Here is a 56649-nt window from a genome sequence, read left to right as displayed (position 1 = left end):
TGCGACCGGCCGGCAACGACGCTGTCGCATCCAAACCGGCGTGGCTCGGTCCACTGCAAATCCGGCCCTGGCAAGGCGCCGCGGTCGCGTTGGCGATGCTGGTGGCGACCGGAGCTTACGCTCTGGCGATCCACGATCAGGCCGCCGAGCGGCAGTTCAAATACACCGAATTCTGGATGTTGCCGCCGGCCAGCAGCGATCCGGGCCAACTCGTCATCGGCGTGCGCAGCGCAGAAACCCAGGCTCAGCAGTACGATCTGGATATCACCCTCGACGGCAAGCCGTTCGCGGTCTTCCGCTCGCTGACGATTGCGCCTGGTGACACGTGGGTGCGGAAGATCCCCGTGCCCATCCTGACCACCAAGCAGCTAGCGGAGGCCCGGCTCTACCGGCCGGCCGACAACAAGCTCTATCGCAGGGTCTCGGCGCTGGTGCCGGGGACCTGAGTCGGAGACGGTCATGCGCATCTTGCTGCTGTCGCAATTCTATCCGCCGGTCATTGGCGGCGAAGAACGCCATGTCCGCAATCTCGGCGCGGCGCTGGCGCAGCGCGGCCACGATGTGAGCGTCGGGACATTGATGCGGCCGGGATCGCCGGAGACCGAGCTGGACGGCGCGATCCGCGTCCATCGGCTGCGCGGCACGCTGCAGCGGCTGTCGGGACTGCATGCCGATCAAGAGCGCCGGCACGCGCCGCCCTTCCCGGATCCCGAACTGATGCTCGCCCTGAAGCGGCTGATCGACCGCGAGCGGCCGGATGTCGTCCACGCCCACAACTGGATCTATGCCTCCCTGCTGCCGCTGAAGGCCCTGAGCGGCGCCCGCTTCGTGGTGACGCAGCACGATTACGGCCTGGTCTGCGCCAAGAAGAACCTGATGCATCTCGGGACCGAGCTGTGCAGCGGTCCGGCGCCGGGGAAGTGCCTGCCCTGCGCGAGCAGGCACTATGGCGCGGCGAAGGCGACTGTGACCACCTTGGGCAACTGGGCATCGAGCTTCGCTGCCCGGCGCATCGTGGACCGCTTCATCGCCGTGAGCCACGCGGTGGCTCGTCACACCGGCCTCGTCAACGGCCCCGCGCCCTACGAGGTGATCCCGAACTTCGTGCCCGACGATGTCGAAGTGCCCGGTCCGGAAGACCCCTGCCTGCGCGAGTTGCCGGAGGACGGCTTCATCCTGTTCGTCGGCGACATGATGCGTCTCAAGGGCATCGACGTCCTGCTCAGGGCCTATGCCGAATTGAAAGGAGCGCCGCCGCTGGTGCTGATCGGACGCCGCCTCGCCGATACGCCGACCGCGTTCCCGCCAAACGTCCGCACCTTCAGCGCATGGCCACACTCCGCCATCATGCATGCCTGGCGGCGATCGCTGTTCGGCGTGCTGCCGTCGACCGGACCGGAGGCGTGCGCAACCGTGATCATGGAGGCGATGGCGTGCGGCAAGACGGTGGTCGCAACCGATATCGGCGGCATGCCGGATCTGGTCGACCACGGTGAGACCGGACTTCTGGTGCCGCCCGGCGACGCGCCGGCGCTGGCCAGGGCGATGCAGGCGCTCGTCGACGACCGCGCCTTGCTGGCCCGCCTCGAGGCCACGAGCCTCGCCCGCGTGGGACGCCTCAAGGCCAGCGCGGTGGTGTCACGGATCGAGCAGGTTTACCGGGATGTGCTCCGCGCAGCACCGGCCGACGTCGCTGTCGCCGCATACCGGGATTCCGGAGAGCCGTCGTGCCGATAGGCTTCGCCCGAAGCGCCATCGCGCGGCTGCGCGGGGCTCTGCAAAAGAGCGCCGCCCTGGTCATGAACTCCGGCGCGCTGGCGACCGGAACGGTGGCGACGTCTGCGCTCGGCTTTGTCTATTGGTGGCTCGCCGCAAGGCTGTTTCCGCCTGATGTAATGGGCGTCGCCTCGGGCCTGCTGGCCGTGATGAGCCTGGTCAGCGTGCTCGGCGAAGGTGGGCTCGCGACCCTGCTCACGGGCGAGCTCGTCCGGCATCCCGGCAAGGAACCCGGGCTCACCGCGGCAGCGGCGTCCGTCGGCCTGGTGTTGACGGTCAGCCTGGCCTTGTTGTTCGTCGCCGGGCAGGCGCTGCTGATGGGATCGCATCGATCGATCGATAGTTGGTTCGCGGGCCTGACCTTCGTGATCGGCTGCGGCCTCGGCAACCTCTCGATCTTGGGCGATCAGGCGTTCGTCGGCATTCTGCGCAGCAGCCGCAGGATGATCCGCCTGGTGCTGTTCTCCATCTTCAAGTTGGTGCTGCTTGCCGCGGCGGCCGGTCTTGGCTTCACCACGCCGACCGCGCTGCTTTGGACCTGGGTGGCCGGATCGCTGGCAGCCTGGATCGGCGTTGACCTTCTGACCAGGGGAGATGCGCGCCGCCTGGTCGGGCCTCCCGACTTCAAACTGCTGCTCACGCACCGTCGCCGGGTCTTCAACCATTACGCCCTCGACTCCGCGTTGCTGACGCCAGCCCTCATCATGCCCTATCTCGTGCTGGTGCTGCTGTCGCCGACCACCAATGCCGCGTTTGTGGCGGTCTGGATGCTGGTCTCGGTCGCCTCCCTGATTCCCGCAGCGCTGGCGATGGTCCTGTTCCCCGTGGTCAGGGCAAGCCCGAAACAATCCAGGCACGACATCATGGTGTCGCTGACGGTATCGCTGCTGTTCTCGCTGGTCTGCGCCGTGTTCGTCTTCACCTATTCCCAGCAGATCCTGGCCGTCTTCAATCCGGCCTATCCCGAGATCGCCGGTTCGAGCCTGAGCCTGCTTGGCTTCAGCCTGCTCGGATCAACGCTGAAATTCCATGCCTGCACGCTGGCGCGGCTGACCGACAGGATGCTCAAGGCGGCGCCCTGGTTCGCGCTGGGCGGCGCGCTGGAGCTCGGCGCGGCCATCCTGGGCGCGAAGCTTGGTGGACTTCACGGTCTGGTCCTCGGCTGGACGCTTGCCGTCAGCATCGAGGGGATCGGAGCGGCGCTCTGGTTGACGTCGGCGACCAAGCTGGTCGCCAACGCCGACCCGGTACTTCAGGGCCCGACGTCGTCGCCGCTCCAGACCTGAGCAACACGGAGACGATCAGCCTGCGCGCTTGTTCGTGGGCGACGAAATCGCCTTGGTCTTGAGAACGCGCGTCATCGAGCGGCGCAGCGAATTACTCGCAGTTTGCGCAACCTCGAGCAGCGCTGGAGCCGGATCGTCCCAACGCCAATAGGCGTTGTGAATCCGGTGCCCCGGCGGATAGGAACAGCCGGTGCCGAGCATTCGCGCCGCGAGGAAATCCCTGAACTCATCGCGCCAGACATGGGTCGGGTCGAGCTTCAATGCCGGCCGCGATTGCTTGGCCGCGTCGCAATAGCCGACATGGCAGAGATTGACGCCGCACACGGCCGACAGCTCCACCTGCAGATCGGTTCGGCCAACGGTTGGTTCGACAAACCGAAAGCTTCCATCACGCGTATCGCGCTTGTATTCCATGCTGGCGAAGCCGCTCGTCAGTCCCACCGATCGGAAGAAGCGGATCGTGAGATCCTCGAGCTCCGCGGCAGCCTCCGGCGCAGCCCAGCAACTCGCGGTCCAGCCGGTCTGCGGCGGAAATGAGCGACCTTTGCGGCCCGTAAAGCAGACCGGAGCCCCCGGCCCGAGGTAACACAGGCAGAAGTAGATCGCATCGTTGGTGCCCTCGATCCACTCCTGAACGATCACCTCCCCGACAACGTCCAGCACGCGCGCGCAGAGCGATTGGGCCTCGGCCAGTGTTTCGACACGATAGGCCTTCTGAAAGGAGCCATCATAGGCGGGAGACCGACTATTCGGCTTCACGCATAATGGCAGCCGTAGCCCGGGCAGGACTGACAGGTCGTCGCGGCTTTTCACCAGATGGGTTGCCGGAACCGGAAAGCCGCTGCGTTGCGCCAACTGGAAAAATCGCTCCTTCGAGGTCAGGTCGACCAGCAGCTGATGCGATGGAAGCTCGAAGCTGAACCAAGGAGCAACGGCGTCGCGATACTGCGACACGGTCAGAAGCGGACGGTCGTCGGCAAAGAACAGGACGGCCCCGTGAGGCATCGCTGCCCGCAGCCGGAGCAGCTCGCTCACGAAGCCTTTTCCTTCAAAGCCTGAGACGACCGCGCGCCGTGCATATCGCGACATCGAGGCAATGTCGTATGCCGTGTCGACGACCACCATGGGATGAAGCCCGGCCCGCGCCAGGCTGCGCACGAGCGACAGGCCGTTGGCGCCGCCGCCCAGCACGACCGCTGTCGGAGCTGCATCCGACGTCACGGCCCCCTGTGGCGGATTCCGCTCCAACAATCGGGCCACGTTATCTCTCGCGAAGCCATTCATGGCTCGGGAACGGCGCGAGGCGAACCGCCATCACCATCTCCGGTCGGCAGCGCGGCTGTGGGCGCACCCGCCGGCTTTCGCAGCAGCTGTCCCAGCGCCTGCCTGGCGCGCCGAACCCGTGCCTCGATGCGGCGCTCCATGGTGTCCGCGCCGACCACGGTCCAAATCATCGCGTGCTCGGCATTGGCAAGCTGGGACTTGTGCCGGGCAAAGCCCGCCAGGAAATCGTAGCCGCGCTCGCCGCGCGACATGCTGTCCTCGATCGACAGCACATGGCTGACCAAACCGGGCTTCAGCCGGCCGTCCGGCTCATAGAGAAAGCCGCTTTGGTAATTCAGGACATGACCGTCATGCACGAAATTGTACAGCACGCCAATTGTCTGCTCGCCGGCCAGCGTTCGCGAGATACGGATGGCTCCGCGCGGCACGCCGCGGGCAATCAGGTCTTCATGAAAGGGACGGAAGCCAGAGTTGGCGAAGGATCCCTTGGATCCCCAGCGCGATTGATGAAAGCCGGCCAGCACATCGAAGGCGGCAAGCGCCTCGCTCGTTGTCTCCATGACCCGAAACGCGAGCGGGCCGCGTTCGGCATAGAGCCTGATGGCGCGGCTGACGGCCTGTCGTGTGTTGCGCCCCAATGAGGCCCGGTATGCCCCGCTCTTCTCGCCGATCTCGGTGAAGTCGACCCATCGCGCGACGTCTGCCTGTCTCACTTGGGTCAGAAGTCCGGCGCGGGTGGCCACGCGGGAAGCGGTCGCCTCGACGTCGGAATTGATTCCGGAGAGGACAAGCTCGTCAGAGACGCTCAAGCTGCGCGCAAGAGCCTCGAGACATGCTGCTTCGACGGGAGCGGTCCAAGCGCGTTCGGCAAGGATGCCGTTGTATTCGATGAACAGCCGGTCGAAGCGCGCGTCTCCTGTCTCGTGGAGCAGCCAGCGCGCGCGACCTTGAGGGCCGAAGCTCCACACCGTCCGCCGGCAAACGATCGCCAATCCGACGATTCTCCCGGACATCCGCGCGGTCAGGACATGTGGTTGCGCACCGCGCGGCAGATGGCTGAGCCACGTGCCGACCCAGAGCCAGGACAGATAGAACGAATGCGGCGCCCGCGCCTCGAGCTCCGTCCAGGCGCTCTCAAGTCCGGCAATGTCCTGCAAAGGCTCAATGCGAACGTCGATCAGCGCATCATCGCGTCTGGCTTGCTCGACGGAGGCCGCGCGATCGGGTTCTGGTTCGATGACCGAGACATCAGGACGTGCTGCCATCTGTCGATTTTCCCAAAACTCCAACGGCTATCGCGGCGATCCCCGAGCATGTTCGCACCGTGCTGCAGACGCCATGTCTAGGTCGGGGTAACTCCGTGGGATGCCTGGCGAGAAGGCCAGGCGGCACGCCCGTCGGATGATGTCCTGCCGGGCATCAATTTCGGGCGGTCGCCTGATCGGCAGCCGCTTGGCCAGTCTCCTGTCGGCTGGTGGCTCGCCCAACGGAGGGGCGATCGGCCGGTGATGCTGTTGGGGCCGGCGAATTGACTTGGGGCGAACTGACTTGGGTCGAATTGACTTGGGTCGAATTGAGTTGGCTCGCATTTGCCTGGCTCGCCGGGGCCTTCGCTTCGCCCTCGTTGACGATGATGTTCACGAGATCGCCCGGTTGCAGCACGGTCATCCCTTGCGACTCGATACCAACCGGTCCGGCCGGCGTCTGCCGCACCACCTGGTACGTGATCCGGCTTGCCTCCTTGGTGAATTGGGCACGGGTCGCGGGCAACGTGCTGAGCACGCCTTCACTCATGTTGAAGTCGCGCTGATTGTCGAGAAGTTGGCGTTCGATGGCCTCGATCTCAAGCTCCAGGTCGTTCCTGATGTCTGCCTGGATTCGAAATCCCTCGGCTTCGAGCGTGGCAAGGCGCTGCTTGGCCGTCGCGTACTGATTGAGCGCGTCGCGCCGGCGCTGCTCGGCATCGGTCAATTCGCTCTGAACCTGATTCAACACCGTTGCGCTGATGACATTGCGGTCGGCAAGCGCACGCATGCTGTTGACACGCTCCTGGCGCAGCTTGACGAGGTCGTCGAGCGAATCCATGCGGCCATACACGACGACATCCTGCTTGGCCGTTTCCAGCGCGGTCTGCAGCGCGCGCTCGCGGTTCGCGCGGGCCGTGGCGATGGTCTTGCGCCGATCGCCCTGTTCGCGGACCATGTTCGCGGCCTCGGTCGCACCCGCCATTTCGATCAGCCGAAGCGGAATCTTGGGCTCGGTGCCGTCGCGTTCGGCCTTCAGCACCGCGACGCGCGCCAACAGCTTCAGCATCGCATCGGCCGAAGCACTGCGCTTGAGGATTTCCCGCACCGCTTCGATCTTCTGCCACGGCTCCGATGTACCCCGGTCGAGCCCGCCCGCCAGCGCCATCGCGTGCAGCACGGTCATGCCGGAAGTGAATTTGTACGAGCCGGGATTCTTGACCGGCCCGAGCACATAGATCGGCGCATGCTCGACCGACAGGATGTTGACCACGCCCTTGCGGCCGAGCAGTCGATCAAAGCTGTCAGCCAAATCGGCGCGAACCTGCTGGGTTGACCGGTCGGCGACCCGAATGGTGCCAAGCAAGGGGACCGAGATCGTGCCGTCATCCTGCACGGCGTACGGGCCACTCAATTCCGGGCGCTGGACGAGACCGCGCAGGGCCGAACTCGACGAACGCCCCCATTTATCCTCCTCGACATCGACCCGCTCGTAGAAGGCAAGCGTGAGCTTGTCGCCGATGCCGCACAGATCTCCGGCCGACGCATCCCGCGCCGGGCCGGCCGGCTTGGCCTGCTCAGGGACAGGCGAAGCAGGCGCGACGCTCGGTACGGCCGCCGTGACCGCCGGAACGTTGACCGGCTCCGTCGGCGTGACGGCAGCGATCTGCGCTGCGGGCTCAGCCGGCTTGTTGCGCTGGGCACCCAGCGTCGCAAACGTCTTCTGCGCCACGGCATGCGAGAAAATCTCGACCGCTCCCCAGTTCTTGGCAGCCGCCGCGCCCGCCACAGCAAGGATGGCGACAGCAAGGACAGCCTTCATTCCCTTTCGGGACCCCTTTCCAGACCTGGGTGGCGTGGGCGGAGCGGGCTCGGACTCGTTTTGGACAACCATAGACGCGACTTTCGCGTTTGATCATGGCTGCCACGTCGCCGAACGCGACCGTGGTGCCAATTACAGCACTACGACAAGCAAAGACCGCGCTATCGTGACCCCTGGGGGATGGACGCACAATTATCCCATTGTGGGCACCCCTTTTGAGTAAAGCCGGCACCCTGGCCGAAGCGCCCGCATTTTATTTTAAGTATAAAATTCCTATCTCGGTCAGGAGACCATCAAGACGCAAGTCGGCACACCGCGAGAGGGTCGGGCCCTCGCCAGATATCGCGGATTCCCTGCATCGCAGCGCCGATCCGGCACGGCCGCACCGAGCCTTGAATTTACTTTTGGCACGAACTATCTTGCGATGAGATCAAGGCCGCCGGATGCCCGGGAGATTTGAATTTGGCACTCGCGAAGGAGTCTCCACCTGTTTCGCCCAAGGACGCCAGGAGCGGGATTGACCAGGAGGCCGAGTACCGGGCTCAGACACGGTTGTGGCTCCGGTTGCTTGCCTGCTCAACTCTGATCGAGACCGAACTGCGGCGCCGGTTCCGCGAAGAATTCGATTTCACGATGCCGCGCTTCGACGTTCTGGCCCAGCTCGACCGCGAGCCGAGCGGATTGGTGCTGGGCGAGCTGCCGAAGCGCTTGATGGTGTCGGCCGGAAACCTCACCCCCATCGTCGATCGCCTGGTCGAGGACGGTTTCATCACCCGCACGCCGTCCAACCTGGATCGGCGCGTGCAGATCGTTTGCATGACCGTCGAGGGCCGGAAGGCATTCAGGCGTATGGCCAAGAGCCATGGCTCGTGGCTGGCCGAGCTGCTGGCGGGATTCCCGGCCGACCGTCTCGACGGGTTGACCGGCGAGCTCGACGCGCTCAAGAGCGCCGTCAAGGACGCGATGCAGAAGCCGTAAGCGATCGCGTTTTCAAGCGAAGTGGGTACCGGTTCGCGTGAAGAAAACGCGTCTGAGAGGGCCTCTAGCGCCGCAGGCGAATGCCGGCCGCCTCGCGATCCCATGTATCCGCGGTCACACCGGCGTCACGCAGCGCGACCTTCTTGATCTTGCCGTTCTCCGTCAGCGGCATCTGACTCATGATGCGCACATAGCGCGGGATCGCAAAATAGGCGATCCGCCCTTCGCAATGCCTGACGAGCTCGACGCCCTGCAACGATTGGCCGGGCTCGAGCAGAATTGCGGCGGCGACCTCGTCCTCGCCCAGTTCGGACGGCAATGGGTAAACAGCGCAAACCGCAACGGCCGGATGTGACTGGATGGTCTGCTCGACCTCCCACGAGGATACGTTCTCCCCGCGCCTGCGGATCGAGTCCTTCATTCGATCGATGAAGCGATAATGACCGTCGGGATCGCGGACCACGCGATCGCCGGAGTGAAACCACAGGTTTCGCCAGGCCTCGACCGTCTTCTCCGGCATGCCGAAATAGCCGGTGGCGAACGCAAACGGCGCTCTGGCACGAAGCACGAGCTCGCCGGCCTGTCCATCGGGCAACTCCGAATCGTTGTCGTCGACGATGCGGGCCTCGACGCCATCGGCCAGATAGCCCATCGTCCCCGGCCGGTTCGACGGGATCGATCCTGCGAACACGAAGTTGGTCTCGGTCGATCCATAGCCGTCGACCAGCGGCACGCCGAACCGTCCGAGGAACGGCTGGTGGATGTGCTCCGGCACGCCGCCGCCAAGCGCGACGCGAAGCCGGTGCGCGCGATCGTCGTCCGTTGCGCCCTGCGCCAGCAGCATCGATGCCATCGCGCCCAGCAGATAGCCGACGGTCGCGTGATGCGCGCGCGCGGCCGCCCAAAAGCCCGACGCCGAGAATTTCGGCTCCAGGACGTAGGTGCAGCCGTTCAGTATCGCCTGATAGAACGCGTTCAGCGCGTTGGTATGGAACAGCGGCAGCGTCGTGAACAGCACGTCGCCCTCGCGGATTCCCAGTGCACGCGCCGAATAGATGCCCCACCAGAACAATTGCGCCTGCGGACAGCACACGCCTTTCGCGGGCCCCGTAGTGCCCGAGGTGTAGAGGATGGCAACAGTGTCGCCGGGACGCACCGCAGCCGCGGGGGCGCGATCGCCAAGCGCGGGCAACGGCGTCAACGCCGCCTGCGTCTCAGCGGTAGACCCGGTCGTCCATCTCAGTGACGGCAGCTCGACATCGGTATCCACGGTCGCAATCGCGTCAAGCAACGCAGCTTCGACCACGAGGAGCGCGGGCCGCGCGTTGCGAAAGATATGGGACAGCTGCAATCCCCGCAGCGCGGTGTTGATCGGCACCACGATCGCACCGAGCCACGCGCAGCCGAGATAGACCTGAAGGAATTCCACACGGTTCGAGCACATCAGCGCGACCCGGTCGCCGGGATTGATCCCGGCGTCGACCAGCGTTTGGGCGGACGCGGACGCGATCGCGGCGGCCTGCGCGTAGCTCCAGCGCGCCTCCCCGGCGACCAGCAGGACGCGATCGCCATAACGCTCCGCCTGCCGCGTCAGGATGGTGGACAGGATCCTGTCTGGCGGCGGAAACAGATCGACCGCGCGCGCCCAGGCCGGCATCGCGCCGCCCTGCTCCGTCGTCTTGCCGGCGCCTGCCTGCATGTCGCTCTCCGACATTCGCTCCATCAGGGCAGCAGTTTGTACTTTCCGTCCTCGATCTGGACCAGGATACGCGAGCGACCGTCGACACCGTGCCGATCCGCCGGCGTGTAGGTGTAGACGCCCTGCGTCCCGGCCAGCTCCTTGGTGGCGAACAGCGCCTGACGCAGCGCGGCGCGGAATTCCGGCGAACCCGGCTTGGCGCCGGTTGCCAGCGCGCGCTTGGCCGCATCGACGAGCACCAGCCAGCCATCGAACGAATAGGACGAGAACGAGTCGGTCGGCGGCTCGCCGTTGGCCTTCTCGAACGCCGCGCGGAAATCCAGCGCAACCTTCTGAATCGGATTGCTGGACGGAAGCTGCTCGGCCGCGGTCACCGGTCCAGTCGGGCAGATGATTCCATTGGCGGCCTTGCCGGCGAGCCGCAGGAAATCGGCGCTGATCAGTCCGTGGTTGCCGTAGAGCGGCCCTTTGTAGCCACGTTCGGACAGCGCGATCACCGGCAACGCACCCGGCGTTCCGGTGCCGCCGAGCATGATGGCGTCGGGCCGCGCCGCCAACGCGCGCAGCACCTGGGCAGTCACCGACGAATCCGACCGGGCGTAGCGCTCGTTGGCGATCACCTTGATGTCGGCCGCCTTGGCGCTCTGCGACAGCGAGTCGTACATGAGGTCGCCGAAGGCGTCCGAGAAGCCGATGAACGCCACGGTCTTCAACCCGCGCGCCTTCATGTGATCGACGATGCCCTGAACCAGAAGCGGCGTCGGTTGCGGCGTCTGCACCACCCACGGCCCACCATCGCCCGGCGGCACCGGCGCGATCGGCGACACCGCGATCATGGGAACCCTCATCTCGATCGCGGCGGTTGCCATCGCCAATGTCTGCGGCGCACCCGAGGTGCCGATCAGAATGTCGACCTTCTCCTGCTCGACGAGCTTGCGCGCGTTGCGCGCCGACGCCGTGGGATCGGATGCATCATCGAGCTGGATGACGCGGAGCTTCTCACCGCCGACTTCGCCGACGTAGGCTTCACCGGCCGCGATCCCTTTTGCGTTCGGAATCCCGATCGACGACACCGGTCCGCTGAGGCCGGTGACGAAGCCGACTAGGATGTCCGCATGCCCGGCCTGCGGAACGGCGACCAGCAGCGCGGCCGAGGCCAGCAGGGTCTTGATCGAGATCATGGCACCTGTCTTTCTTGATTTGCGTTTCTTCTGTCGGGCAAGCGCCATCCGCTCGCTTCAGCTCGCCGAGACCAACGCGATCACCCGCAGCGGGCTGCCGGAGCCGTTCTGGATCTTCAAGGGCGAAGCCACGATGACAGCGCCCGTGGCGGGAAGCTGATCGAGGTTGCAGAGACACTGAAGACCATAGCGGCCAGCGCCATGCAGGAAGTGATGGGCCGGATAAGGCGGCTCGAAATGGCCGGCCTGGCCCGCGTCGGTGCCGATCGTCTCGGTGCCGAAGCCGATGATGCCGCGCTCCTCCACCAGCCATTTCATCACGGCCGCATTCGGGCCCGGCGTGTGCGCACCGTCATCCCTGAGGTTGGAGTAGTCGCGCCAGCCCTTCTTCGACCAGTCGGTGCGCAGCAGGACCCAATGCCGCTCGGGGATCCGTCCGTGCTTCGCCTCCCAGGCCTCGACGAGCGGGACCGTGAGCAGGAAGTCCGGATCCTGCGCCGCTCCCGCCGAGCAGTCGATCACGCATGCCGGCGCGATCATGTCCTTGGCAGGCATCGTGTCGACGGAATTATTCGGCAGGTCCTTGCCGGTGAACCAGTGAATCGGCGCGTCGAAATGCGTGCCGGTGTGCTCGCCAAACGTCACATTGTTCCAGTACCAAGCCGGACCGCGGCCGTCATAGCGCGAAATCTCCTGGATCCGCACCGGAGCCGCCTGGCCAAATTCCGGCGGCAGCACGATGACCGGGAAATCCGGACCGAGCGTGAAGGTCAGATCGACGACGCGCACCGCGCCGGACGCGATCGCACCAGCCAGCTCCAGGAGATTCTTGCCTTGCATTGTGACGTCCTCCCGCTTGATAGAAATCCTGATCTTATCTGTCGAGCTCGCGCTCGAGCGCTTTCGGATTGACCGCAAGACGCTGCCTGATTTCCTCGGCGACGTCCCCGACATACATCTCTTCAAGCCCGCCCTTGAGCCCGGACACGATCGCCTGCGCGACCGCGCGCGGCGCGACCTTGGGCGGCGGCACGGTCTGGAACCACTCGGTGTCGACCGGCCCGGTGAACAGGTTCAGCAGCTTGACGCCGCCGGGCCTGAGCTCTGCGCGAAGACAATGTGACAGCGACAGGCAGGCGGCTTGCGACGCCGAGTAGGCGCCGAAAGCAGGCCAGTTCGCCAGCGCATGGACCGACAGGATATTGACCCAGGCGGCGCTGCTGCTGACGCCATCGGCACCGCGCATTCGCATGGCAGGACCGAAGGCCTGCGCGAGGTTGATAAAGCCGAGATAGGCCTGGTCGATCTCGTCGCGCGCGATGCTCGTACCCCTGCGGTCGAGCAGGCCGCCGGGCCGCACATATTCCGTGGTGTTGACGAGGATATCGACCTTGCCGCCGATGTCGGCCGCGAGATCAGCCGTCGACTTTTCATCGGACGCGTCGAGCGTCACGACTTCGATCCCTTGTTGACCGCGCAGCAGCTGCTCGCCGGCAAACGGCCGCCACGGTTCGGCAACGCCGACGAACACCGTCTTCGCGCCCGCAGCCTTCAGCGCCGCGACCGCCTCCTGGCCGATCACGCTGCGGCCGTTGGTCACCAGCACCCGCCGGAACTTCGGATCGGCCGTCATTTCCCGCCACTGCCTGTCGTCTGCCATGTTGGGAGTCTCCCCCTCGGGTCGGGCAAAGGCCACCGCCTGACCGCTCTTGTCGAGCTGAAACGACATCACGACGGGCGCGCCTTCGACACAGTCCGCATGCAGATGCGCCACCATCGTCGGACCGCAATCCATCTTGACGAGACCAATGCGCCAGGGCGCCCGCTCCCGGAAATAGACGTCGCTCGGCACCCGCGCCGTAGTCTCAGCCAGCAGTGCACCGCGGCGCGGCGCATCGACGAACGCAAGACCGGCCGACAGACAGGCCGGGCATGCCTCGCGCGCCGGATAGGCGAAGGCGCCGCAGGCCTCGCAGCGCTGCAGCATGAAGCGTCCTTCGGCAGCGGCCCGCGTGAAGCCGTGCGATGTCCGGCTGCGCGGCCGCGGCGGCGATGCGGGAAGCCGCGTCCGCAGCAGCGGGTTCTTGCGTCGGGGTGGTTGAACCGGATCGATCATCGCGCAGGCCCCGCAAAGATCGCGGCGCCGGAGGCCAGGCCACGGTCATAGTTGATCATACCGAAACCCGCGGCCAAACCGAGTTTTGCATTCTTCACCTGTGTTGGGCCAGCTTCTCCCAGCACCTGCCGCAGTCCTTCGACGAGCCCGAGATAGGCACCGGCGGCGCCGGCTTGCCCTGCAGAGAGCTGGCCGCCCGAGGTATTGTGCGGGAAGTCGCCCTCGATCGTCAGGTCGTGCTGGCGAACGAAGGCCGCGCCCTCGCCCTTAGCGCAGAAGCCGAGATCCTCGAACTGCATCATCGTGATGACCGGATAATCATCATAGGTCTGCACGATGTCGAGATCGTCGGGCTTCACGCCGGCCATTGCATAGAGCTCGCCGATATCCATCGCCCAGCCGCCGCGCAGCTGCATCGAATCGTCGGCGAAGGCATTGTGCCGCTCGATCGTCGACAGCAATCGCGCCGCGGGCAAGCCAAGCGATGTTGCGGTCTCGTCCCGCATCACCAGGAAGGCCTCGGCACCGGCGCAGGGCATGACGCAATCGAACAGATGGATCGGATCGGATATCGGGCGGGCCGCCAGATATTGCTCGATCGTCAGCGGCGTCTTCATCAGCGCATGCGGGTTGCGCAGCGCGTTGGCGCGCTGGGCGACCGCGATCCTGCCGACATCCTCGCGGGTGACGCCGAAGGTCCGCATGTAGTTGCGCGCAATCAGCGCGAAGCTCGCATTGGCGCCGCCCGCGCCATAGGGATAGACCGCGTCCTGGTTGAAGCGCGAGAAATTCTCGAGCGTCAGGCGGAAGGAATCGACATGGTTGGTATCGCCGGCCACGCACGCCACGATGTCGGCATCATGGGCCTGCACCGCGCGCGCCGCCTTCCGCAGCGCCGCAATGGCGCTGGCACCGCCGAGCGGAATGGTGTCGAGCCATCTGACGCACAGCCCGAAATGCTGCGTCAGTCCAATCCCGCTGTCATTCCCCATGGTAAAGCTGGAGACGCACAGGCCGTCGATGTCGGACGCCTTGATACCGGCTTTTGCGACGACCGCACTCAGCGCACGGCCAATCCACCACTGCGCGCTCTCGATCGAATAGCGCGCATAGGGGATCGTGACGGGGGCGGCCATCACGATGCCGTCATAGGGTGTGCGCAGCGAGTTTGTCACCAACCGCCTGCCTTGCTTGCCTGCGTCAGATCACCGTCAACCTCACGTCGATAGTGCCACGGATAGCATTCGAACAGGGGCACCTTCTCGGGTCTCATCACGTCTGGCTCTCCGGAATCGATCGGCTGTTTGGGTGCTAACGCTTGTTGCGCGCGAGCATCGCGCGGAAGTCGTCACGTGCCAACGCACTGGCACGCTTGAAGCTCGGTCCGCGGCTTGGCTCGGTGCCGTTGAGCCGCCTGAGCTGCACCCACATCTCGGCGCTCTTCAACGCCACCGCGGCGCAGTTCACGACCGGCGCGTGCCCGACCTTCAGGCCGTGCTCCCGCCCGATCAACAGGCCCGGCAACACGCCGGCCGGGATCACCACGTCGGCACCGCGCTCGACCAGCTGCAGGGCGCTGCTCATGAAATCCTCGATCATCCGGGCATGGGCCGCCTCATCGCCGGCGAACGCACTTGCGAAATCCTCCGGCTTGCAACCGAGGCCCGTGACGTGGACGACGCGATCGGCGAGGCCGTAGCGTTCGGCCTGCTCGTAGTGCCAGACCTCGAAGACGGTATCGAGCGTGACGAGGCCGAGGCGGCGGCCGAGCTGCGACGCCGCAAGCAACGTCGCCTCGCCGGTTCCGATCACGGGAATGTCGAGCGTCGAGCGCAGCTCGTAGAGCCCCGGATCCTGGAAGTGGCCCATCACGAAAGCATCGAAGCCGCCCTCTTCGGCCGCGATGCCGTTGTCGATCGCCTGAACCGCGCAGCGCAGTTCGGCAAGCCGGCCGAACTCCCGATCCGGCGGCGAAATGCCCTCGACGTGAACCGTCGTGCCGGGCGCGGCGATATTGTTCAGGTACTCCGACAGCCGCGCCATATAGGGCGCGTTCACGCTCGCATCGACGAAACTCTGCCAGAAGATGCGCATCCCCTTCTCCTCGAACGGTGACAGGAGCATCGGCCGTCGGCCCGCCGATGGATATATTTCAACCATAAACTAATTGACGCGTCAAATGCGGGCGGCGGAGCCAGCCGGGGTCACCCCTCTCGCGCGACGAGGAGGTCGATTTCGTGGCGCAAAGAAGTGAGGGAAATGGCGCGACCCGACGAAATTGTATGCAACAACATTTTTTTCTGACAGCCCGGTGACACGTGTTGACGGCGCCACGGAGAATACTTTAGGCTTTAAGTAATCAGTCGCCGGCCGCAGTCGGCGGCCATGACGATGATGTTGCAGGGCACCGATTTTGAGAAACTCAATCGCGTGGACGATCGTCGGGCCTAGATGGCCGCCAGCAGCATCGCCGGCCGCGCATCGCGGCTGCAGCATTGGTCCGCGTTCGCCTCGACATATTCTCGCCGGTTGCCAAGGACCGGCCCGCCATTCGAGCGGCATGCTTTGCCATGGCCGCTGACGCCCGGCCGAGCGAACTTGTTTCCGCCGCGCCCGGCGTCTGGCGCTGCAACAATGCCTTCAGTCGGTTCGTTCGCAGTTCGGGCGCCCCGCCCGGCTGCCAGACATTCATACCCAGCATCATTGGAGGACAACGCAAATGCGGCAGAGGACTCTGGGCTTACTCGCACTCGTCGCCGGCATCTTCGCGGCACCGGCTGCGCAGGCCGACATCACGATCGGCTTCGTCACCTCGCTGAGCGGCAACGGCGCGTCGATCGGCATCCCCTATGGGCGCGGCATCAATGCCGCCTATGAATACAAGAAGACCATCAACGGCGAGACCATCCGCCTGATCCAGCTCGACGACGGCTCCGACCCGTCGGCTGCGACGCGCAACGCGCGCAAGCTCGTCGAAGAAGAGAAGGTCGATTTGCTGATCGGCACCGCAACGGCGCCCTCGAGCATCGCGATGGCTGCCGTCGCCAGCGAATTGAAGGTGCCGATGATCGCGATCTCGCCGATCGGCAAGCTCCCGGACTCGCCGGAGCAATGGGTCGTCTCGGTGCCGCAGCCGGCTTCGCTGCTGGTCAAGATCGTCGCCGACCGGATGAAGCGCGACGGCATGAAGAACATCGGCTATGTCGGCTTCTCCGATGCGTGGGGCGACCTCGTCTACAACGGGGCCAAAGCCGCCGAGGCCGCCGACGACATCAAAGTCCAGACCAACGAGCGCTATGCCCGCACCGACACCTCGGTGACCGCGCAGATCCTCAAGGTCATGGCTGCCCGTCCCGATGCGGTGCTGATCGGCGGCTCCGGCACGCAGGGCGCGCTGCCGCTGATCACGCTCGCCGAGCGCGGCTTCAAGGGCAACACCTACGGCACCGTGGCGCTGATCAATCCGGACTTCGTCACGGTCGGCGGCAAGGCCGCCGAAGGCATTCAGGTCTCGGCCGGCCCGGTGATCGTGGCCGAACAGCTGCCGGACGACCACTTTGCCAAGAAGATCGCGCTCGACTTCCGCGCGGTCTACCAGAAGACCCACAACATGCCGACCACCGACGGGTTCTCCGCCTACTCGTTCGATGCCTGGCTGATCTTTGCCAACGCTGCCGAGCGAGCACTGAAGACCGCAAAGCCCGGCACGCCGGAATTCCGCACCGCGCTGCGCGACGCCATCCTCAGCACCAAGGAGCTCGCCGGCGTGCATGCCGTCTACAACTTCAAGCCCGGCGCGGTGACCGGCGTCGACGAGCGCTCCTTGGTCGTGGTCCGCCTGACCGGCGGTGCCTGGAAATACGCGCCATAGACAGAAGACGGCAGGCGATCAGGACGGGGGAACGGCGTCTCAATGACGAGCGATATCGCAGCCATCCTTGCGATCGACGGGATCGCCACCGGTGCGGTCTACGCGCTGGTGGCGATCGGAACCGTGCTCATCTTCACGGTGACGCGGGTCATCTTCATTCCGTTCGGCGACATCGCCGCCTTCACCGCGCTCACCCTTGCGGCGCTCGATGCCAAGCGCTTTCCGGGAACGGGCGCGCTGGTCGTGGCGCTGGCCTGCCTTGCGACCCTGATCGAGATCATCTCGCTCATTCGCAACGGCGAGGTGCGCCTGCTGCCGCGCGCGCTGCTGTTCTATCTTGCCATTCCCCTGGCGGTGGTCGGCATCGCCTGGCTTGCCATGCGGATGGATCCGCCGCTCGCGGTCCGGCTCGTGCTGGCGCTGATGCTGATCACGCCGATCGCCCCGCTGCTTGACCGGATCGTGTTCCGCCCGATCGCCGACGGCACGGTGCTGCTGCTGCTGACGGTCTCCGTGGCGCTGCATTTCGCGCTGGTCGGTCTCGGCCTGCTGTTCTTCGGCCCCGAAGGCGTCCGCACAGAGCCGCTGACGTCATTCTCGACCGAATTCGCCGGCGTCCTGATCTCGGGCCAGACCATGCTGATCGTGATTGCCGCGCTGGTCTTCAGCGGCCTGCTCTATCTGTTCTTCGATTTCACGCTGGTCGGAAAATCGCTCCGCGCCACGGCGGTGAACCGCACCGGCTCGCGGTTGATGGGAATCCGGCCGGCGCGGGCCGGCACCATCGCCTACCTGCTGGGTTCCCTGATGGCCGGCGTGTCCGGCATCCTGATCGCGCCGGTGAATACCGTGTTCTACGATTCCGGCTTCCTGATCGGGCTCAAGGCGTTCGTCGGCGCGATCGTCGGCGGCATGACCAGCTATCCCGGCGCGGCGATCGGCGCGGTCGGAGTCGGTATTCTCGAAAGCTTCGCATCGTTCCAGAGCAGTGCGCTGAAAGACGTCATCGTGTTTTCGCTGCTGATCCCGATTCTGATCTGGCGATCCCTCGCCTCGCTGCATTCCGAGGAGGAGATCGAGGAATGACGCGCTTTCATGTTCGGCTCGCGGCGGCAGCGGCAGTGGTGTGCCTCGCACTCGCGCCCGCCGTGCTGAGCCCGTTCAGCGTCACGCTGATGAACTATATCGGCATCTATTCACTGGTCGCCATCGGCCTTGCGCTGCTCACCGGCGTCGGCGGCATCGTGTCGTTCGGACAGGCCGCGTTCGTCGGCGTCGCGGCCTATGCGACGGCGTGGGTCTCCGCGCTGAACGGGCAATCGCCCTGGCTCGGCCTGCTGTTCGGGGTGGTGCTGACCTGCGGCGTCGCGGCGATCCTCGGCGTCGTCACCCTGCGCCTTCAGGGCCATTTCCTCTCGCTCTCAACCGTGGCGTGGGGCCTTGCGATCGGCTTCCTGTTCGGCAATGTCGAGGGGCTCGGCCGCTTCAACGGCATCTCATCGATCCCGCCGATCCATCTTGGTTCGCTCGCGCTCGTCTCCAGCGCCCAGATCTACTATCTGATCTGGGGCATCGTCGCTTTGGTGCTCCTGCTCGGCTACAATCTCCTGGACTCGCGGCTCGGCCGCGCCATGCGGGCGCTGCGCGGCGGCAATACGCTGGTCGAGAGCCTCGGCATCAACGCCTTCCGGATCAAGCTCGTGACATTCGTGATCGCGGCGTTCCTGGCCTCGCTGTCCGGCTGGCTTTACGCGCATATGAGCCGCTTCATCAGCCCGGGTCCGTTCGATGCCAGCATGGGCATCGAATATCTGATGATGACGATGGTCGGCGGCGCCGGCAGCCTGCTCGGCGGTGTCGTCGGCGCCGCCATCGTGACCTTGCTCAAGAACAGCGTGCAGGACTATCTGCCGCTGATCGCCAAGGGCGCCTCCGGGCAGCTCGAGATCGTCGCCTTCTCCGCGCTGTTCATCCTGTTCCTGCAATGGGCGCGGCAGGGCATCGTGCCCTCCATCGCGCGCTATCTGCCGAAGATCAGGCGCGAGCGGCCGCAGCCGGCGCCGCCGCTGCCGCGCCGTCCGCAGCCGACACCGGGCGAGCTGCTTCTGAAGGTCGATGGCGCCGAGCGCCGGTTCGGCGGCCTCGTCGCGGTCAACAATGTCAGCTTCGAGGTGAGGTCGGGCGAGATCCTCGCCGTGATCGGTCCGAACGGCGCCGGCAAGAGCACGATGTTCAACTGCCTGACCGGCGCGCTGCGGGTCAACAAGGGCGAGATCGTCTTCGCCGGACGCTCGATCGCGCGCGATCCGCAATCCCGCATCGCCAAGGCGGGCGTCGCCAGGACCTTCCAGCATGTCAAGCTGCGGCCGCGCATGAGCCTGCTGGAGAACGTCATGCTCGGCACCTACGGTCGCACCAGCAGCGGCCTGCTCGCCGGTGCCTTTCGCCTCAATCAGCGCGAGGAAGCCAGCGCCCGGCACGAGGCGCTGATGCAGCTCGAGCGCGTCGGACTCGGCGACAAGCCGTTCGAGCTCGCCGGCAATCTTCCGCTCGGCAACCAGCGCATCCTGGAGATCGCGCGCGCACTCGCCGCGGATCCCGCGCTGCTGGTGCTGGACGAGCCGGCAGCGGGCCTGCGCCGTCAGGAAAAGCTGCGACTGGCGGAGCTGCTCCGCGCGCTGCGGGCGGATCACCTGACCATCCTGATCGTCGAGCACGACATGGAGTTCGTGATGTCGCTGGTCGATCGCATCGTGGTGCTCGACTTCGGCTCCAAGCTTTGCGAGGGCGTCCCGAGCGCGATCCGCAGCGATGAGCGGGTGCAAGAGGCCTATCTCGGAGGCGTCGCGTGAGCCAGATGCTCTCCATGACCGACGTGACCGTCTGCTACGACAATGTCGAAGCGGTCCGCAACGTCTCGCTCGCGGTCGACGAGGGACAGATCGTCACCGTGATCGGTCCAAACGGCGCCGGCAAGACCACCTTGCTGATGGCCGCCATCGGGCTGCTCGCATCGCGCGGCAGCATGGTGTTCCGCGGCAGCGACATCCGGAAAATGTCTGTCGAGGATCGCGTAGAGCGCAGGCTCTGCCTGGTTCCGGAGAAACGCGAGCTGTTCTCCGACATGTCGGTTGCCGATAATCTTCTGCTCGGCTCCTACAGCCTGCGTGATCGCTCCGGCGTCCAGAAGACGCTGGACGAGGTCTATGATCGCTTTCCCCGGCTGCGGGAGCGACAACGCCAGGCCGCCGGCACGCTCTCCGGCGGCGAACGCCAGATGCTCGCGCTCGGGCGCGCGCTGATGGCCAAGCCCGCGCTGCTGATGCTCGACGAGCCCAGCCTCGGCCTAGCGCCGCTGATCGTGCGCGAGATCTTCCGCACCATCGCGTCGTTGCGCGACCTCGGCGTGTCGATCCTGCTGGTCGAGCAGAACGCCCGTGCCGCGCTCGAGACCGCAGACTATGGCTACGTGCTGGAGACCGGCGAGATCGTGCAGTCCGGCCCGGCCAAGGATCTGATCCACGATCCCCGGCTGATCACGGCCTATCTCGGCGGACACTGAAGCCGGTTTGGGTCGGTCCGGCGAGCTGCCCAACAAAAAACATCGAAAACAACCCCATGCACAGTAGCCCGCCACCGCAATATCAGCGACTTGGCGAGCCGGCACAATGCCTGCTGATTCTCAGAACTAGCTTGCGCCGTCGGGCAACTCAGCGGCACAATGCCATCATCGCGGCGTTCCGCCCTCACCCACCTCCTCTGGCCGGGACGATCCTGGTCAACATCGGAAAATGCTTGTTGCCGCCGGCGAACGGCGGAAACTGGACGAAGTCGGCGCGCATCTGCTTGATGACGTCGGAGCTCAGTGCGCGCGCAAGGGCTTGCGGGCTGTCGAACATCAGCCTGTTGCGCTGCATGTACTCGACCCGCTGCGACGGCAGCCGGTCAACCCAATCGATCCGCGTATAGATCTCGATCTGGCGGACGCCGGGGAAGGTCCTCATGATCGACGGATGATGCGCCAGGTAATGCAAGTTCCAGGCGTTCATGTCCTCGGCCGGCCCGGGGTAATGCACGAGGTAGCTGCACGGCGTAACCGTGCCGCCCGCATGCGTGGCGTCGTCGACCGGAAACACACGCGTCACCATCGCCTGATGCGTCACGTCCAATCTGGCAAGGCTCGGCAGTCCGCGACCTGCCGCAAGACCTGCGAGCATGTCGCCGCGATCTATCGCGGCCTCGCACGCAAACAGGTTCGGAAAACGCAATTGCAGCGCAAACACCGGCCCGACCCCGTCGGCCTTGTAGGGATGATCGACCGATTGCTCCAGCGGCGTGAACAGCAGGCCTTCGGCCATCCCCGGGATCGATCCCACGATGGCAGAAGCAGCCGCAACATCGTCCGCGTGAATTCGCCGCTCGGCCTTTGGATCGGAGAACGTCATGAACAGCGAGATCATGATGCCGTCGCCTCCTCGTCTGCCTGGAGATGCGACATCAGCGCCGCGCGGACGTCATCGGGCCACGGGATCGCGTGATGATCGACCAACGACGTTGCGGCAAGGATCTGGCGCGCACGCCAACGCACGCCATCTGCGCCTGATACGATATGAGCCAGATGGAGCGACGAACCGCCCACCTTGGTGATCCCGAGCGCAAAGCTGAGGAGATCGCCGAACTTCGACGGCCGTGAGAAGTCGCAGGTCAGATGCACGGTTGGGGTCCCGATCTTGCGGACCGTGATCAGCTCCGGCCAGGAGAACCCGATCGTCGACCAGAACTCCTCGACCACGCCATTGAGGATGTTGAGGTAGGACGGGAAATAGGCGATCCCCGACGGATCGCAGTCGCCGAACCTCAGCTCGCGATCGAACGAGAACGAGGTCATCAGATCGCAACGACCGGGTGCCGGATGACGCCGACGCCATCGACCCCGGCCTCGACCACGTCGCCGGGCCACAGCCATTCCTGCGGGCTCATGCCTGCGCCGACGCCTTCCGGCGTCCCGGTCGCGATGATGTCGCCCGGCTCGAGCGTCATGCCGGACGAAATGTCGGCGATCAGGGTTGGGATATCGAAGATCATGTATCTGGTGTTGGAGTCCTGCTTCATGACGCCGTTCTTGGTCAGCCAGAGCCGGAGATCATGCGGATCGGCAATCTCGTCCGCGGTCACGATGCAGGGGCCGAACGGGGCGTAGGTGTCCATGCCCTTGGAAAAGATCCACTGCCCGGCGCGGCGATTGTCGCGCGCGGAAATGTCGATCATCACGGAATAGCCGAACACGTGATCCATCGCCTTCTCGACCGGGATGCGGGTCGCGGTCTTGCCGATGATGACGGCGAGCTCGACCTCCCAGTCGAGCTGCTGGGTCATGCCGGCATTGTGCTGGATCGCCGCGCCCGGCCCGACCACGGCAGTCGGCGGCTTCGAGAACACCACCGGCTGCTTCGGCAGATCCTTGTCGGTGTCTAGGCTCTTGGCTGATTCCGCGACATGCGCGCGATAGTTCAGCCCGATTCCGAAGATGTTTTTCCGCGGCCGCGGGATCGGTGCTTGCAGCCTGACATCCTCGATCGGAACGGCGGCGCCGGCCGGCAGGCGCCCGTTGGCGCTATCGATGCAATCCTTCAACGCCGGGAGCAGCGTGACCGCGTTATCGATGAGCGATAGCATATCGGCAGGCCAGACCAGGCCGCGTGACGCACCAAGCCGCTCGACATCGATAACCAATCCATCGACGACAAGCCCGAGACGGGCGCCGCTGGAGCCCAGAGTGTAGGTGACAAGACGCATGAAAGCTTGATCCGGTTATTCGGGTTGATTCTACAAGGAGATGTCAAGCCGCGACCGGCTGATGGCCGGCATTGTCGCCATAGGCCTCTTCCCGGTAGAGGCCGAGCCCCTCGATGACGGGCAGATCATTGAAGCAGAACAGGCAGGCATCCTCGCTGTCCGAGGCGTTGCCGTGCTCATGCCAGGCCCAGGAGGGAACGCAAAAGATGTCTCGCTCCTGCCATTCGAACCGCTTGCCGCCGATCACGGAATAGCCCTGGCCCTTGGCGACCTGATAGACGAAGCTTCCGGTGTGGCGGTGCGACCTGGTCTTCTCGCCCGGCCGCAGCATCTGCATGCTGGCGCCGATGGTCTGCATCACATGTCCGCCGGTGATCGGGTTGACGTAGTTCATGAGGATGCCGTCATAGGGCGATCCGTCGGTCGCGGCGGCGTATTTCCCGAGCGACTCGTAGGTCGGCTCCCACTCATATTTGAACATCGGCGAATAGCCGTTCGACCATCGCGAGCCCGCCGGCCGAAGACCGGGATTGCCCCAGGTCTTGGTCATGTCGTCGACGGGATAGCCGGACTCCTCCTGCTGGATCTTCGGATGCACGACGAAGAAATTGGCCTCCAGCGCATTGACCAGCGGAATGTCGAGCCCGTCCTGCCAGATGCAGACCGAACCGTTGGCCTCGACGCCATGTTCGTGCCAGGTGCCGTTCGGCGTCAGCACGAAGTCCCGCGCGCCGAGCGTCATCTTGTGACCATCGACGATGGTGTAAGCGCCCGCCCCTTCCATGATGAAGCGCAGCGCCGAGGCCGAATGCGCATGGGCCGACGCCACCTCGCCGGGATGCATGACCTGCAAACCTGAATAGAGCCAGCCGACCGCGGCCGACACGTCGCGGCGACCGGGATTGTTGAGATAGATCACCCGCCGGCCCGCCTTCTCCGGCGAGACCAGCTCGACCGAGCGCAGCACGTGCTCGCGCAAATCGCTGTAGCGCCAGAGAACCGGAATGGACGCCGACTGCGGCTGCCACGGCTCGATCTTGTTGGCGACCGTCCACAGCGCGCCGGCTTCGAACTTCTCGAGATCCTTGTAGTAGGCCTTGAGCTCCGGAGTATCCTCGACATTGGCCCGGCCGATGACGTTCTCGCCCATGCTGTCCTCCACGTCTTACTTCGTAACGTCCTGTCTCGTGACGTCCTGGCTCATGCAGTCCTGACGCCACATCCACCGATGTCGTCCTGGCGAAGCCAGGACCCATAACCACTGCATTCGCTGTGAAACGGGATCGTGGCCCCGGATCACTCGACGATGACCATTCGGGGTGATGGGTCCCGGCTCGCCAGGACGACGGCGAGGGTTCGCGCGGGCGGCTCGAAAGCACGGCAGCTTCAGCATTGGCCCTACCCTGTCGCCGGCTCATACTCGTGGCGCAGCGTTGACTTATTTTACATGTAAACGTATGCTATAGCATATTTCTGGAGGGTGCAATGGCTGAACGGTCTTTTGCTCGCGAGGTCGAGGATCTCCGGCTCGGCGACGGCGACACCTTTCGCGGCGAAGGCATCCTCGCCATCACCAAGGCGCTGCTGCAATCCGGCGTCGCCTATGTCGGCGGTTATCAGGGCTCGCCGATCTCGCATCTGATGGACGTGCTGGCCGACGCCAAGGACGTGCTCGACGATCTCGGCGTCGTGTTTCAGAGCTCCGCCAATGAAGCAGCCGCGGCCGCGATGCTGTCGGCCTCCGTGATGTATCCGCTGCGCGGCGCGGTCGCGTGGAAGTCGACGGTCGGCACCAACGTCGCCTCCGATGCGCTGGCCAATCTCGCCTCCGGCGGCGTCACCGGCGGCACCATGATCATCGTCGGTGAGGATTACGGCGAAGGCTCCTCAATCATGCAGGAGCGCACCCATGCCTTTGCGATGAAATCGCAGATCTGGCTGCTCGATCCGCGTCCCGACCATGAATGCATCGTCAATCTGATCGAGAAGGGTTTTGAACTCTCGGAGGTCTCGAACACCCCTGTGATGCTGGAGGTGCGCGTCCGCGCCTGCCACATGCACGGCAGCTTTGCCTGCAAGGACAATGTCAAGCCGACCCACACCATCAAGGACGCCTTGAACAATCCGAAGCGCGACGTCGGCCGCATCGTGCTGCCGCCGGCGGCCTACGAGCATGAGCAGGAGAAGATCAAGACGCGGATGCCCGCGGCCATCAACTTCGTCCGGGACAACAAGCTGAACGAATGGATGGGGCCGAAGCAGGGCAAGGTCGGCATCATCATGCAAGGCGGGATGTACAACAACGTCATCCGCGCGCTGCAATATCTCGGGCTTTCGGATGCCTATGGCAACACCCAGATCCCGCTCTACATCATGAACGTCACCTACCCGGTGATCGACACCGAGGTCGCGGAGTTCTGCCTCGACAAGGACGCGGTTCTGATCGTCGAAGAAGGCCAGCCGGAGTATCTGGAGCAGGCGATCAACACGGTGCTGCGCCGCCGGGATATCCAGGCGCGCGTCCACGGCAAGGACGTGCTGCCGATGGGCGGCGACTATACCGCGCAGGTGCTGCTCGGCGGCGTGCGCGAATTCCTCGAGAAGACCGATCCGCGGCTGCTTGGCAACCGGCCGCCCGCGCCGGACGCGAGCGCCGTGCTCAGCCATCCCGAAGTCGAGAAGCTGAAGCAGGTGGTGCCGGCGCGTCCGCCCGGCCTTTGCACCGGCTGCCCGGAGCGGCCGATCTTTGCTGCCATGAAGCTGGTCGAGAGCGAGCTCGGCGAGCACCACGTCTCCGCCGACATCGGCTGTCATTTGTTCTCGATCCTGCCGCCGTTCAATATCGGCGCCACGACCATGGGCTTTGGCCTCGGCCCGGCCTCGACCTCGGCCTTCAACGTCAAGGCCGACAAGCGCTCGATCGCCGTGATGGGCGACGGCGGCTTCTGGCACAACGGGCTGACCAGCGGCATCGGCAACGCCGTCTTCAACAAGCATGACGGCGTGTTCGTCATCGTCGACAATTACTACACCTCGGCGACCGGCGGTCAGGATATCCTGTCGTCGCGCGCGGTGAGCAAGCGGCGCAACACCAACAACTCGATCGTGCAGGCCGTGAAGGGCATCGGCGGGCAATGGGTCCGGCAGATCGACCGCACCTATGATGTCGGCCGGATGCGCGACACGCTGAAGGAGGCGCTGACCACCACGGAGCAAGGCCCGAAGGTCATCGTGGCCTCCTCCGAATGCATGCTGAACAAGCAGCGCCGCGTGAAGCCGTTAGTCGGCAAGGCGATCAAGGATGGCGTCCGCACCGTCAAGGAACGGTTCGGCGTCGACGAGGATGTCTGCACCGGCGACCACGCCTGTATCCGTCTCTCCGGCTGCCCGTCGCTCTCGGTCAAGCAGCTCGATGATCCCCTGCGCGACGATCCTGTTGCGGCGATCGACAATTCCTGCGTCGGCTGCGGCAATTGCGGCGAGGTCGCGGAAGCGGCCGTGCTGTGCCCCTCATTCTATCGCGCCGATGTCATCCACAATCCGACCGGCTGGGACAAGTTCAAATCGAAGGTCGCGATGGCCGTGATCGGCTGGCTGCAACGGCGGCGCGATCGCCGGCGCCCGGCGCTCGAAGCTTTGGCATGAGACTCTGGGCATGAGAGTTTCGGCATGAGAGACGAAACGGTCAAGCTGGCGCTGCCCGCCGCAGGTGATGCAACCGAGCGGCCGATCTCGATCGCGATCGTCGCGATGGGCGGCCAGGGCGGCGGCGTCCTCACCGACTGGATCGTCCAGCTCGCCGAGAACCATGGCTGGGTCGCGCAGTCGACCTCGGTGCCCGGCGTTGCCCAGCGCACCGGCGCCACGATCTACTATATCGAGGCGATGCCGCCGCTCGATGGCCGCAAGCCGATCCTGTCGCTGATGCCGACTCCCGGCGACGTCGACGTGGTGATGGCGGCGGAATTCATGGAAGCCGGCCGCTCGATCCTGCGCGGCCTGGTGACGCCGGACCGCACCACGCTGATCGCATCCAACCACCGGACCTTTGCGATCGGCGAGAAGATCGCACCAGGCAACGGCATCGCCGACCAGGGCGCGGTGACCGGCGCCATCGGAATCGCCGCCAAGACCGAGATCATCTTCGACATGAACGCGCTGGCGATCGCCAACGGCAGCGTGATCTCGGCCGCGATGTTCGGCGCCCTCGCCGGCGCCGGCGTGCTGGGCTTCAGCCACGACAGCTATCTCGACGTCATCCGCGCCGGCGACAAGGGCGCGCAGGCCAGTATCCGCGCGTTCGAAGCTGCGTATGACCGGGTGCAGTCGAAGTCTCCGGAGCCGACCGCACCCGCGCAATCGGAGATGGCCAAGGCGCCGCCCTCCCCGGCGGCTCTCGATCCCCGTCTCGCCGGCCTCGCAGCCCGGCTGACGCGCGAGTTGCCCGCGGCCGCGCAGGCCATCGGGCGCGCCGGGCTGAAGAAGGTGGTCGATTTCCAGGACGTCGCCTATGGCGGCGAATATCTCGACATCCTCGGCCAACTCCACGCCGCCGATCGCAGCTCCGGTGGCGCCGAGCGCAACTTTGCCTTCACCCAGGCCGCGACAAAATATCTCGCCAACGCCATGACCTATGACGACGTCATCCGCGTTGCCGACCTCAAGACCCGATCGGCCCGCCGTGCGCGGATCGAGGGCGAGCTCGAACTGTCCGAGGGCCAAGTGCTGCAGACCACCGAGTTCATGCATCCCCGCATGGAAGAGGTCATGGGCACGCTGCCGTCGGGATTTGCCCGCTGGCTTGGCGCCAAGCCGGGCCTGCTCGGCTGGCTCGATCGTCGCGTCAACAAGGGACGACGGGTCAAGACCTACTCGCTGCCCTGGTTCGTCGCGCTCTATGCCGTCGGCGGACTGCGCGGCATCCGCCGCCGCTCGCTGCGCCATGCCGTCGAGACCGCGCACCGGGACGAATGGCTCAAGGCCGCGACGGAGGCCGTCCGAACGAACTATCAGTTGGGCGTCGAGATCCTGCAATGCCGGCGCCTGGTCAAAGGCTATTCCGACACGCACAGCCGCGGCCTGTCGAAATTCGACAAGACGCTGGCCGCGATCAAGCTGGTCGCGCCGCGCGACGACGCCGCCGACTGGGCGCGCCGGCTGCGGGAAGCCGCGCTGAAGGACAGCGCCGGCAAGGAGCTCGACGGCGTGATCCAGACCATCAAGAGCTTCGCATGACGTCGTCGGCCCTCAAGGAGAGCATCGCTCCCGTCTTCGGACAGATCGAGACCCGGCTTTGGCTGCAACTGCTGTCACTGCATAGCGAACTCTTTGCGTCGCTGAATTCTATGCTGGGCTCGGAGTTCGGTCTGTCGCTGGCCAAGTTCGATGTGCTGGCGCAGCTCGATCGTTACCGGGACGGATTGGCGCTCGGGCAGTTGTCGCAGAACCTGAAAGTGTCCGGCGGCAACGTCTCGGGACTGGTGCAGCGCCTGCTGGCCGATGATCTCATCAGCAAGGAGATGTCGAGCGAGGACCGCCGCTCGTTCATCGTCCGCCTGACGCCGAAGGGCGAGGCCCTGTTCAGGGCCGCCGCCGACGTGCATAAGAAGCACCTCAGCGAACGGCTCGAAGGCATCCCCGCCCGGGAGCTGGAGACGGCGCTGTCGATGTTGCGGTCGCTCTCCGCGAAACTTGGCAGCGAAAGCAAGAAGCAGGGTCGCAGGAAGTAATGGCCAAAGACTCCCGAAGCAGATGGAAATCCGGTCCACCGCGGACGCGGGACCAGCTGCAAAGCTACATTCCCTACCTGTTCAACCGGCTCGCCAATCGCTGGAACCTGGATCAGAACCGCGATCTCAGCGAGCACAACATCAACAACGTCGTGTTCCGCACGTTGTCGGTGCTGTTCATCTACAAGACCCTGACCGTCAACGAGATCGCCGTGCTGGCGGTCACCGAGCAGTCGACCGCGAGCCGCATGGTGGAGTCGATGGTGACAGCCGGCCTCGTCAAGCGGGAGATCGCGGAGGAGGACCAGCGTCGCCGCGTGGTCGGATTGACGCCGGACGGCGAAGCGCTGCTGCGCAAGATCTGGCCGATCATGGAGAACAATTACGACCGGCTGACCGTCGGCATCGACCCCGACGAGATCGAGGTGTGTGCCCGCGTGCTGGCCAAGATGGTCGAGAACATCCGCCAGAACCAGATCTGATTGGTTCGCGATCAGGGACCGAGGCCGACCAGGCTGGTGCCGCCGCAGACATAGAGCACCTGGCCGGTGACGAAGTCCGAGCGCTCGTCGAGGAAGAAACCGATCGCGTGCGCGACGTCTTCGCGGGCGCCGAGCCGTCCGACCGGGACGTTGCCTGCCATCTTCGCCTGCTGCTCGGAGCCCTTGGGGACGATGCCCCAGAAATTGTCGGTCAGGATCGGGCCCGGCGCGACCACGTTCACCGTGATCCCGCTTGAGGCCAGCTCCAGCGCCCATGTCCGCGCCATGCCATGCACGCCGGCTTTGGTCGCCGAATAGGCCGAGCGCGTGGCCGCGCCCATCGCGGCGCGCGAGCTCACGAACACGATCCGCCCGAACCGCCGCGACCGCATCCCCTCCATCGCCGCCTGGGTCAGCAGCATCGGCGCGCCCAGATGCAGCTGCGCCAGCGTCAGGATGTCCTCCGGCTTCGCATCGGGCAGCAGGTTCGGCAGGATGATGCCGGCATTGTGCACCAGGCAATCGATCGCGTGATCGCGGCAGATCTCCTCGGCGATGGCGCGCGTCTCCGCGATGCTGGTCAGATCAGCGCGGTAGGCGGTGAGCAGATCATGCGTCCACACGGGCTTCTCCAGCCCGACTGAGACGACCCGCTGCCCTTCGTCGACGAGCTGCTTCGCCAGCGCCTCGCCGATCCCCGAATTGCCGCCGGTGATGAGGGTGGTGCGGGTCTGGCTCATGATCGGCTCCCTGCCAATTGTCACTCCTGCCGCCGCTTGAGGTCGCGACAATCGAAGAACGCGCCATCGCGCATCAGCGTCGCGACGAAGTCCTTCAAGCCGCCGCGCTGGATCTTCTCGGTCGCGGTCAGCGGCAGCTTCTCGACGAAACAGACCCAGCCCGGTGCCTTGTAATAGGCCATCTGCTCCAGACTCCAGCGCACGATTTCCTCGGCAAGCGCGCGGTCTGCCCCCGGCTGCTCCGCGATGATCACCGCCGCGACCTCATCGCCGCGCACCTGGTCGGGTGTCGCGGCAACCGCGGCCTGCCGGACCGCGGGATGGCGGTTGAGGACGGATTCGACCTCGACCGCGGCGATGTTTTCGCCGGAGCGACGGATCACGTTCTTCTTGCGATCGACGAAATGCAGATCGCCGTCGCCATCGCGCGACACGATATCTCCGGTGTGCAGCCAGCCGTCCGTCCAGGCCTCGGCCGTGGCTTCCGGGTTCTTCAGGTACTCGCTGAAGAAGCCGTAGCGGGGATCAGCCCCCGCCCGCCGCACCAGCAGTTCGCCCGGCACGCCCGCCGATGCATCGTTGCCGCCGTCGTCGACGATCCGAACCTCGACCTCGGGCGCCGGACGGCCGAAGCAGCTGGTGCCGACCTTGCGCGGCTCGACATTGGCGGCGATCACGCCGCCGCTTCCGGTCTCGGTCATCGCCCAGGCCTCGAGCAGCGGAAAGCCGAAGCGCGCCTCGAACGGCGCGTGCAGAAGCTTGTCGACGCCGGCGCCGAAGCCGAACTTCACGCTGTGCGCGCGATCATCATCCGATAGCGGCGCGCTCATCAGCATCGAGGGCATGACGCCAAGATAATGCAGGCAGGTCGCCCGGCTGTCGCGCACCGATTGCCACCAGCTGCGCGGATGGAAGCGATCGAGCATCGTCAGGCTGCCGCCGACCGACAGCATCGCCATCAGCGATACCGCCATCGCGTTCATGTGAAACAGCGGCAGCGGCGTGATCATGCGCTCGCCGTCGCCTGTGAGATCGATCAGCCCGCCGACGTCGCGATACCAGTTTCCGGAGTGCAGGAAATAAATGTTGGTGAGCACGCAGCCCTTGGGCTGGCCTGTCGTCCCCGAGGTGTAGAGCAGCGCGCATTCGCTCGCACCGTCGCCCACGTTCGCCGGCCGCGCGCCGCCGAACGGGGCTGGAACGTCGTCGCCCTCGGTCACCACCGGAATCGGCTGGCCTGCCTGGCGCGCCGCGGTCTCGACCTCGTCGCGGCGCTTGGCGAGCACGAAGGCGGCATTCATCTCGGAATGCGCGATGATGTATTCGAGCTCGCTGACCCGCAGATCGGGATTGATCGGCACCACGGACACGCCGAGCGCGTTCAGCGCGAACCACAATTCGACGAACAGTGGCCTGTTCTCGAGCAGCAGCCCGACCCGATGGCCCTCGCCATAGCCGCGGCCGGCAAACGCCGCGCGCCAGCGCTCGACCCGCTCAAGCATGGCACGATACGAAATCTCGCCGGCCGCGATGCCGTAGATGGCGGCCGTCTCCGGCAGAACGTTGAGGAAACCGGCATCGCCCCGGCGCTGGGCGATCTCGCGGAAGCGGGCATGGACAGTGGTCGCTGTGGTCAAGGCGCACTCACATGAAGAGCTGGATATTGCCGAACGGCGCGTCGAAATTCACCAGATCGATGCGCTTGAGCTTGATCTTGAGGCCGTCGCCGACCTGGACGAGATCGTGCGACGCCCATCCGGAAAAGCGCTCCAGCGCGTCGCCGCGCGTCTCGGTGTAGATAAAGGAGGTCCGCGCCTTGAAGATGCCGGCGGCCGGATCGCAAGCGAGGATCCGCGGCGCCTGCAGCAGATGATGGCAGCGGCTCTTCGGCTTCTGGCTGAAGGTGCGCTCGCCGGCCAGACGCTCGATACGCACCTTCATCAGCAGCAGGTCCTCGTACATCAGGGACGGCTGCAGCACCGGATCCTGCTGCTGCCATTCCAGCGGCATCCAGTAGCGCGCCTCCGGGTGAAACAGCTCGAGCCACGCCTGCCACTGCATGGTGTCGAGCAGCTCGGCTTCCCGGTAGATGAAATCGGTGATGGTGTTTTCGCTGATCATTCGGCGGCCTCGACCGGCTGGTCCAAGTCCTGATCCATGTTCATGGTCATGAACTTGGCCCAGGCATGAAACTGGTTCCGCATCTGGCGCTCCGACGTGCCGTTGATGACAGCGGTGACGTCAGCCTCCTCGCCGCTCTCGTAGAGCCGGCGCAGATTGACCCACTGATTGCCGTTGGTCTTCAACCCCTCCTGCGCCCGCTCATACATTTCGAGATCGTCGTGGCCGACGATCGAGGTCGGCGCGTTGATGAAGCGGTTGTACATCAGCGCCCGCTCGTAGAGCTTGTCGGGCGCGCCGACCAGGCGATAGACCCAGCTCTCCACCAAGGTCCGGTCGACCGCGATCGGGATGAAGTTGCGCAGGATCTGCACCGCGCCCTTCACCATGATGTTCGGGAAATAGACCGTGTTGTGCCGGACCTCGCCGAGGATCTCGTGCGCCCGCTTCTCGCCATAGGCCGCAACCATCTGGCCGAGATAGCCCTCAACATCGGAATAGTTCGAATGGATCGAATTGGCGACGCCGGTATGGCCGTGGCCGTTGGGCCAGATCCGGATGCCGCTCTGCTCGTAGAACTCGTACGGGCTCATGAACGGCCCATAGAGCTGCACCGCCATCGGCGTCTCGGTCGAATTGCCCTGCTCGCGCTGCCAGACCTTGATCGCAGTGCCGGCCGAGCTCTCATGCGCCACCATCGGATGGCAGGTGTCGGTCTGGTTCTCGACCAGCATCTTCCAATTGCAGGTGTGCATGTAGCGGATCGGCACCGCCTCGACGGCGAGCTTTCCCTCCGGCGAGCGATCGGCCATGTTGTCGATGGTCGAGAGGCTTTCGCCGAAATAGTCTTCGAAGCCGACGCCGTTCTCGCTCAGCCGCGCGAAGATGAAGTCGCGGTGGATCACGACGTTCTTGATCCGCGACAACCCATTATTCGCCTGCGTGTCGGTAAAGCCGGTGCCCTCGTAACCCTTCTTCAGCGGGATCGCGAGCAGCGAGCCGTCGGTCTTGAACGACCAGGCATGATACGGGCAGCGGAAGAACTTTCCGGTATTGCCGCACGGCTCGGAGGCGATCTTGACGCCCTTGTGCGGACAGCGGTTGTAGAAGACGTGGATCGCGCCGTCGCTATGGCGGCTCGCCACCACCGGCTGGCGACCGATATTGGCGGTGATGAAATCGCCCGGCTTCGACAGCTGGCTGGCGTGGCCGACATAGATCCAGCTGTTGGGAAACAGATGCTCCATCTCGAGCTCGAAGACCTCGGGATCGACATAGACGTCGCGATGCACTTCGGCCTCGCGCACCAGCCCCGCGATCGCGCGGGCATTCTTTCCGTATTTCGCCATGGCGCCTCTTGCCTCCGCTCAGAGATCCAACACCAGCCGTTCCGACTTCGCACGCGACACGCAGATCTGCATCACCTTGTTGGACGCCTTCTCGTCGTCGCTGAGAATGACGTCGCGATGATCGGGCACGCCTGCGACCACGCCGCATTGGCAGATGCCGCAATCGCCGCGCTGACAATCGTAGAGTACATCCAATCCCGCCGCTTCCAACGCCTGGATGATGCTCTGGTCGGCCGCGACCGTGATGACCTGCCCTGACGATTTGAGCTCGACCTCGAACGGTTGGTTCGGAGAGCCGGGCTGCTCCGCCTTGAACAGCTCGAAATGGATGCGATCTGCCGGGATACCCTTGGCGAGCGCCGCGGCCTTGACCGCGTCGATCATGCCGGCTGGCCCGCAGACATAGACGTGCGCATCCGCGGGCGCATCGCCCAGCGCTGCCGCGATATCGAGGCGGGATTCGTCGCTGTCGTAGTGGACCGCGAGGCCCTTGGAACAGATCGCCCGCAACTGCGGCAGGAACGCCAGCAGCCCCGGCATTCGCCCGGCATAGTGCAGGCGATATGGAATTCCCTGCGCCTTCAGCGCCGCCGCCATCGACAGGATCGGCGTGACGCCGATGCCGCCGGCAAACAGCAACGCCGGCGCCGCGCACTGATGCAGGCCGAAATTGTTGACCGGCGCGGTCGCGCTCACGATATCGCCGACCTGAAGGGCATGCATGAACAGCGAACCGCCGGTCGACGCCTGCTCGCGCAGCACCCCCAGCGCCACGCTGCCCTTGGGCAGATCCGGCAACGCCATCAGGGAATACGGCCGGTCTCCGCCGCCCGGCAACAGCACGCGAACATGCGCGCCGGCCCGCCATTGCGGCACGGCGCCGCCCTCCACGTCGAACACGACGCTGCGGATGACCGGCGTCTCCGCAACGATCGACTGCACCTTGAGCTTGAGCGGATGCGCGTCCATTCGGGCATCTCATATTATATGAATTTGCATATTTTTATACATGTAATAATTGCCTGTCAATCGCCTCCGCAAAGCTGGACTGCCCGCCATGCGCGGCCCCCGGTCCCGGCACGGCCCTTGATCCGCGGCGATCGTTACACCCGTGATCCGTTCGACGAGGCGGGCAACTCGCCATCGATCGCTGCCCAGCGAAAGCCGCGAGATACGCCCCGGTCGCCCCTGTAGCGTCTGAAATAATCAGACAGCCCTTGGCATGCTCACGGCCGCAAGCGCATTAGTCATCCGATGGAAACTCGGCATTCGTCGCTGGCAGCTGATGCGCCAGCTTCGATGACCCCCGCGACCAATTGGAAGGCGACGGCCCCTGGTTGGACACGGCGGCAGCTGTCGGTACCGAGACCGGCAGCCGGACGAGGAAGCAGGAGCCCTCCCCCTCGGTACTTTCAACGCTCACGCTGCCGCCATGCAGTTCGGCGACGATCCTGACGAGATACAAGCCAACGCCGGTACCGACGATCCCGGACACATTGCTCGCCCGGTTGTAACGGCCGAAGATGCTGGCCAGATCCTTCTCCGGGATGCCCATTCCGCGATCGCGCACGGCCACGCCGATCTGCTTGCCATCAATTTCGGCCACGACCTCGATCATGCTGCCATCGCCGCCAGTGCGACGCAGCCGATCTTCGATGGATTGCCCTCTACAACAAGCAGAAGTCGGCCGAGGCAGCGCTGACCCAGGCTGAGGCGCTCTACCGCCAAGCCGTGATCACGGCGCTGCTGAATGTCGCCGACGCGCTGCGGAGCCTGCAGCAGGACGCCCCTGCCGTTCAGGCCGCGGTCAGGTCGGAAATCGCGGCGAAGCAGAGCCTCGACCTGATCCAGAAGCAGCTGCTGCTCGGCCTGGTCAATCAGGCGACGGTGCTCACGGCGCAGCAGACCTATTTCAACGCGGTAATCACGCGCGTCCAGGCCGAGGCGACACGGCTATCGGACGTCGCAGCCCTGTTCATGGCACTGGGTGACAACTGGCCGGTCAATTGCCCGACCGACGACTGGCGCGGATGCATGTTCGACGAGGGCGAACCCGCCAGGAACAGCGTCAGGTCTTGAACCGCCCGCAACTCGTTGCATCGGCCATGTCGACATGGCGAGCCAAACAGTGGCGATGAACCGGCCGCGCCGGCTCGGGCTCACGCCGCCTCATCAGCCAGGTATCCATCTGATCGACGCCGGATCGGCCGGCCGCGTGGTCGCGTAGGTGATCAGATCGTATCCCCGCTCGACGACGAGATCGGCAACCTCGACGAACCCATCATTGTTCTCGTCCTTCGAGCTGTGCATGGTGACATCGCTGATCGGAACATCCGGGTCTGCCAGCGACAGCTTTACCACGCCCTGATGGTCTCGAATTGGCTTGCAAATCGGAATCAGCCTCGCCTCGAAATTGGTCGGGTGATAGGGCTTGAGGCGCAGGTTCTTGTAGAAGGTTCTGTCCCCCTCGATCGACAGCACGCTCTTGCAAGCTGCCGAATTGACCATCAGGCCACGGATCGACGAATCCGACCCGATATAGACCGGATAGGTTTCTCCACGTTCGAGCCTGGCACCCGAGAAGCTGATCAACCTCGACGAATATTCGACCGGCGCGCTCCGGATCTGATCTTTGAGCGGGACGCGTTCGTAGGCCGTGAATGCAAACGTGCGTTTGCACGCCGTGGACTCCGCCGTCTTTATCTTAGCCAAGAAATTGCCAAGGTGCGTAGCTATCACGCCAGACAGGAACTCGGCCGGATGACTGCCGTCTGCATAGAGTTCCTTGGCGTCCACACTCCTGGACTTGACGACGGCAGCGATGATGTCCCTCACATCAAGGTAATACCAATCCTGCTTCTGGCAGACTGAAATACAGGCCGAGATGATCGTTCGTGATGCGTTGATGTCGCTCACCGGTATGCAGACGAAAACCGGCTCGCAGTTGGCTCGCTTGGCGGAATGCCCGATCCACTCGACCCATCTCACGACATCGTAATAATCGATCGCATTGGCCGAAAGGAGCGAAAAATCGATGACGCAGGTATCGACGATGCAAAACTCCGCGCCCTGGAAGAAGTCGCCCTGGGCGAAGTAAGGTCCGAGCAAGGACGGCGACGCGCCGATCCGCCCCGATGATTTCACCGCAATCGTGTCGTCGGCATCGAGGAACTTCTGGAAGAACCCGGCCTTCAAGATGCTGTTCGACTGTCCCAGGATCGAAATGCTCAGCGACATCGGATTGACTGCCCTCAGATGGAACCGCGCAATGACATCGCAAACACCCGATGAAGAACTCCGCCACACCGCGTCAACGACATCGACCCTCTATGCAGCGATGACGTTATCAATTGTCGCTGCGCTCTGTCTACCGTCCGCGGGCCGAGCACAGCAGAGTCCGCGATCTGCATGCGACAAGACCGATACGATGTTCGCCGTGACACCGACCGTGCCTGACAATGCCGATGCCTTGCGCAAATATGAAAGAAATGTGTCCGGTCTATCGAGCGACGTTGCGACAGTCATGCTCGGCGACTCGCTCGTTGAAGCCTGGCCGAGGGAACTTTCGGCCACGCTCGGCGCCGGACCCGTGGCCAATCTCGGCGTCGGACGCGACAGGATTCAGAACACGCTGTGGTTCATCGAGCACGATCGCGAGCAACTGCGCAAAATCAAGCCAACGACCGTCGTCGTGCTGGTCGGAACCAACAACATCTATCTCGACAAGCCGTGCGGCGTGATGGAGTCCTATCGAAAGCTGTTTGGCGAGATCAGGTCGCTTTGGCCGAACGGCAAGATCTACAGCATCCACATTCTGCCGCGCGGCGAGCAGATGAAGGGCGCGGCAGAGAACATCGGATATGTCAATTCCGAACTCAGCCGGAGAAGCAAGGAACTCGGAATCCGAACCATCGACGCCGCCAACGTCGCCTGCGCAATGACGACGCCATGCGCCAATTACAAGAGCGATCTGCTGCACCTGACACCATCAGGATACGACATCCTCACCAAGATCATCAGGGACGGCATCGGCGCGTCGTAGCGATCAGCGAGGCTGTGTGGCTGCGATATGTCAGGGACCGCCCCTGCCAGGAGATCGCCTGTCGCGGATCATGCGTCATGCGATCTCGCACGCGAGCGGATCTTTTACGTCAACATCGAGATGATCGATTGAAGCTGACTGGAGGCTGACGTCACGAAACCGTCGAACGAGGTCTGGCCGTGGGCCGCGGCATGCAGGATAGATTCGGCAACGGCGGCCTTGAGACCGAACACGGATTGATCGGCCGGCACGTTTGCCATCACCGTATCCAACGCATCGCGCATCGTCTGGATCAGTTCGGAGCTGTACTTCATGGCTATCCTCCGCATCGTCAGAATAGACCGCGTGCGCGAGGCCACCACTCACAACGGCGCGATTCCAGATTTCCTTTTCTTAATGCAATGACACGATCGTGAATCGGTAACAGGTTATAGCTCCTTCTCGGCAAGCTCGCGAAACGCATCAGGCACCGACCGAACCGCTAGCGCGACCGAGCCGTATCCGATCGCCTCCCAGCCGAAGCGATCGCGGATCTTGTCGATCGCACAGTCCGCCGCCCAGCGCGCGATCCCGGCCGTACTTCCGGGGCGGAGCGCGTCATCAGCCAATCCGAGCGGAAGCTCCAGCGCAAGGTCCCAGTGCTCCTCGAGGTGCGACACCGAGATCGCCAGCAGCGAAATGATCCTCTCGCGCGGATGATCGGCGAGAGTTGCACGCACCAGGTTCTCGGCGAGCCGCGCCAGGATCACCGTCGTGCACACCGGCGCATCGAGCGTGATCGCGCGCGTCACCGATTTCATGTCGGCGAAGCGCACCCGCACCGTCACGGTTCGTCCGGGTCGGGATTTCGCCCGCAGCCGCGTGGCGACGCGGTCGGCGAGATGCAGCAGCGTTGGCCTGATGACCTGCATGGTCGCGGGCTTGCGGCCAAGCGCCGATTGTGCCCCCGCCGATCGCGCGCGCCGATGCGGCTTGAGTTGTCGCGGATCGTGATTCCAGGCCAGCGCGGCGAGCTTCTCGCCTGCCGCCGGACCGAGCAACCGCGTCAGCGAGCGCTCCGATAATTTCGCGAGTTGACCGATCGTCGCGACGCCGATCGCATCCAGCCGTGCCCGGGTCAGCGGCCCTACGCCCCACATCAGCTCGACCGGCAATTCGTGAAGGAAGCTGAGCTCCGCGTCGGGATCGACGACGACAAGTCCGTCGGGCTTTGCGACCTGGGAAGCGATCTTCGCCAGATGCTTTGTGCGCGCGACGCCCACCGAGATCGGAAGACCGAGTTCGGTGCGTACGCGCCGCCGGATCGTCGCAGCGATGTCCGCCGGCGTTCCGAACAGATGCGTGCAGCCGGCAACATCGGCGAACGCCTCGTCGATCGAAATGCGCTCGACCAGCGGCGTGAAGTCGCCGAGCACCTTGATCGCCGCGTCGCCCAGCCGTTGATAATCCCTGAAATGGCCGCCGACAAAAACCAGCTGCGGGCAGAGCTCGCGCGCGTCCCGTCCCGACATGCCGCCGCGAACGCCGAAGGCCTTGGCCTCATACGACGCCGCAAGCACCACCCCGCCCCCGACGGCGATCGGCCTGCCGCGCAGCGACGGATCAAGCAGCTGCTCGACCGACGCGTAAAATGCGTCCAGGTCCGCGTGCAGAATGGTGGCTGCGGCTGCCATCTCGACCCGCTTAAGCTTGCTCCGATCGAAAGAACAAAATAGGAACAAATCGGAATCCAGTCAACGGGGAATTTGTCGTCTGGCGACTGGCACCGTGAATGACGCCGAAGCGTCCGCGGCAGTGTCCTTCCTTCGCGTGCGCTCCGCTGTGTGAAGCAATCGAAACGAATCAGCGGGAGGCGCGGCGGCAAGTCGTTCGACGATTCGCGACGGCCCACAACGCTCGCAGATTGCCGCAGCCGTTCGCTCGCTTGCCGGCGTGCTTTGACGGGCAGGCTTTTTCAGGTAGATATCCTGGAATGACTGACCACTCTCATCAGGTGGACTTCCAGGCCGCGGCCTACCTTTACAAATGGCCTTCTCTCAACAACGCCAGGCGAGAGGATCGCGCGCCCTATATGGTCGCCAACGCAACGCTCGACCAATGCATTCGCGATTTCATGGGCAAGCCCGAGAAGACGCGGCATCTTTATGAGATCCGGACCAAGACGCAGCCTCCGCTCGTCCCCGACGTGCTGTCACCCGAGCACGTGATTGAGCTCTCCCGGCTTCGCGAGTTTCTCTGAGCAGCTGACGCGAACCCGATCGTGACGCGTCGCGTTGGCGGGCAGACTTATCCATCTGTCGTACGCCTGGAGCCGGATTGTTTGCCCCTGTGGGAGCCGTTACACTTCACCCGACTCTCTGACTGATCGACGTCGGCACGGGAGACGGCCGACTGCACGACCGGCTGATGGGGCATCGAGAGGCGCCGCATGAGGTTCAATCTGGCGATCTTGAGTGTGCTGGCTGCAAGACCCGAACAGCGGATTCCGCTCGACGAGGTCAGTCGCGAGGTCAAGCGCATGATCGCCGCAGGCGATGCAGCCACGAAGTTGAAGCGATCGTCCGAGCTTGGCGACGCGGACGTGTTCCAATCCGGATGGGCTTCGATCAATGAGGCCGGGCTGCAGATCACCGAGTCCGGGCTCGCGCTATGGAGCGCGCTTGAAGCCTCCCGAGCCGAGCAGGAGCTCAACGCGCAGGAGCTTGGCGAACAGGAGTTCGACGAACGCCAGACGGAGCTGCTGGAAGCCGTTGCAGCCGACGCGCCCGATGCGATCAGCGGTGCTGATGTCGAGCGGCCCGACGACATTGATAGCCAGCTCCCTCGCGTGATGGATGAGGACGTTGCCGATCGCATGACCTCGAGCGCAGGCCGCCCAACCGCAGCACCCGACCTGTCCGCGCTCGCCCCGATCGTGCTCGAGCCGGCATTCGGCTCGATTCACGCCGCGGGTCCGGACGACTCCCGGCTCGCGCGACTCGTGAAGTTGCTCGGCAGCAGCATGCCGCGATTCATGCGGGCGCGGCGCCGGCGTTCGACGGCAGGCATGCCGGATCGGAAAACGGCCAATCGCGTCGGAATGACGGGACTGGCCGTTGCGTGTCTGAGCCTGATTTCAGTCGTTGCCTGCGTTGCCGCAGCGATTGCGCTCGGTCAGAACTTCACCCTGAAATCCGAGATCGTCATGTTGCGGCGGGAGCTCGTGCCGCTGCGGGAGCGCCTCGCCAAGCTCGAGCATGACGCAGCCAAGCGCGAAGCCGCGCAACAGGAAGAAGCGCAAGAGAAGGCCGAGGCGGAAAAAAGAGCGGCCATCAGCGAGCAGACCGCACTCACTCTCTCGCGGGAAGAGAGTCAATTGATCAAGGAGTACATCAAGGCAGCGCCCTCGGCCGGCGCGGGCGGACCTCCGATCAACGTCGGCGATCCCGTCACCGGCGGAATGATTCCGCTGCCGTCACCACTGACCGAAAAAATTCCGAGACTCGTCGGTGCGAGATTTGCCATCCGCAACGGCGCCATCATTATCAGCACAAGAAGCAGCCGCCGCGTCGATGCCGTGCTGATCAACTAGGTCGGCCCGCAACGGGTGCCAGCAACACTTTCGGGGGGTGGCACGCGACCGCCGGTTACGGGAAGGCCACTTGAAACGGTGCGATCGAGCCGTAACCTTAACGGCTGGTCGTTTTCAGAATCCGCCCGCTGATGCTATCTTCAAGCGTTTTCAAGCGTCCTATTGCAGAGCTTTTTCCAGTTTCCGTCGTCGGTAAATTTCACTCCTCGATTTGGCACCGCGTGCCGCAACCGATTTCAGAGCGCCATGCATTTTGATGACCAAGCCACTCTTCGAGCCGTCTCCACACCGGCACTGCGTTTCGCGCCCGTCGTATATCCTGCGGCGCTGTTCCTTTCGGCACTGCTGCTGTTCGCGATCGAACCGATGTTTGCAAAGATGGTGCTGCCACGGCTCGGCGGTGCGGCAGCCATCTGGTCCGTCGCCATGGTCTTCTTCCAGTCGGCATTGTTGCTGGGGTATGCGTACGCGCATCTGCTCAGCCGCACGCTGTCGCCGGGACCATCGGCCCTCGTCCACCTCGTCCTTCTGGCGATTGCCGCTGCCACATTGCCGGTCGGCATCGCTCAGGGCTTCGAGGTGGCACCGCAGCACGGGCTCGAGTTCTGGCTGCTGACATTGTTTACCGCATCGATCGGTTTGCCGTTTGTCGCATTGGGCGCAACCGCTCCCCTGTTGCAAAGCTGGTTCGCCGCGAGCGGTCATCCGCAGGCTGCCAACCCCTACTTGCTGTATGCAGCATCCAATCTCGGCTCGTTCACAGGGCTCATGACTTATCCCTTCGTTGTCGAACCGCTGTTCAGGTTGCGCACGCAGGTCCTGATGTGGTCGCTTGGCTATTTTCTCTTGATCGCGCTGATTGCGGCTGCGGCGGTCATGATCGCCGGCGCCGGCAAGCCCTCGATCAGCCAAACGAACGCCGGCGAGGCTCCCGCTCCCACGATCGCTGAACGAGCAATGTGGACCGTGCTCGCTGCGATTCCGGCCGGGCTCGTGATCGCGGTCACGGCGGCGATCTCGGTCGATCTGGCGGCCGCACCATTCCTTTGGGTCTTGCCGCTGTCGCTCTACCTCCTGACCTTCGTTGCGATCTTCCGCGAGCGCGCCTGGGTGGCGCACGGACGTGTCCTGAAGCTGGTGCCGTTCGCTGCCGTGGCCCTGGTCGCAACCGCGTCTAACGTGGTTCGGCAGTATCTAGGCGTCGTGCTCGCGATCCACCTCGCGAGCTTTCTGGTGATCGCGCTCGCCTGTCATGGCGAGCTCTATCGTCGACGACCGCAGCCGGCACGCCTGACGGAATTCTACCTGTGGACCTCATTCGGCGGCACGATCGGCGGACTATTCGCCGGGTTGATGGCACCGCACATCTTCAACGGCGTCGCCGAGTATCCGATTCTGGTTCTGGCCGCACTGATGGCACTGCCCGGTGCGTTTGACGGTGGGCCGGGCCGATTCCTGCGGCAAAGTGGCCCCGGCCTGGCCTTGGCTGCATTGGCTCTCGGCGTCATATTGATGCGCATTCGCGTTCCGGCCAGCGCTGCGATGCCGATCGAGATCGCGCTCATCATCCTGGCCGGCATCATGGTGCTGGTACGCCGGCAACCGGCCTGGTTCTTCGGCCTTGCGGCGCTTGCCTTTGTGATCACCAAGCTCGATCCTCTGTTCACCCCCATCGAGCAGGTCCGCAGCTTCTTCGGTGTGCATCGCGTGGTCGAGGACCGCACCGGACAATTCCGCCTCCTGATGCACGGCACGACGCTGCACGGCGCGGAACGCGTGCGCAATCCGGATGGAACGCCGTTCACCGGCCGCCCTGAACCGACCACGTACTATTATTTCGGCGGGCCGATCGCCGACGCCATAGCGGAAGCCCGCCGCGCGCAAGGGGGGCTGAGGCGCGTAGCGGTCGTCGGGCTCGGCGCCGGCAGCCTTGCTTGCCATCGCCACGACGGCGAAGCCTGGACATTCTTCGAACTCGATCCGCATGTGGTGCGCATCGCGCGCGATCCGGCCCTGTTCCACTTCCTCGGGGTATGCGGACCGGATATTCGCATTGTGCTCGGAGATGCGCGGCTGACCCTGTCCGCATCCGCCGAGCGCTACGACCTGATCGTGCTCGACGCGTTCTCCTCTGACGCCATTCCCGTGCACCTGCTGACGCGCGAGGCGTTTGCCGGCTATCGATCGCACCTCACCGACCACGGTATCATCGTTCAGCACATCTCGAATCGACACATGGCGCTGCGCGCGCCGGCAGCCGCGGTCGGCAATGCCGAAGGTCTGGTTGCATTTGCCAAGGCACAGCTTCCGCCTGGTATGACCGACGACGATATGCGCAATCCATCGGACGTGGTCGTGTTCGCCCGGGACGAAAAGGATCTCGGCGAGCTGCCCAAGCAGGGATGGACGCGCGTCGATCCCGGCTCGCGGGCTGCATGGACCGACGACTATGCCAATATTCTCGGTGCCGTCCTCGACGCGAAACTCGGGCGCTGGCTCGGACGCTGATGACCAGTCCTGCGGCCTAGCCCGAGCCTACGGCTGATTGTTCGGCGGCCGCTCGATGAACTTGCGGCTGCCGTTGAGGAGTTCGAGGTTGTTGGCGATCACCGGGTTGCCGGGGTCGAGCGAATACGCCTTCTCGAACTTGCGCCGCGCGCCGCTCAGATTGCCGCGCAGCATGAGCGAATAGCCCTGATCGTTGAGGATCTGAACGGTCTCGCCGCCGATCCGGATGGCCTGCGCATAGGCCTGATCGGCAAGGTCGAAGCGGCGGATCTTGTCATAGCTCGCCGCGAGCCCGACCCAGGCTGTGACGTCCTTCGGGGCCTTCTCGACCGCCTCCTTGAAGTAGCGCTGGGAGAGACCGTAGCTGCCGCGGTTATATTGCTCGAGGCCTAGCCGCACCAGTTCGTCGGAGGGATAGAATTTGACGTCGGTCGGCTCCTGCACGGGGTCGCCGCCCGGCGGATCCACGGGCGCGACGATCGCCGCCTCCCGAGTCGTGTAGTCGCAGGCTCCAAGGCCGGTCGCCAAGCAGCAACAGATCAACGCCGGCGCGAGACGATGCAATCCTCGCCCCGTTCCCCAAGTCCAGCGCATCTCTTGCACCCTTCGAAAATTCATCGCGAAACTACCTAACGAAAACAGACAGCACGACCGAAAGACTCAGCTCACCGCTACCTGCTGCCCCCTACCCCAACGGCCACCGATCCTCCGGTTCCCGCTCCCAATCCGGTTGTATTGACATCCTGAATGGTGTGGACGGGCGGCGGCTGGCCCATCGCCTTGGTCGGATCGCCCATGTCGGGCAGCTGATCGAGCGGCCGGGTCTGGGTGCCGTAGCGCTTCACAGCCTCACCGGTCCGCCGCGCGTCATAAGCGATCCGGCGGTCGCCGACATAGGCCGGCCACGGGTTGATCGTGTGAGTGACCGCGTTGACCTCCTTGGCGTTGCCGGCACTCATCGTGATGGTGTCGGAACGCTGGACGTAGCGGTCCATCTCGTCATGCCCGTAGACGCCGTAGCAGCCGCCGAGCAGGAAGGGGGCGAGCAGTGCCAGATATCGGATGGTCATCTCCCGCCTCCTCTAGTTCAGGGTCTTCACGACCGGCTGGTCGACTGCGACCGCAGGTGGTGGAGCGCGCACGACCGCATTGGGCGCGATGATGTGGCCATAGGGTCCCTTCACGTCGCCGCCGGAATTGACGTAGTCGTCGTAGCGCTTGCGCACTTCCATCTGGCCGTTGAGGAAGAAGTCGACGTCATTGGCCGGCAAGCGCGAGTCGAGCGGCGATGCCAACTGCTGTCCGGGCGCCGCCGGCGCGACCAGGCGCGGCGTCACGATGATGACCAGGTCGGTTTCCTGCTGCTGATAGGACTTGCTGCTGAACAGGGATCCAAGCACCGGCACCGAGCCGATCCACGGCAATTGCGAAACGTCCTGCTGGTTGCGGGTTTGCAGCAGGCCGGCGATGGCGAAGCTCTGGCCGTCGCGCAACTCGACCGTGGTGCGCGCGTCGCGGCGGGTCAGCGCCGGGATCGTGGTGCCGGCGATGGTCACCGCGTTGGAGAAATCGAGCTCGCTGACCGAGGGCTCGACGCGGAGGTTGATCACCCCGCGCGAAAGTACGGTCGGCACGAAGGCCAGCTCGACGCCGAACTTCTTGTAGTCGATGGTCACGGTCGGCAGTGCGCCCGCGACCGCTGTCGAGGCGACGGGCACCGGGAACTCGCCGCCGGCTAGGAAGCGCGCGGCATCGCCCGACAGCGTGGTCAGGTTCGGCTCCGCAAGCCGGCGAGCCAGTCCCTTGGTTTCCAAGGCGGTAATCAAAAGGTCCACGGAACTGCCGTTGCTGGTCCTCAAGATGCTGGTCAGCAGGCTTCCGAACGGAGGCGCAGCCACGCCGCCGGCGGTGGTGGCGAGCGTTCCGAGTGTTCCGAGCACAGGAAGGCTGCCGGTGGGCGCAGACCCGACCGGACTGCCACCAGTACCCAAGGGGCCGTTAGCGGTATTGATACCGCCGATGGGAGACCGGCCGGCGGCTGTGACGCCGCCCAGTCCGCTGTTTGCGATGTTAGTCCCGTTGGCGTTGGCCGCCATCAGGTTCACGCCGAGGTCGCGTCCCGCAGCTCGATTGACTTCGAGGAAGCGCACCTCGAGCATCACCTGCTGCGGCGCCGCAACGCTCATCGCGTTGACGACGATCCCGCCCTGGGGAATGCTGCCCTGGGCAATCGTCATCGCGCGCTCGGCGGCGACCGCATCGGCGGCCGTTCCACTCAGCACCACCTGGCCCTCGGACGCAGACACGCGAATGCCGCGCGTGCCGGTGCCGGCCTGGATATTCTGCTGCAGATTGCCGATGTCGAACGTGACCTCGACATCGAGGATGCCGATCTGCTTCATCCCGCTGTCGAACAGGATGACGTTGGTGGTGCCGGTTTTCTTGCCCTGGACGTAGATCAGGTGGTCGCTCAGCGACTTCACATCGGCGATGTCAGGCGAGCCCGCGACGATCGAGGAAAACGCCGTGTCGACCCTGAAGGTGCGCGACTTGTTGATGGTCACCCTGACGCGCTGGACGTCGCTCATCTCACTGACGAAGACGCCAGAGGAGGACGAGGATGATGGCGCACGCCGGTCCGCGGCGGCTGCTGGATGGATGCAATGAAACAGGGCAATCGCAGCGCCAAACGCCATCGCGCTGAAGGCAACCAGCCCAAGTCCCGCATCAACCGAAACGCGACTTCCCATCATGCCAATCCCCTCCGCCGCGTCTCCGCGACGACCCCCGTAAATCTACGACCTCGGCCCGATCACTCCCGTTCGTGCACCACGCCGTAGAGCTTACAGTTTGTCCGACTACAAATAGTTACTTGCGAATTTCCATTCCCTGGCGCGCCGAGCGAAAGCAAAACGAGCTCGCCCTGAATGTCCCCACACGCCAGGCCGCGAAATGGCGGCCCGGAGATCATCCCCCGTCACGCGCCCTGATTGCAAGGAAAGAGCCCCTCGGCGCCGCGGCAACCCCAGAGAAAACTCGGCGATGTTGCCAGCGCGCACCACTTCCATAGCCCGCTTGGGCTAGTTCGGACCTGCCCGATAGGCCACGGCCAATCTAGAAGTTAGGGACTCAGGCAAGCTTGGTCAGCACCGGCGAATCGGGCCGCTCAGAAAGGGATATTGGTGGACACGCTCGGCGCGTTGAGCTTGGTGCCCCAAATCGGCATCAGCATGGCGAAGCTTGACTGCTGTGCCGTCACGACAATCGCAGATCCCGACGCGCTCGTTGTCACCGACGTGGTCACTGTCGGCGTGAGACCGGCGCCATACAGGAACGGGGCGATGGTTCGCTTGTCAGCGTCCGCCAGATAGTCACTCGTGCAAGTGGATGGTGATTGGGACTGCAAGACAGTGGGCGCGTAGCATTTGATCATGTTCGCCCGAGCGCTCGCATCCGCAAGCATGCGCAACGATTGCATCGTGATCGTGTATCGCCCGAAATCAAAGATGGCGAAGATCAAAGTGAACAGGGGTACGGCAATGAGACAGAACTCAAGAGCTGCCACCCCACGCTGGTCGAGCCTCCTCATCACTGCACCAAACGCACGGTCTGAACGTTCGGCTTTGCTCCCCCGCCTGACGTACATGTGGAATTGTCCAGCGTCGTATTGCCCTGGAAGGTTACCGCGTAGGCTATGACCTGGTAGCAACCGGTAGTGGGGGCACTCGACGAGCTGTTGCCTCCGTAGGTGACGGGAGCATTCGGCACATAGACCGTACCGTTGAAATAACTCGTGGAGGTGCCACTGATGTTGACGCCCTGCTTCGAATAGGCCTCACCGTCGTAGATCAGAAGATCCTTCATCAGAGCCTTGACCGAAGCCGACAATACCGACGGCCCGGTAGGCGCCGGTGACGTCATTGCCGTAAGCTGGATGGTCGGGGTCCCGGTAATAGTGAGCGATGTACCACTTCCGAAAAATATCAGGGTGGCCGTACCCGTTATGGTCGGGTTCATATTGATCTTGACGTTCCCCGAAAAATAATACGTGCCGTTCAACACAGTGTTGGAGGGGAAGTTCGGATTGGTATTGTAGCAGCTGCATGTCTCGTACGGCAGGGGTGCTGCGTTGTTGTTCCGGCTCGCAAAATTCGACGTCGTCAACGCCGACAGCGCCGCGTTCACGGCACTTAACGGATCGGGGATCGGTTGCTGATAGGTTTGCACACCCGTGCATTGACTGCCACCCGTCTGGGAACAGCCTCCGACCGTGTAGCTCGGCGCATTTATTGAGAGACCGGAATTGCCGATAAAGCCGATCGCGTTCGACGCGCTGCTGTCCGACGAGATACCGCACGTTGCCGACGACACTGTGGCGCTGCCTTGAAATGTAACGGGGTCCTTCAGGGCCAACACACATGGCGGTTTCGCCAGACTATCAATCTGGGCGATCGCCACTGCAGCCACATTGATCGTCGACAAGCCGAGCACCCGCGCCAGATATGCCGGCTGCTGTTGGCCAACGGTCGCCTGGACGAAAGTTACCCCGCCCGTGGCCCACGTAGCCATCTGGACCGATTTCGACACGCCTGATGGAAGGCTTGGCGCACACGTGGAGCCTGAATAGGAGGGATCGCCCGAATTGCAGAACGAGTTCTGGGCTGCTGCCTGCTTGCCGCGGTAATCATAAGTCTGTGCATTATCGCAGGTCGTGCCAGGCTGTGGAGCCTGGTCGCACGCCAACCTCAATGCGCCCGAATAGGCGGCGGCATCGGCCGCGCCCTGGGCGCGCTGCCGGGTCGCGTACCACGACCCGGCTTCACCACCGAGCGCCATCATTCCGATCAACGGGATTAACGCGAGAACGGTTGCGAACGCCGCCGAACCACGACGGCAACGGAGCATGTCACGCATGGAACACCTCATTGAAACCGCTCCGAGTAAGACAGCGTGTACGAACAGGGATTGGCATTGCCGCTGGTGCACAGCGCCGACCTCATCACCATCGGCGCGAACGTGATCGTTGTTGAATACACGTAATATTTCGGCGCGGACGGACTAGAGTTGGTCGAATCGCAAACAGCGTTGCTGTCGCCGCAAACCAGCTTGATGCTGGGGATCGGATAACGGGGATCTGCCTTGGCGAGCTGGGTTGACGCCCAACTGGACGCGCTCGTGACGTCACCCGGCGGCGAATACTGGATCAATTGCCCGAACCCGCGCAGCGCCGCGGACGCCTGGATGTATTGGAAGCCGGCCAACGCAAGGTCGGCAAGCGGCAGCAGAATAACCAAGAACAAGAAGCTGAAGACGAACAGCATCTCCAACGCGACGGCGCCGCGTTGATCTCCGATCAGGGAATGCTTGCCGCTCACACGGCTCTTCCGCCAAAGCATGGCCACTCACCAGACATAGGGGACCAATCTCCAGCGCGATGTCTCATAGCTGGAATATTCAGGAAGCGTGCGCCGAAGCACGTCCTCTTCGTAATGAATTCGCCAGACCTGGATGCCGATGTGCAGGACCAGCAGCGCGACCGTCAACCAGCTCAGATGCTGCAACACGACGCCCAGGAACACGATCTCTTCCGACAGATAGAGCGGATGCTTGATCCACCGATAGGGGCCGGTTTGCACCACCGAACGCGCCTGCGGCACCAGGCTGAATGACCGCCCCAGATGACGGATGGTGACGAGCATCATGATCAGGCCGGTCAACACGCAAACCGTCGAGATCAGGTTCGGCAGCGCGCCTTCGGTCTTGGTAAAAAACGTGATCGTCCATGGCCAGTAGGTGCCGACGAAGGCAGCGATCCGCGGCAGCAGGCCTTCGGCCTGCGCCTTGGCCGGCCCACGGATCAGGAGCAGCAGCGAGAGCATCAGGTAGAACAGCGCAGTGCAGAAGTTCGACACTAGCGATGGCCACGACTCGCCGGACGATGTCCCGAGCGCGATTGCCACGGTCAGCCCCAGCAGCAGGAACCAGGCGCCGCCGAGGACCCGGGTGATCCGATCGTAAGCCAGGTTTGTCGGCACGGTCATTGCAGTTGCACTCATGGCTTACTTACCGATGCTGGCGAATGTACGGATCAGATGCAGGAACGAGCTACCGCCGAGAATGACGAACATCGCGGGAAGCAGGAACAGCACCATCGGAACGGTGAGCTTGGCGCCCAGTTTGTGCGCGCGCTCTTCGAGCTTGGTGATGCGCTCGCGGCGCAAATCGACCGCGATGCTGCGCAGCGCCTGACTGAGCGGCGTGCCATATTGCAAGCTCTGGCTGACCATGGTGCCGAAGCGGCGCAGGCCGTCCGACGTGGCGGCAAGCTTGTCGAATGCATCGGCGCGGTTCGGCAGGATCCGCAGATCGTCAAGCAGATTGCGCAGAACTTGATTGACGGCGGGATTGGTCTCCCGCATCTCCTCCGCCACGCGCTCGATCGCGCTCTCCAGACCCATGCCCGCCTCGCTGCACACCACCAGCAGGTCGATGGTATCGGGCGTGCCGAGCCGGATGGCGGCATCGAAGCGTCGCTTCAGCACCATAAGAATCAGGCGCGGGATCATGATCCCGAATGCCAGGCCGAGCAGCGTGATGATCATCACGTCGGTGAGCGAGCTTCCGAGAAGCTGTGCGATAGAAAACGCCGCGATCGGGAATGCAAACGAGCTGACCGTCTTAAAGCCGATCCAGATCGGCAGCGTGCGATAGTGATTGAAGCCTGCCGCCTGCAGCACCATTCGCAACTGGTCGAGGTTCTCCTGGGCGTAGAAGCGCCGGTAGCGCGAGCCGACCGACGACAGCCAGCCGATCAGGTCCTTCGACGAGCTCGATCGGTCGGGAATGCCGAGCACGGCGTTCGAGACACGGGTGTCCAGAGCGCGGATATGGATCTCGCGGATGATCAAGAGGCAGGTCGCCGCCGCGAGCGCGACAGCAAGGGTGGCAAGACCGAGAATACCCGTCATAGCGTGGTTTCCCTTCTTACCATCCAGCGGATCACGAAATGGCCCAGCAGCACCGAGCACGCCGCATAAGCGAGCAGCACGTTGCCTTGTGGATCGGTCAACAGCAGATCGACCGAATGCGGATTGATCCAGTAGAGCAGCCCGCCGATCACCACCGGCGCGAAAGTGAGCGCGCGTGACGAAAAGATCACCTCGCCCGCCAATGCGCGGGCACGGGCGGCCAGCGCAACCCGCTGACTGACCGTTTCGCCCAGCGTTTGCAGCGTTTCCGCCAGGCTGCCGCCGGTCTTCAATTGCACCGCAAGCGTGACCGCAAACATCGCATATTCCGGCACCAGAGTTCGCTGATAGATTTCTTCCACGGCCTCCTCGGGCGAGCGTCCCAGATTCAGTTCGCTACAGGCGATGGCAAACTGTCCGGATGTCGGTTGCGGCATCTCGCGGGCGATGGTGCGAAACGCCTCGTGAACCGGCAATCCCGACCGGACGGTGCTGGTCACCAGCTGAACCGCATCGGGAAGCTGCTGGAAAAGCTGAGTTGCGAATTTCCGTTGCTGCCATCCGAACAGACCACGCACGAACAGGACGGCAACGACCGCCGCCGCGATGCCGGCATAGAACCCGGGAAATTGCAGAAATCCATTGACGTAGATGACGCCAACCGCAGCCAGAGCCCCCGCAAGCAGCACATAGATCGGGCGTACCGTGTACACCATCTCCGGGTGGTAGTTGGCCAAGCGATTGAGCGTCCGCCAACGCGACGTCTTGGCGGCACGGCGGATCGACACCAGGGCCGCCGCTTCAGCCGTCGGCAGCGCGATCTCGAGTTGGCGGTCCATCCGCCTCTGCCGCGAATCGAGCCACAATGTGTTGAGCGTCGCACACAGCAGCAGCGCCAGCACGATGATCAGGGCCGTCGACATCAGATCTGCCTCATCGCATCGGCCCAGGCCCGGTCGAGTCCGTAGTAGACGAGGCGGCTCTTGAATTTCGGCACCGCATTTGTGGACCGGTAGGTGCCCGAGATCCGCCCGTGAACGTCCTCGTCCTTGTACTCGAAGAGCGCAATGTCGTTGGTGGTGATCACTTCGCCTTCGAGGCCGATCACCTCGCTGATCTGCACGATGCGGCGTTGGCCGTCCCGCATGCGTTCGACCTGCACGATGAGATCGAGGGCCGCGACAATCTGGGAGCGAATGGCGCGCGACGGCAGATTGACCTGCCCCATCTGCACCATGTTTTCCACGCGGGTCAGCGCATCGCGCGCGCTGTTGGCGTGCACGGTGGAGATCGATCCGTCATGGCCGGTGTTCATCGCCTGCAGCATGTCGAATGCCTCGGCGCCGCGCACTTCGCCCACGACGATGCGGTCCGGCCGCATACGCAGCGCGTTCCACAGCAAATCGCGTTGATTCACCTGTCCCGTGCCTTCGAGGCTCGGAGGCCGCGTCTCGAGGCTGATCACATGCGGCTGCTGGAGCTGCAATTCCGCAGCATCCTCGATCGTGACGATGCGCTCGCTGTGATCGATGAACTGGCTGAGGGCGTTCAGGAGCGTGGTCTTGCCCGAACCGGTGCCGCCGGAGACCAGAACGTTGAGCCGGCAGCGGGAAGCGATCTCCAGCAACTGCCCGATGGCTGTGTTCATCGTTCCGTTTTCGATCATCCCGGCGATATTGTAGCGCCGGCTCGGAAACTTTCGGATCGAGATACAGGGACTGTGGATTGCCAGCGGCGGCAGGATGATGTTGACGCGGCTGCCGTCAGGCAGACGGCAGTCGACCATCGGGCTGGATTCGTCGACGCGGCGGCCAACCTGTGAGGCGATCTTCTGGGCGACGGAAGCGATATGGTCGTTGTCGCGGAAGCGGACGGCGACCCGCTCTAGCTTTCCGGCCCGCTCGACATAAACGTTGCTCGGCCCGTTGATCATGATGTCGTTGATCGTCTCGTCGAGCAGCAGCGGACGAAGCGGGCCGTAGCCGGTCATGTCATCGGCGATTTCTTCCGCCAGGAAGAGCTGCTCGCGGCCCGACAGTTCCAGCCGCTCCTGGTTGGCGATGCCGTGGATGATCTCCTCGATCTGCCGCCGCAGTACGTCGCGGGAAACGGTCGTGGCGACCGACGGCTCGATCTGTTCGATGACCCGCTCGCGCAGCGACGCCGACATCACCGGATGGTGCGACGGCTGTTCATGCCTCGGCGGTGGTGCGAACAGGCTCGGCGCCGATGACGCCACGCTGGTTTCCACCGGCGGCAAGGGCGGCGGGACCGGCCGCACGGTCGGCGCTGCAACCGGCGCATCCGGCACGGCTGCGGGCAGCCGCATTGGCATTTCGTCTGCACGCCTGCCGAACTTTTTCATAGCCCAAGCCACCTCTTCCACCCGGCCTTCTTGTGGGCGCCGACGCCGGTGATCTCCCGTACGATCGGAGCCAGGTGACGCCGCAACGCGGATACGTGCTTGAGCGCGGGAACGCCGAGGTTGACGGCTTGGGTCATTCCCTTGCCGAGATCCGGGATCACCATGTCGGGCTCGGCGCCAAGCGCCTTGACGATCGTCGCCCTGGGCAGGCCACCAGGCCGGCCGGCACGGTTGAGCAAGGTGAAGACGCGGTCCTTGCCGGCGATGTTGGTGACGGCGTTGCGCAGCGCATGGGCATTGCGCAGGCCGGTCACCTCAGCCTCCAGCAGGACCAGCACATGGCGGGACATCTGGATGACCGGATAGATCGATGCCGGGAACGGCACCGGCACGTCGACAACAACGTAATTGAAGCGCTGGCGAAGCAGGCCGATCACGTGCCGGACACCGGCTTCGGTGATGTCGAGCTTGGCATCGAGATCCTCGTCGCCGGCGATCAGGCAAACCCGATCGGTCACCTCGATTGCCGCCCGCTCGAGAAACAGCGTGTCGGCCCGCATCGGATTTTCAAGCGCAATGCGAAGACCGGGTCCCGGACGGACACCCAGCATCACCGCGGTTTCGCCATTCTGCAGATGCAGGTCGAGCAGCGCCACCTTGGCCTTGGTGGTCTCGGCCAGATGCAGCGCGAGGTTGATCGCGACGCTCGTCGCGCCGGCGCCGCCCTGTGCACCACAGATCGAGACCACATGTCCGCCGCGATCGCGATCGCTGTGGGCGATCGCGCTGTCACCGAGCAGCTTCGGGCGGAGCTGATCAAGCACCATGTCCCGGGTGATCGGCGTCGGCAGGTACTCGGTAAGGCCGATCTCCATCAGTTCGCGATAGAAGGTGATCTCGCGGTTATCGCCGATCAGGCACACCCGCACATCGGGCGGGCAGACGCTCGCCAGACGCTCCAGCTCCGTGAATGGATCGTCGATTCCGCTGATGTCGGTGACCAGCGCGGTCAAATCCGTGTCGGTCTCGAGCATCCGTGTCGCATGACGGATGGTGCCGCGCCGGATCACCAGATTGCTGCCCTCGAGACCCTTGCGAAGGGCCGCAGCACTCAGCTCGTCGTTGACGAAGCAGACAATGCGGTTACGCGCGACAACGGACGTCGTCTCTTCGGGTTGGTCAACCACTGCCATGTTCATGCTCATCAACGCTTCTCCGGTCCCTTGCCGACGTCACCGGCCGCTGCGGTCGTCTGCGGCTCAGCCCCGAACGCCCCGTCGCAGTTCGCACGGGCGTCATCGTCAGCATCCTGCTTCCTGACCGAGTATTGCTTGACCCCGCTGCCGGAATAGATCGCCACCGTGGTGCTCTGGCCGGCAACCGCGCTCTGGCGCGCCAATTCGGGCGACACGTCGCAGCTCGATGTCACACCGGTGTCGGCCTTGTCCCACTGCTCGGCAGCAGCCCGGACGACGAGCGAGAGCGTCCCCAACTGCTTGGCGACGGCGACCTTCTTGACCTGATCCGGCTTAAGCTCGAGCGAGACGGTTTGCGCGGTCTTGCCCGGGACAGCATTGGTGATGGGGCGCCCGCCCTGCGCAATCTCCTGGTCGATCGCGATCACCCGCACGTTGGACAGCACGGTTTCGCTGACGGCCCGCTTCACGGGATCCGCCTTCTCGAACACCTGGGTCAATACCACGTCGACATTGTCGCCCGGCCTGATCAAACCCGAGACGCCGGTCTCCTCGTCGACCTTGATGCTGATGGCGCGGCTATCCGGCGCCAGCACGCTGGCGAGGAAGCCACGATCCTTCGGACGCAGGATGTCGTCCAGGGTGATAGCGCTGCCGGCATCCACAAACTTGCGAACCAGGGAGCCGGGAAGTCCGGCCTTGGTGTCGGGCGTTTCCAGGATCGCGCCGACGGGTACACGACTCGGCGCCGCCTGGCGGACCGTGAAGTCCTCATCCCGCGCCAAAGTGCCCTTCGAGAGCGGACGTGTCGTGACAAAGTAGCCGACAGCCGCGGGCGCCGGCGCCGGCTTTTCAGCGACCGCTTGCGCAACGGCCTGATCTTTCGGGTGGTTCAGGCCTAAGGCGATGATCCCGAGTGCCGTGGCTGCAAGCAACAGCACCATGATGATGGAGACGCGCAATGCGGATGACATGTCAAAATCCCTTGCTCAAAATAGTCCAGATACCGCCGCATGCGATCGCGACCCCGTAGGGCAGCGGCGCATGCCGTAAATGTCGCCAGCGCTCGACCGCGTAGACCCGGCGCACAAGTGACGACCCGGCGGGCGCCAGCCGCGGAGTTGGCAGGCGGCGCATGATCAAATGCACCGCGGCCAGAACGCCGCCGGCCAATGCGGTCACCGTCAACAGCTCGATCACACCGGCCAGCGGCAGACCGATTGCCAGGGCAACCAGCAACTTGACGTCGCCGCCGCCGATCGCTCCCCGCTGATAGATCACGAAGAGCACCAGAAACAGGATTACGGCAACGATCAGCGACTGGCCGATCTGCATCGGACTGGCCAATTGACCGACGATTCCGAGGAACGCCAGCGCCAGACAAATTTCGTTTCGGATCAACCGTGTCGCGATATCGATCGTTGCGACATACAACAACAATGCGATTTCCAGACACGAGGTCGTGGACGCAATCCAATTCATAAAATATGTGCCTCAGAGAAGGCGGGGGGCACAAAATAGTGTCCCCCCTCCGGAGCGCCGTCCTCTGGACTTAAGCGCCAACTGCGGTGCTGACCGCAGTGCTGATCGAGGTAATCGAGTCGCTCAGAACCTTGCCGATGCCGGTCTGGGCAGTCGTACCGAATGCGGCAGACACGGCGGCGACAACACAAGCGGCGACGATCACGTACTCGAACGACACAACGCCGTCCTTGTCCGTGCGCAGACGCTTCAACCCTTCGGTGACCTTGATGTAGGACTTCAACATGGCTAATGCCTCCTTCAAGCTTACACATCCGGCTGACGGCTGTTGACAGAGAAATCTGCCAACAGCTTTCAACGTCGGAGTTACGCGCCGACCGCGGTGCTGACCTTGGTGCTGATCGTGGTGATGGAGTCGCTCAGAACCTTGCCGATGCCGGTCTGGGCAGTCGTACCGAACGCAGCGGACACCGCGGCGACGATGCAGGCGGCGACGATCACGTATTCGAACGACACGACGCCGGCCGTGTCCGAGCGGAGGCGCTTGAAGGCTTCGGTGGTCTGGATGTAGAGCTTCAGCATAGGAAAATATCCCTTTTACATGAAATTTACGCAAATATGTTGGCGGGGCAAAATCCAAGGCCAACTAGGAATTTCTTATAATGCGTCGCGATAAAGCTGTCGATTGGTAATCGTTTATTAACCCTACTGGCGTAGCGGCTGGCACCCTCTTCGGGCAGGTCGCTCTGAAATCAGATGCACGAAACCCCTTAAATTATAGGCGTTTCGGTATTTCGCGACATTTCAGCCGACCCGCTCCGTGCGAATACGGTAATCGCGCGGGCCGAGCGCGATGCAGACGAATCCGTCGTGAGGACGAGGTCGAGGGTGACAGAGTCACAATCCGGCTTCGCAAAGTTCCCACCGGTTGTCCTTCGCAGCGATCGACCGTCTCAGTAGCACGTGCCGGAATCCCCTCCGAGCCGCCCGCAACTCTCCCCGTTGGATTGCCGCCACTGCGTGACCGCCAGCGGCGGCTTGCT

54 protein-coding genes (1 of these 54 only partly in view) are annotated in these 56649 nt (G+C 64.1%); 17 read left to right on the top strand and 37 right to left on the bottom strand.

The window, feature by feature from the left end; all coding sequences use genetic code 11:
- The 3 genes in view from JQ616_RS37355 to JQ616_RS37345 are tightly spaced (at most 13 nt apart) and all read left to right on the top strand, a layout consistent with a single transcriptional unit that may run on beyond the window.
- A protein-coding gene (locus JQ616_RS37355; protein WP_212023182.1) for a hypothetical protein crosses the window boundary here: on the top strand, nucleotides 1-446 show its 3' portion. It extends 313 nt beyond the left edge of the window; the window shows 446 of its 759 coding nt (coding positions 314-759); the start codon falls outside the window, past its left edge; it ends in the stop codon at nucleotides 444-446.
- 13 nt (nucleotides 447-459) lie between these two features.
- Nucleotides 460-1737, top strand: coding sequence for a glycosyltransferase family 4 protein (locus JQ616_RS37350; protein WP_212023181.1), 1278 nt, complete (start codon nucleotides 460-462; stop codon nucleotides 1735-1737).
- Nucleotides 1728-3062 carry a hypothetical protein gene (locus JQ616_RS37345; protein ID WP_212023180.1) on the top strand — a complete coding sequence of 445 codons (1335 nt, stop codon included), beginning with the start codon at nucleotides 1728-1730 and terminating at the stop codon, nucleotides 3060-3062. The genes JQ616_RS37350 and JQ616_RS37345 overlap by 10 nt, the downstream gene beginning before the upstream one ends.
- A 15-nt stretch (nucleotides 3063-3077) precedes the next feature.
- Here the strand turns inward: JQ616_RS37345 and JQ616_RS37340 are convergent, their stop codons facing one another.
- The 3 genes from JQ616_RS37340 to JQ616_RS37330 all read right to left on the bottom strand — a co-directional run bounded on the left by JQ616_RS37340 (nucleotide 3078) and on the right by JQ616_RS37330 (nucleotide 7412).
- Entirely contained in the window at nucleotides 3078-4322 is a 1245-nt protein-coding gene (locus JQ616_RS37340) for a hypothetical protein (RefSeq protein ID WP_212023179.1), read from the bottom strand.
- Between the two features lie 20 nt (nucleotides 4323-4342).
- Nucleotides 4343-5635 carry a GNAT family N-acetyltransferase gene (locus JQ616_RS37335; RefSeq protein WP_249137820.1) on the bottom strand — a complete coding sequence of 431 codons (1293 nt, stop codon included), beginning with the start codon at nucleotides 5633-5635 and terminating at the stop codon, nucleotides 4343-4345.
- Between the two features lie 130 nt (nucleotides 5636-5765).
- Nucleotides 5766-7412: a polysaccharide biosynthesis/export family protein gene (locus JQ616_RS37330; RefSeq protein ID WP_212023178.1), complete on the bottom strand. Its 1647-nt coding sequence runs from the start codon at nucleotides 7410-7412 to the stop codon at nucleotides 5766-5768.
- A gap of 462 nt (nucleotides 7413-7874) precedes the next feature.
- Here JQ616_RS37330 and JQ616_RS37325 point away from each other — a divergent pair, with 462 nt between their 5' ends.
- Entirely contained in the window at nucleotides 7875-8390 is a 516-nt protein-coding gene (locus tag JQ616_RS37325) for a MarR family winged helix-turn-helix transcriptional regulator (protein WP_212023177.1), read from the top strand.
- A gap of 64 nt (nucleotides 8391-8454) precedes the next feature.
- Here the strand turns inward: JQ616_RS37325 and JQ616_RS37320 are convergent, their stop codons facing one another.
- The 6 genes from JQ616_RS37320 to JQ616_RS37295 all read right to left on the bottom strand — a co-directional run bounded on the left by JQ616_RS37320 (nucleotide 8455) and on the right by JQ616_RS37295 (nucleotide 15480).
- Nucleotides 8455-10089, bottom strand: a complete 1635-nt coding sequence (locus tag JQ616_RS37320) for an ATP-dependent acyl-CoA ligase (protein WP_249137818.1) — start codon at nucleotides 10087-10089, stop codon at nucleotides 8455-8457.
- Nucleotides 10090-10112: 23 nt separating this feature from the next.
- A complete protein-coding gene (locus tag JQ616_RS37315; protein ID WP_212023175.1) occupies nucleotides 10113-11270 on the bottom strand; it encodes an ABC transporter substrate-binding protein in 1158 nt (385 codons plus the stop codon).
- Nucleotides 11271-11327: 57 nt separating this feature from the next.
- Nucleotides 11328-12110, bottom strand: a complete 783-nt coding sequence (locus JQ616_RS37310) for a cyclase family protein (RefSeq protein ID WP_212023174.1) — start codon at nucleotides 12108-12110, stop codon at nucleotides 11328-11330.
- A gap of 34 nt (nucleotides 12111-12144) precedes the next feature.
- Nucleotides 12145-13386 (bottom strand): SDR family NAD(P)-dependent oxidoreductase, encoded by a 1242-nt coding sequence (locus JQ616_RS37305; protein WP_212023173.1) that lies wholly within the window; start codon nucleotides 13384-13386, stop codon nucleotides 12145-12147.
- On the bottom strand, nucleotides 13383-14561 hold the full coding sequence (locus JQ616_RS37300) for a thiolase family protein (RefSeq protein ID WP_212023172.1): 1179 nt from the start codon (nucleotides 14559-14561) through the stop codon (nucleotides 13383-13385). Before JQ616_RS37300 ends, JQ616_RS37305 begins: the two co-directional genes overlap by 4 nt.
- Nucleotides 14562-14697: 136 nt before the next feature.
- The gene (locus JQ616_RS37295; protein WP_212023171.1) at nucleotides 14698-15480 is read right to left on the bottom strand and encodes an aspartate/glutamate racemase family protein; all 783 of its coding nucleotides are present in this window, start codon (nucleotides 15478-15480) and stop codon (nucleotides 14698-14700) included.
- 625 nt (nucleotides 15481-16105) lie between these two features.
- On the opposite strand from JQ616_RS37295, the gene JQ616_RS37290 reads away from it, so the two are divergent.
- From JQ616_RS37290 to JQ616_RS37275, 4 genes are read left to right on the top strand one after another with little or no spacing between them, the layout of a single operon-like run.
- Nucleotides 16106-17257 (top strand): ABC transporter substrate-binding protein, encoded by a 1152-nt coding sequence (locus JQ616_RS37290; protein ID WP_212023170.1) that lies wholly within the window; start codon nucleotides 16106-16108, stop codon nucleotides 17255-17257.
- A gap of 42 nt (nucleotides 17258-17299) precedes the next feature.
- Nucleotides 17300-18343, top strand: a complete 1044-nt coding sequence (locus JQ616_RS37285; RefSeq protein WP_212023169.1) for a branched-chain amino acid ABC transporter permease — start codon at nucleotides 17300-17302, stop codon at nucleotides 18341-18343.
- Nucleotides 18340-20109, top strand: a complete 1770-nt coding sequence (locus tag JQ616_RS37280) for a branched-chain amino acid ABC transporter ATP-binding protein/permease (RefSeq protein ID WP_212023168.1) — start codon at nucleotides 18340-18342, stop codon at nucleotides 20107-20109. The genes JQ616_RS37285 and JQ616_RS37280 overlap by 4 nt, the downstream gene beginning before the upstream one ends.
- Nucleotides 20106-20819 (top strand): ABC transporter ATP-binding protein, encoded by a 714-nt coding sequence (locus tag JQ616_RS37275; protein WP_212023167.1) that lies wholly within the window; start codon nucleotides 20106-20108, stop codon nucleotides 20817-20819. The genes JQ616_RS37280 and JQ616_RS37275 overlap by 4 nt, the downstream gene beginning before the upstream one ends.
- A gap of 184 nt (nucleotides 20820-21003) precedes the next feature.
- Here JQ616_RS37275 and JQ616_RS37270 read toward each other — a convergent pair whose 3' ends face one another.
- Genes JQ616_RS37270 through JQ616_RS37255 form a run of 4 tightly spaced genes read right to left on the bottom strand, consistent with a single transcriptional unit; the run spans nucleotide 21004 to nucleotide 24203 of the window.
- Entirely contained in the window at nucleotides 21004-21717 is a 714-nt protein-coding gene (locus JQ616_RS37270) for an EthD family reductase (protein ID WP_212023166.1), read from the bottom strand.
- Nucleotides 21714-22145, bottom strand: a complete 432-nt coding sequence (locus JQ616_RS37265) for an acyl-CoA thioesterase (protein ID WP_212023165.1) — start codon at nucleotides 22143-22145, stop codon at nucleotides 21714-21716. The genes JQ616_RS37270 and JQ616_RS37265 overlap by 4 nt, the downstream gene beginning before the upstream one ends.
- On the bottom strand, nucleotides 22145-23053 hold the full coding sequence (locus JQ616_RS37260; protein WP_212023164.1) for a fumarylacetoacetate hydrolase family protein: 909 nt from the start codon (nucleotides 23051-23053) through the stop codon (nucleotides 22145-22147). Before JQ616_RS37260 ends, JQ616_RS37265 begins: the two co-directional genes overlap by 1 nt.
- A gap of 43 nt (nucleotides 23054-23096) precedes the next feature.
- Nucleotides 23097-24203, bottom strand: a complete 1107-nt coding sequence (locus tag JQ616_RS37255; protein WP_212023163.1) for a cupin domain-containing protein — start codon at nucleotides 24201-24203, stop codon at nucleotides 23097-23099.
- 335 nt (nucleotides 24204-24538) lie between these two features.
- Between JQ616_RS37255 and JQ616_RS37250 the strand changes: the two genes are divergently transcribed.
- The 4 genes from JQ616_RS37250 to JQ616_RS37235 are packed head-to-tail and all read left to right on the top strand — an operon-like array spanning nucleotide 24539 to nucleotide 29264.
- Nucleotides 24539-26698, top strand: coding sequence for an indolepyruvate ferredoxin oxidoreductase subunit alpha (locus tag JQ616_RS37250; RefSeq protein WP_212023162.1), 2160 nt, complete (start codon nucleotides 24539-24541; stop codon nucleotides 26696-26698).
- A 24-nt stretch (nucleotides 26699-26722) separates the two neighbouring features.
- Entirely contained in the window at nucleotides 26723-28288 is a 1566-nt protein-coding gene (locus JQ616_RS37245) for an indolepyruvate oxidoreductase subunit beta family protein (protein ID WP_212023161.1), read from the top strand.
- Complete coding sequence (locus tag JQ616_RS37240) at nucleotides 28285-28782, top strand: MarR family winged helix-turn-helix transcriptional regulator (RefSeq protein WP_212023160.1); 498 nt, start codon at nucleotides 28285-28287, stop codon at nucleotides 28780-28782. The genes JQ616_RS37245 and JQ616_RS37240 overlap by 4 nt, the downstream gene beginning before the upstream one ends.
- Nucleotides 28782-29264, top strand: a complete 483-nt coding sequence (locus JQ616_RS37235; RefSeq protein WP_212023159.1) for a MarR family winged helix-turn-helix transcriptional regulator — start codon at nucleotides 28782-28784, stop codon at nucleotides 29262-29264. The genes JQ616_RS37240 and JQ616_RS37235 overlap by 1 nt, the downstream gene beginning before the upstream one ends.
- A gap of 11 nt (nucleotides 29265-29275) precedes the next feature.
- On the opposite strand, the gene JQ616_RS37230 is transcribed toward JQ616_RS37235, so the two are convergent.
- The 6 genes from JQ616_RS37230 to JQ616_RS39725 all read right to left on the bottom strand — a co-directional run bounded on the left by JQ616_RS37230 (nucleotide 29276) and on the right by JQ616_RS39725 (nucleotide 35092).
- On the bottom strand, nucleotides 29276-30004 hold the full coding sequence (locus JQ616_RS37230) for an SDR family NAD(P)-dependent oxidoreductase (protein ID WP_212023158.1): 729 nt from the start codon (nucleotides 30002-30004) through the stop codon (nucleotides 29276-29278).
- Nucleotides 30005-30024: 20 nt separating this feature from the next.
- Nucleotides 30025-31641, bottom strand: a complete 1617-nt coding sequence (locus JQ616_RS37225) for an ATP-dependent acyl-CoA ligase (RefSeq protein WP_212023157.1) — start codon at nucleotides 31639-31641, stop codon at nucleotides 30025-30027.
- 7 nt (nucleotides 31642-31648) lie between these two features.
- On the bottom strand, nucleotides 31649-32125 hold the full coding sequence (locus tag JQ616_RS37220; protein ID WP_212023156.1) for an aromatic-ring-hydroxylating dioxygenase subunit beta: 477 nt from the start codon (nucleotides 32123-32125) through the stop codon (nucleotides 31649-31651).
- The gene (locus JQ616_RS37215; protein WP_212023155.1) at nucleotides 32122-33474 is read right to left on the bottom strand and encodes a Rieske 2Fe-2S domain-containing protein; all 1353 of its coding nucleotides are present in this window, start codon (nucleotides 33472-33474) and stop codon (nucleotides 32122-32124) included. Before JQ616_RS37215 ends, JQ616_RS37220 begins: the two co-directional genes overlap by 4 nt.
- An 18-nt stretch (nucleotides 33475-33492) precedes the next feature.
- A complete protein-coding gene (locus JQ616_RS37210; protein ID WP_212023154.1) occupies nucleotides 33493-34443 on the bottom strand; it encodes a PDR/VanB family oxidoreductase in 951 nt (316 codons plus the stop codon).
- Nucleotides 34444-34717: 274 nt separating this feature from the next.
- Nucleotides 34718-35092: a sensor histidine kinase gene (locus tag JQ616_RS39725; protein ID WP_283812714.1), complete on the bottom strand. Its 375-nt coding sequence runs from the start codon at nucleotides 35090-35092 to the stop codon at nucleotides 34718-34720.
- Between the two features lie 41 nt (nucleotides 35093-35133).
- On the opposite strand from JQ616_RS39725, the gene JQ616_RS37200 reads away from it, so the two are divergent.
- Nucleotides 35134-35553, top strand: a complete 420-nt coding sequence (locus JQ616_RS37200) for a TolC family protein (RefSeq protein WP_349630104.1) — start codon at nucleotides 35134-35136, stop codon at nucleotides 35551-35553.
- Between the two features lie 93 nt (nucleotides 35554-35646).
- Here JQ616_RS37200 and JQ616_RS37195 read toward each other — a convergent pair whose 3' ends face one another.
- The gene (locus JQ616_RS37195) at nucleotides 35647-36711 is read right to left on the bottom strand and encodes a hypothetical protein (protein WP_212023152.1); all 1065 of its coding nucleotides are present in this window, start codon (nucleotides 36709-36711) and stop codon (nucleotides 35647-35649) included.
- Here JQ616_RS37195 and JQ616_RS37190 point away from each other — a divergent pair.
- Complete coding sequence (locus JQ616_RS37190; RefSeq protein ID WP_212023151.1) at nucleotides 36698-37516, top strand: SGNH/GDSL hydrolase family protein; 819 nt, start codon at nucleotides 36698-36700, stop codon at nucleotides 37514-37516. The genes JQ616_RS37195 and JQ616_RS37190 overlap by 14 nt on opposite strands.
- 104 nt (nucleotides 37517-37620) lie before the next feature.
- Here the strand turns inward: JQ616_RS37190 and JQ616_RS37185 are convergent, their stop codons facing one another.
- Entirely contained in the window at nucleotides 37621-37830 is a 210-nt protein-coding gene (locus JQ616_RS37185; protein WP_212023150.1) for a hypothetical protein, read from the bottom strand.
- 114 nt (nucleotides 37831-37944) lie between these two features.
- Nucleotides 37945-39189, bottom strand: coding sequence for a DNA polymerase IV (gene dinB / locus JQ616_RS37180; protein WP_212023149.1), 1245 nt, complete (start codon nucleotides 39187-39189; stop codon nucleotides 37945-37947).
- Between the two features lie 299 nt (nucleotides 39190-39488).
- On the opposite strand from dinB, the gene JQ616_RS37175 reads away from it, so the two are divergent.
- The 3 genes from JQ616_RS37175 to JQ616_RS37165 all read left to right on the top strand — a co-directional run bounded on the left by JQ616_RS37175 (nucleotide 39489) and on the right by JQ616_RS37165 (nucleotide 43595).
- Nucleotides 39489-39755, top strand: a complete 267-nt coding sequence (locus JQ616_RS37175; protein WP_212023148.1) for a hypothetical protein — start codon at nucleotides 39489-39491, stop codon at nucleotides 39753-39755.
- Between the two features lie 279 nt (nucleotides 39756-40034).
- Nucleotides 40035-41087, top strand: a complete 1053-nt coding sequence (locus JQ616_RS37170; RefSeq protein WP_212023147.1) for a hypothetical protein — start codon at nucleotides 40035-40037, stop codon at nucleotides 41085-41087.
- Nucleotides 41088-41333: 246 nt separating this feature from the next.
- Nucleotides 41334-43595: a spermidine synthase gene (locus JQ616_RS37165; protein WP_212023146.1), complete on the top strand. Its 2262-nt coding sequence runs from the start codon at nucleotides 41334-41336 to the stop codon at nucleotides 43593-43595.
- A 27-nt stretch (nucleotides 43596-43622) separates the two neighbouring features.
- Here JQ616_RS37165 and JQ616_RS37160 read toward each other — a convergent pair whose 3' ends face one another.
- The 15 genes from JQ616_RS37160 to JQ616_RS37090 all read right to left on the bottom strand — a co-directional run bounded on the left by JQ616_RS37160 (nucleotide 43623) and on the right by JQ616_RS37090 (nucleotide 56188).
- Nucleotides 43623-44123 carry a tetratricopeptide repeat protein gene (locus JQ616_RS37160; protein WP_249137815.1) on the bottom strand — a complete coding sequence of 167 codons (501 nt, stop codon included), beginning with the start codon at nucleotides 44121-44123 and terminating at the stop codon, nucleotides 43623-43625.
- Between the two features lie 143 nt (nucleotides 44124-44266).
- Nucleotides 44267-44665 (bottom strand): hypothetical protein, encoded by a 399-nt coding sequence (locus JQ616_RS37155; RefSeq protein ID WP_212023145.1) that lies wholly within the window; start codon nucleotides 44663-44665, stop codon nucleotides 44267-44269.
- 12 nt (nucleotides 44666-44677) lie between these two features.
- Nucleotides 44678-46348, bottom strand: coding sequence for a type II and III secretion system protein family protein (locus JQ616_RS37150; RefSeq protein WP_212023144.1), 1671 nt, complete (start codon nucleotides 46346-46348; stop codon nucleotides 44678-44680).
- Nucleotides 46349-46761: 413 nt separating this feature from the next.
- Nucleotides 46762-47184, bottom strand: a complete 423-nt coding sequence (locus JQ616_RS37145) for a TadE/TadG family type IV pilus assembly protein (RefSeq protein WP_249137814.1) — start codon at nucleotides 47182-47184, stop codon at nucleotides 46762-46764.
- Nucleotides 47184-48509: a pilus assembly protein TadG-related protein gene (locus tag JQ616_RS37140; protein ID WP_212023143.1), complete on the bottom strand. Its 1326-nt coding sequence runs from the start codon at nucleotides 48507-48509 to the stop codon at nucleotides 47184-47186. The genes JQ616_RS37145 and JQ616_RS37140 overlap by 1 nt, the downstream gene beginning before the upstream one ends.
- 8 nt (nucleotides 48510-48517) lie before the next feature.
- Entirely contained in the window at nucleotides 48518-48970 is a 453-nt protein-coding gene (locus JQ616_RS37135) for a hypothetical protein (protein ID WP_212023142.1), read from the bottom strand.
- Nucleotides 48971-48997: 27 nt separating this feature from the next.
- A complete protein-coding gene (locus tag JQ616_RS37130) occupies nucleotides 48998-49651 on the bottom strand; it encodes a methyltransferase family protein (protein ID WP_212023141.1) in 654 nt (217 codons plus the stop codon).
- 3 nt (nucleotides 49652-49654) lie between these two features.
- Entirely contained in the window at nucleotides 49655-50563 is a 909-nt protein-coding gene (locus JQ616_RS37125; RefSeq protein ID WP_212023140.1) for a type II secretion system F family protein, read from the bottom strand.
- Nucleotides 50560-51486 (bottom strand): type II secretion system F family protein, encoded by a 927-nt coding sequence (locus tag JQ616_RS37120; RefSeq protein ID WP_212023139.1) that lies wholly within the window; start codon nucleotides 51484-51486, stop codon nucleotides 50560-50562. Before JQ616_RS37120 ends, JQ616_RS37125 begins: the two co-directional genes overlap by 4 nt.
- Entirely contained in the window at nucleotides 51486-52928 is a 1443-nt protein-coding gene (locus JQ616_RS37115) for a CpaF family protein (protein ID WP_212023138.1), read from the bottom strand. The genes JQ616_RS37120 and JQ616_RS37115 overlap by 1 nt, the downstream gene beginning before the upstream one ends.
- A complete protein-coding gene (locus JQ616_RS37110) occupies nucleotides 52925-54121 on the bottom strand; it encodes an AAA family ATPase (protein WP_249137812.1) in 1197 nt (398 codons plus the stop codon). Before JQ616_RS37110 ends, JQ616_RS37115 begins: the two co-directional genes overlap by 4 nt.
- 11 nt (nucleotides 54122-54132) lie before the next feature.
- Entirely contained in the window at nucleotides 54133-55098 is a 966-nt protein-coding gene (gene cpaB, locus JQ616_RS37105) for a Flp pilus assembly protein CpaB (protein WP_212023137.1), read from the bottom strand.
- A gap of 1 nt (nucleotide 55099) precedes the next feature.
- The gene (locus tag JQ616_RS37100) at nucleotides 55100-55606 is read right to left on the bottom strand and encodes an A24 family peptidase (RefSeq protein WP_212023136.1); all 507 of its coding nucleotides are present in this window, start codon (nucleotides 55604-55606) and stop codon (nucleotides 55100-55102) included.
- A 70-nt stretch (nucleotides 55607-55676) separates the two neighbouring features.
- Entirely contained in the window at nucleotides 55677-55892 is a 216-nt protein-coding gene (locus JQ616_RS37095) for a hypothetical protein (protein ID WP_212023135.1), read from the bottom strand.
- Nucleotides 55893-55972: 80 nt separating this feature from the next.
- Nucleotides 55973-56188 carry a hypothetical protein gene (locus tag JQ616_RS37090; RefSeq protein WP_212023134.1) on the bottom strand — a complete coding sequence of 72 codons (216 nt, stop codon included), beginning with the start codon at nucleotides 56186-56188 and terminating at the stop codon, nucleotides 55973-55975.
- Nucleotides 56189-56649 lie beyond the last annotated feature (461 nt).

It is taken from the genome of Bradyrhizobium tropiciagri (genome assembly GCF_018130545.1).
GTDB lineage: Bacteria > Pseudomonadota > Alphaproteobacteria > Rhizobiales > Xanthobacteraceae > Bradyrhizobium > Bradyrhizobium tropiciagri_A.
Note: the sequence above shows the minus strand (reverse complement) of the source record. Positions and strands in the feature narration are given on the sequence as shown.

Excerpts from the sequence above, each read along its gene's own strand:
- JQ616_RS37350 (WP_212023181.1), top strand. The coding sequence starts at position 460 with ATGCGCATCTTGCTGCTGTCGCAATTCTATCCGCCGGTCATTGGCGGC.
- JQ616_RS37330 (WP_212023178.1), bottom strand. The coding sequence starts at position 7,412 with ATGAAGGCTGTCCTTGCTGTCGCCATCCTTGCTGTGGCGGGCGCGGCG.
- JQ616_RS37320 (WP_249137818.1), bottom strand. The coding sequence starts at position 10,089 with ATGCAGGCAGGCGCCGGCAAGACGACGGAGCAGGGCGGCGCGATGCCG.
- JQ616_RS37315 (WP_212023175.1), bottom strand. The coding sequence starts at position 11,270 with ATGATCTCGATCAAGACCCTGCTGGCCTCGGCCGCGCTGCTGGTCGCC.
- JQ616_RS37310 (WP_212023174.1), bottom strand. The coding sequence starts at position 12,110 with ATGCAAGGCAAGAATCTCCTGGAGCTGGCTGGTGCGATCGCGTCCGGC.
- JQ616_RS37305 (WP_212023173.1), bottom strand. The coding sequence starts at position 13,386 with ATGATCGATCCGGTTCAACCACCCCGACGCAAGAACCCGCTGCTGCGG.
- JQ616_RS37295 (WP_212023171.1), bottom strand. The coding sequence starts at position 15,480 with ATGCGCATCTTCTGGCAGAGTTTCGTCGATGCGAGCGTGAACGCGCCC.
- JQ616_RS37290 (WP_212023170.1), top strand. The coding sequence starts at position 16,106 with ATGCGGCAGAGGACTCTGGGCTTACTCGCACTCGTCGCCGGCATCTTC.
- JQ616_RS37285 (WP_212023169.1), top strand. The coding sequence starts at position 17,300 with ATGACGAGCGATATCGCAGCCATCCTTGCGATCGACGGGATCGCCACC.
- JQ616_RS37280 (WP_212023168.1), top strand. The coding sequence starts at position 18,340 with ATGACGCGCTTTCATGTTCGGCTCGCGGCGGCAGCGGCAGTGGTGTGC.
- JQ616_RS37270 (WP_212023166.1), bottom strand. The coding sequence starts at position 21,717 with ATGATCTCGCTGTTCATGACGTTCTCCGATCCAAAGGCCGAGCGGCGA.
- JQ616_RS37265 (WP_212023165.1), bottom strand. The coding sequence starts at position 22,145 with ATGACCTCGTTCTCGTTCGATCGCGAGCTGAGGTTCGGCGACTGCGAT.
- JQ616_RS37260 (WP_212023164.1), bottom strand. The coding sequence starts at position 23,053 with ATGCGTCTTGTCACCTACACTCTGGGCTCCAGCGGCGCCCGTCTCGGG.
- JQ616_RS37255 (WP_212023163.1), bottom strand. The coding sequence starts at position 24,203 with ATGGGCGAGAACGTCATCGGCCGGGCCAATGTCGAGGATACTCCGGAG.
- JQ616_RS37250 (WP_212023162.1), top strand. The coding sequence starts at position 24,539 with ATGGCTGAACGGTCTTTTGCTCGCGAGGTCGAGGATCTCCGGCTCGGC.
- JQ616_RS37245 (WP_212023161.1), top strand. The coding sequence starts at position 26,723 with ATGAGAGACGAAACGGTCAAGCTGGCGCTGCCCGCCGCAGGTGATGCA.
- JQ616_RS37240 (WP_212023160.1), top strand. The coding sequence starts at position 28,285 with ATGACGTCGTCGGCCCTCAAGGAGAGCATCGCTCCCGTCTTCGGACAG.
- JQ616_RS37235 (WP_212023159.1), top strand. The coding sequence starts at position 28,782 with ATGGCCAAAGACTCCCGAAGCAGATGGAAATCCGGTCCACCGCGGACG.
- JQ616_RS37230 (WP_212023158.1), bottom strand. The coding sequence starts at position 30,004 with ATGAGCCAGACCCGCACCACCCTCATCACCGGCGGCAATTCGGGGATC.
- JQ616_RS37220 (WP_212023156.1), bottom strand. The coding sequence starts at position 32,125 with ATGATCAGCGAAAACACCATCACCGATTTCATCTACCGGGAAGCCGAG.
- JQ616_RS37215 (WP_212023155.1), bottom strand. The coding sequence starts at position 33,474 with ATGGCGAAATACGGAAAGAATGCCCGCGCGATCGCGGGGCTGGTGCGC.
- JQ616_RS37210 (WP_212023154.1), bottom strand. The coding sequence starts at position 34,443 with ATGGACGCGCATCCGCTCAAGCTCAAGGTGCAGTCGATCGTTGCGGAG.
- JQ616_RS39725 (WP_283812714.1), bottom strand. The coding sequence starts at position 35,092 with ATGATCGAGGTCGTGGCCGAAATTGATGGCAAGCAGATCGGCGTGGCC.
- JQ616_RS37190 (WP_212023151.1), top strand. The coding sequence starts at position 36,698 with ATGCTCAGCGACATCGGATTGACTGCCCTCAGATGGAACCGCGCAATG.
- JQ616_RS37195 (WP_212023152.1), bottom strand. The coding sequence starts at position 36,711 with ATGTCGCTGAGCATTTCGATCCTGGGACAGTCGAACAGCATCTTGAAG.
- JQ616_RS37185 (WP_212023150.1), bottom strand. The coding sequence starts at position 37,830 with ATGAAGTACAGCTCCGAACTGATCCAGACGATGCGCGATGCGTTGGAT.
- dinB (WP_212023149.1), bottom strand. The coding sequence starts at position 39,189 with ATGGCAGCCGCAGCCACCATTCTGCACGCGGACCTGGACGCATTTTAC.
- JQ616_RS37175 (WP_212023148.1), top strand. The coding sequence starts at position 39,489 with ATGACTGACCACTCTCATCAGGTGGACTTCCAGGCCGCGGCCTACCTT.
- JQ616_RS37170 (WP_212023147.1), top strand. The coding sequence starts at position 40,035 with ATGATCGCCGCAGGCGATGCAGCCACGAAGTTGAAGCGATCGTCCGAG.
- JQ616_RS37165 (WP_212023146.1), top strand. The coding sequence starts at position 41,334 with ATGCATTTTGATGACCAAGCCACTCTTCGAGCCGTCTCCACACCGGCA.
- JQ616_RS37155 (WP_212023145.1), bottom strand. The coding sequence starts at position 44,665 with ATGACCATCCGATATCTGGCACTGCTCGCCCCCTTCCTGCTCGGCGGC.
- JQ616_RS37150 (WP_212023144.1), bottom strand. The coding sequence starts at position 46,348 with ATGATGGGAAGTCGCGTTTCGGTTGATGCGGGACTTGGGCTGGTTGCC.
- JQ616_RS37145 (WP_249137814.1), bottom strand. The coding sequence starts at position 47,184 with ATGAGGAGGCTCGACCAGCGTGGGGTGGCAGCTCTTGAGTTCTGTCTC.
- JQ616_RS37140 (WP_212023143.1), bottom strand. The coding sequence starts at position 48,509 with ATGCGTGACATGCTCCGTTGCCGTCGTGGTTCGGCGGCGTTCGCAACC.
- JQ616_RS37130 (WP_212023141.1), bottom strand. The coding sequence starts at position 49,651 with ATGAGTGCAACTGCAATGACCGTGCCGACAAACCTGGCTTACGATCGG.
- JQ616_RS37125 (WP_212023140.1), bottom strand. The coding sequence starts at position 50,563 with ATGACGGGTATTCTCGGTCTTGCCACCCTTGCTGTCGCGCTCGCGGCG.
- JQ616_RS37120 (WP_212023139.1), bottom strand. The coding sequence starts at position 51,486 with ATGTCGACGGCCCTGATCATCGTGCTGGCGCTGCTGCTGTGTGCGACG.
- JQ616_RS37115 (WP_212023138.1), bottom strand. The coding sequence starts at position 52,928 with ATGAAAAAGTTCGGCAGGCGTGCAGACGAAATGCCAATGCGGCTGCCC.
- JQ616_RS37110 (WP_249137812.1), bottom strand. The coding sequence starts at position 54,121 with ATGGCAGTGGTTGACCAACCCGAAGAGACGACGTCCGTTGTCGCGCGT.
- cpaB (WP_212023137.1), bottom strand. The coding sequence starts at position 55,098 with ATGTCATCCGCATTGCGCGTCTCCATCATCATGGTGCTGTTGCTTGCA.
- JQ616_RS37100 (WP_212023136.1), bottom strand. The coding sequence starts at position 55,606 with ATGAATTGGATTGCGTCCACGACCTCGTGTCTGGAAATCGCATTGTTG.
- JQ616_RS37095 (WP_212023135.1), bottom strand. The coding sequence starts at position 55,892 with ATGTTGAAGTCCTACATCAAGGTCACCGAAGGGTTGAAGCGTCTGCGC.
- JQ616_RS37090 (WP_212023134.1), bottom strand. The coding sequence starts at position 56,188 with ATGCTGAAGCTCTACATCCAGACCACCGAAGCCTTCAAGCGCCTCCGC.